Raw genomic sequence first — 57,671 nt, forward strand, 5'->3', positions numbered from 1 at the left:
TTAATCATAAAGGTGACGAAATCACCAATTGTTTTGCTTTTGAAAATGAATTCATGGCGTCTTTTGCGAGTTTCATAACAGAAGAAAAAGCAGAAGAAAATATTCAGGCTTTAACCGATACAAAACTTCAAGTCTTAAATAGAAAAGCTCTTGAAAAACTATATAAATTAGGGTTCAATTGGCAGGAAACAGGACGGAAATTGACCGAAATAGAATTTGTAAATCTGCATAAAAGAATGATTTCCTTTCAAAAGTTGTCAGGCGCAGAACGTTACAGAGAATTGTATCAGAATCATCAAAAATACATTCAGTTAATTCCATTGCAATATTTGGCTTCTTACTTAGGAATTACACCAAGACATTTAAGCCGAATTAGAAAAGCGGTTTTATAGGACATTTGTCTAGCAAAAGAAAATGGACGAATAGTATTTTTGGAAAAATATTTATATGAAAAAAATACTGATTATAAACGGACATCCAAATGCTGAAAGCTTTAATTTCGGAATTGCTGAAGCGTATAAAAATGGAGCGATCACTTCTGGCGCTCAAGTAGAAATTATAACGATTGCCAATTTAAACTTCAATCCCAATCTTCAGTTTGGTTACCAAAAACGAACGGATTTAGAACCTGATTTATTAGAATCGTGGGAGAAAATAAAAAAAGTCGATCATTTGGTTTGGATTCATCCTGTTTGGTGGGGTGGACTTCCAGCGATAACAAAAGGTTTTATTGATCGATTATTTTTACCAGGAATGGCTTTCCAATACCGTGAAAATTCTGTTTGGTGGGATAAATTACTGAAGGGAAAAACGGCTCATATCATTACAACTCTAGATCAGCCAAGTTGGTATTATAGATTGGTTTACGGTAGACCAAGCGTTAACCAGTTAAAGAAATCGACTTTGGAATTTTGCGGAATAAAACCTGTGAAAGTAAGTTATGTCGGAATTGTAAAAGGTTCTAATGAAGAGCAAAGAAAAAAATGGCTTGAAAAAGTTTACACTTTCGGACTCAAGAACAAATAAAATTTTGTTCCAAATTATCAGAATAAATTACCTCCTTAAATTAAAGATTTATATCCAATCCAAATGTAGTACGCAAAAGTTCTATATTTGGATTGATTTCTAAGAAACGATTGTATCGATCTTGATCGTTAAGAGCTCTTACTGCTTTAATCTCTTCGTTTACAATTACTTCAATTGTAATATCATGATTATGTAAGTGACCTTTTAAATGTCCTAATAAACCATTCATCTGCCCCTCAAAATCCAATTTAGAACCTTCATTTGGCAGTTCATAAGAAATTGTTGTGCCATTCAGAACAGGATCGCTAATCAATAGAATCGATTCCATAATCTTAAGGCCTTTTTGTCCTAAACGTTCCGCATATTTGTTCCAGTGTAGGCGCATATCGGTTTCGTTAAATTCTTCAGTTAAATAAGCAGTGGTAGGTTTAACATACGTCTTGCCGCTGGCTTCCATTTCTTTTTTCTTGCGGATACTAGCAAGAGAAAAAGCAGAAACCTTAGGAGCGCCGTTTGATTCTGTTGTTGGAGCTTCTGGAGTCTGAACTTTTGGAGTTTCTGCAACTTGTTGTGGTTGAGAAACAGAAGTTTGGTTTTCTGTTACAGCTGGAGAAGTTTGATTCTCAGTTGCTACAGAACTTTCTATTTTGGACTTTGGACTTTGGACTTCAACAATAGAATAGCCTCCGTTTTTAAAGTAAACGGGTGGAATTATGAATTGCTCAACTTTTTTTTTCTCCATCAAAGTTGATAGAGGCTAATTGCATCAAGCATAATTCAACTAAAAGTCGTTGATTCTGGCTTAATTTGTATTTTAAATCGCAGTCGTTTGCAATGTCAATTCCTTTTAATAAAAACTCCTGAGAACATTTTTGAGATTGAACTGCATACATTTGCTGTGCTTGTTCTCCAACTTCTAATAAAGCAATAGTTGAGGGCGTTTTGCTTACTAGCAAATCTCTAAAATGAGAAGCTAAACCAGCAATAAAATGATGTCCGTCAAAACCTTTAGCAAGAATGTCATTGTAAGCTAATAAAAGCTTTGGAATTTCATTTTCTAAAAGTAAATCAGTAATAGAAATATAAGTCTCGTAATCTAAAACGTTTAAGTTTTCAGTGACGGCTTGACGTGTTAAATTTGTTCCACAGTATGAAACTACACGGTCAAAAATAGACAAAGCATCACGCATCGCACCATCTGCTTTTTGAGCAATGATGTGTAAAGCATCGTCTTCAAAAACGATTCCTTGACTTTCAGCAACATCTGCTAAATGTTCTTTAGCATCTTTTACTGTAATTCTTTTGAAATCAAAAATTTGGCAACGGGATAAAATCGTTGGAAGGATTTTATGTTTTTCTGTTGTTGCCAAAATAAAAATAGCATGTTTTGGCGGTTCTTCTAACGTTTTAAGAAAAGCGTTAAAAGCGGCCGAAGACAACATATGAACCTCGTCAATAATATATACTTTGTATTGTCCTGTTTGTGGCGGTATTCTAACCTGATCGATAAGGTTACGAATATCATCTACAGAGTTGTTTGAAGCAAGCATCTAGTTCAAAAACGTTAAATGCAAAATCTTCGGTAGGATCATCATATCCAGGCTGGTTTATTTTTCGAGCCAAAATACGAGCACATGTAGTTTTACCAACTCCACGTGGTCCTGTAAATAAAAGAGCAGAAGCTAAGTGATTGGTTTCAATGGCATTCAACAAAGTGTTGGTAATGGCCTTTTGTCCCACAACATCCTTAAAGGTCTGCGGGCGATATTTACGTGCCGATACTACAAATTGTTCCATGTTCTCTTTTATTGGATAGCAAATATATGACTTTTGTTTCGTTGTTTAAAACCGATTTTAGTTATTTGGCGAAATTCTTTTTCTTCAAAATAATAAAGATCAAACTTGCTAATAATACGATGTTGACAATCAAAGAAATGATGATATATCTGCCATAAGATTCAAGTTTTGTCGCTGTTTTTTCTTTATCAGAAATTTCTTTTTGTGTTTTTTTGAATAATTTTTAGAAGTTGATAAAAATTAAATTGCTGGAAAATTTACAAATATCATAACAGTATCATATAACTCGTTGATATTTAATTTGTTTAATTTTAATTAGTTAATTATTAAAACGTATCATTATGAAAATTAGATCAATTTTATTAGGAATGAGTTTCACTGTTTTTTTGGTGTCTTGTAAACCCAGTGATGCCGATATTGAAAAAGCAATCAGTGAAAAATTAAATGATCCAGATATTCAAGTTGTAGTGCATGAAGGAGTGGCTACGATTACAGGTGTTTGTGATGATGAAATGTTCAAAAAAAATATTGGAAAAAGTGTAAAAGCAACCAAAGGTGTTAAATCTGTAGTTAATACTTGTGAAATAGAACAAGCCAATCAGGAACCTGCTGCAGCTACTGTTGTAATTAATTCAGATACTGATTTAGACAAATCGGTTAGTAAAGTTGTAGACGCTTACGATGGTGTCAGTGCAACTGTTGTTGGCGGTATTGTTACACTTTCGGGTGAAATTAAAAGAGACAAATTGCGACCTTTAATGCAAAGTATTCAGGAATTGCATCCTAAGAAAGTTGACAATAAATTAATCATTAAATAAGGTTGTTATGAGTTTACAAGATAAATATAAAGAGGTCACAGATTTGGCATCCGAATTAGGAATCGAAAATTTGCAGGTAAGAGAGCAGGATAATGTGCTTTATATTGACGGAAAAGCAAAATCTGCAGCAGATAAGGAAAAGCTTTGGAATGCTTATAATACTATTGATCCTGATTTTAGATCGGCCGATTTAGTTATGAATATCGAGGTTGAAGAAGGCGTTTCAAGAGAATATACAGTTGAAGCGGGAGATTCTCTTTCGAAGATTGGAAAAGCATACGGAGTTTCTTGGCAGGATATTTTTGAAGCGAATAAAGATATTATTTCGAATCCGGATTTAATTAAGCCAGGATGGAAATTAAAAATACCGACAACATAATTTAAATTTATTGTTGTTTTGAAAAATTGTCTTTGTGATAGACTTTTTTATGCACGATTTTAAAATTTGATGAAATATTCACTATAATAATTACCAATTTTAGGTAACTTTACGGTCTTATCTAAATATTATGGGAAGAAATACCTCTATATCGCTTGGAAACCATTTTGAAAACTTCATAGAAAACAGTCTTTCAGAGGGAAGATATAAGAATGCTAGTGAAGTTGTTAGGGCAGGATTAAGACTTTTGGAAGAAGAAGAAAGTAAATTAATTGTTTTAAAAAAAGCAATTCAGGATGGAGCTAATAGTGGACGTGCTGAAAATTTTGATCCTAAAGAACAATTGAAAAGTTTAAAGGCAAAAAGAAAAAATGGCTAAATATTATTTGACAAATAAAGCTGTTGAAGATTTAGCTGATATTTGGAATTATACTTTTGATGAATGGTCAGAAAAACAAGCTGATAAGTATTATTGGTTACTTTTAGATTCTTGTCAGGAAGTTGCTGAAAATCCAAATCTTGGAAAGAAATATGATAATGTTACAGAAAAATTATTGGGTTATAAATCTAATGAACACATTTTATTTTATCACATTATTTCAAAGGGAGAAATTGAAATTATAAGAATTCTTCATGGAAGAATGGATTTGAAAAGTAAATTTTGATAATGTTATATGCCATTCCTAGAAAGGTTTAAATTCCGTTTCTAGGAATGACATAGATTATTTAATATTTTTTTTGTTCTCATTTTTTTACTTGATTTTCTAACGTCCTCTAATACTTAAATCAAATAAAAACTTCGCTGTTTCCTGATCTGAATCGGCTGAAAAACCAGCGACATAAACTCCCTTTTTCCCCGAAGTCGATTTAATTCCGTATACAACTGCTTCATCTGCTGGGTCTGACTCACCCTCGTATCGATACACATGAACAATTTCAAATTTCTCAGGATTCTTTTTAATCGCATCTGAATTTCGATTAAAATCGCACGTAAATCCTTTCTCATTCAATTGATCTAAAGCCTTTGAAACAGTTGCGTAATGATACATTCTTTTCATGATAAACTGAATTTAAATTATAGATTTTTAAAGATAACTATTTTAAAATTAAAAAGTTATGATAAAATTCATAAAATCTGAAATTTAAAACCATTATTGTTAGTTCTTAAATCGCTACTTTTGCGGCGCAGACCGCCTTATCGTCGTCCCGATTCATCGGGAGGGAGGAAAGTCCGGACACCATAGAGAAGCATAGCGGGTAACGCCCGTCGGTCCCGATAGCTGTCGGGATTAGGACAAGTGCAGCAGAAAGTATGTACAGGTAATGCTGTAGTGAAACCAGGTAAACTCTATGCGGTGAAATACCAAGTATATCGGCATTTAAGGGCTTCTCGTTCGTTGCCGAAGGGTAGGTAGATTGAGTCCAGTAGTAATGCTGGATCTAGATAAATGATAAGGTATTGTTTTGTTGTAAAATAAGACAAGAACAGAATCCGGCTTACAGGTCTGCATTTTTTATATATTTGTGAAACTATCTAACTCGTTTTCATGAATACTGCCACTCCAAATCCTTCTTCGCAATCTAAAAAAAACCTTTTTAGGACTGTTGTAACCAATCTTACATTTTGGGTTTTAATTGCCATTATTTGTGGTATCTTGTTAGGACATTTTTCTCCTGCGAATAGTGTGAAAATGGAATTTCTTGGCAAGAAGTTTATTCAGCTTATTTCTCTTTTTATTGGACCAATTATTTTCTTGACCATAGTTTTGGGAATTTCAGGAATGGGAAACCTAAAGAAAGTGGGACGAATTGGCGTAAAAGCTTTAACTTATTTTGAAGTAGTTTCTACAGTCGCTCTTGCAATTGGAGTTGCTGTTGCTTATATATTTAAACCTGGAAAAATTGATAAATCGGGTTTGACGTTTGGAGATGCAAGCCAATATACAAATGGAGCAGACGAAGGATTTTTCTTGGTTGCAATTCTTTTTATCCAATTTTACTTTACAGGTTTTACTTGCCGCTATTATTTGCGGAATTGCTTTGAATTTTTATCAAAAAAGGGAGCAAACTATTTTGGTTTTAGAACGATTCTCAAAAGTGGTTTTCTTTTGCTTAAAATATGTAATGTATCTTGCTCCAATTGGTGCTTTTGGCGGAATGGCTTACACTATTGGTAAATTTGGTTTAGCAACTTTGATTCCGCTTGGAAAGTTGATGCTTTGCGTTTATTTGACGATGGCACTTTTTGTCTTTTTTGTTCTAGGAAGTATCTTGAGATATTATAAAATAAATATTCTTTCTATTTTAAAATATATTAAAGAAGAACTTTTACTAGTGTTAGGAACTTCATCTTCTGAAGCGGCTTTACCAAGTATTATGGTAAAATTGGAAAGAATGGGCTGCAGTAAATCGGTTGTAGGATTGGTGATTCCGACGGGATATTCTTTTAATCTCGACGGAACTTCGATTTATCTTTCAATGTCGGTACTGTTTATTGCACAATTGTATGATGTTCATTTGAGCTTTTTCGAAATTATGACCGTTATCGGAATTTTGATGATTACTTCGAAAGGCGCGGCGGGCGTAACAGGAAGCGGATTTATTGTTTTAGCATCAACTTTAACCGCTTTACATAAAATTCCAGTTGAAGGTTTGGCATTTTTGCTGGGTGTAGACAAATTTATGAGTGAAGCCAGAGCGATTACCAATTTAATTGGAAACACAGTCGCAACCATAATAATATCTAAAACAGAAAGAGATTTTACAGAGTTGAATCTGGATCCTGTCTCAGAATAGTTGTTTTTTAGGTTCAAAGGTCGAGAGGCTCAAAGGTACAAAGGATTTAAAACTTTGCATCTTTGAGTCTTTTCCTCTTTGTACCTTTTTTTAACTTTCGTCTTTTGTAGTTCGCACTAAGCTAATACCCGATGTAAAAAATACGATTCCGAGTATGCCATAAATAATAAGCGATTTTATATCTCTAGTTTCTCCAGAAGTGCCGGCAAAAATAACCGCAGTATAAATAAGTCCTATAATTCCGAGGATTGTAAGCAATCCGCCGAAAAATCTTTTTAGGTTCATGATTGTTAGATTTAAAAGTTCTTTAACAAAGTTAAATTTCAATAAGTTAATTGTTGTTATACAATTGTTTATGAAAAATTACATGATTTGCAGTGTTATAAAATGTTATTTTTATCTGTAAGAAAATAATTTTGCTTTTAGTAGGATAATATGCTTTTAATACTATTTTTGTCGCAACCAATTAATAACTAACCATGACAAAAAACTACTTGTTTTTATTTTTTTCCGTTCTTTTAATTAATGTTGCAAATGCCCAAGAGGAGGCGCCAGTTTCTGTAACTAAAAATCAATTTAAGATTAATCTTCTATTGTCTCCAGGATTTGTTTACGAACATGCATTTTCTCCAAAGAACACGCTTTATTCAGAAGCAAGTTTACTTGTTGGTTATAGAAGCAATAGTGTATACGATGAGTCCACTTGGTATTTTATTCCAAGAATTACAGAACAATTTAGATATTACTATAATTTAGAGAAAAGAGCACAAAAAGGAAAAAGAACAGCAAATAATTCTGGAAACTTTTTAGCATTACATGCAAACTATGATTTTCAATCTATTTCGACAAATAAATGGTTTAACGAATATATCCCTTCTTTTTCTGCCGGACCAGTTTGGGGACTCCAACGTACTTATAAAGGGAAATTTAATATGGATTTTAATATAGGCGGCGGAATACTTGTAGATAAATGTAAAACTGAATTTACTCCGATTGCTAATTTCAGTTTAGGCTGGGTTATTGGAAAATAGATCTTAATTCAAAATAGAAAAACCTTGAGAGATCAAGGTTTTTCTATTTTGAATTCTAAGCCAATATTTCGAACACTTTCAATCTTAATTTTTGGATCTGAATTGAAATATTTTCTCAATCTACTGATAAAAACATCCATACTTCTTCCTGAGAAATAATCGTCTTTTTTCCAAACCGACATTAAAATTTGATCTCTTTTTAGTAACTGATTATGATTGAGATATAAATATTCAATAAGGGAAGCTTCCATTTCTGTTAGTTGCTGAACATGATTTTTATTGTTAAGCGTTAAACGTTCATTGTCAAAAATATAAGAACCAATTTCGATTATATTATTTCCGTCTAAACTTCTCTTCTGTTCAATTCTTTTTAAGATATTCTGTAAACGAAGAACCAGTTCGTCAACTTCGAAAGGTTTTGCGATGTAGTCGTCTGCACCAAGTTTTAAACCAATGATTTTATCTTCTTTTAGCTTTCTCGCTGTTAAAAAAATAAATGGAATTTCAGGATTGATAGTAATTATCTTTTCAGCCAATGAAAATCCGTCCATTTTTGGCATCATTACATCAAAAATACAAATGTCAAAGGGCTGATTTTTAAAAAAATCCAGAGCTATTTCGCCGTTTTCTGCCCAAATTACTTCAAACTGATGCAGTTCTAAATATTGTTTTAAAATCGCCGCAAAGTCAAAATCGTCTTCGGCTAAGAGTAATCTTTTCAAAATATGGGAATTAAACTTTTAATAAAATAGTAAACTGAGTTCCTTTGCCTAAATCGCTAATAACGTTTACAGAACCTTGATGTGCTTTTACAATTTGATCAACATAATACAATCCTAAACCTAAGCCTTTTGTATTGTGAAGGTTTCCTTGCTCTACACGATAAAATTTCTCAAAAAGAAACGCTTGTTTGTTTTTGGCAATGCCAATTCCGTCATCTTCAAAACTGATTGAGAATTGTTTTTCGACAATTTTTGTTTTCATTGTAATCGTGTTAGAACCATATTTTACAGCATTTTCTAGAACATTTAAAAAAGCAGTTGTCAAATGAAATTTATCTAAAACCAAGATAGTTTTCTCTGTTTGAAAATTGGTTTTAAGAGTGATTTTTGGAAAAGTAATTTTAAAGTCATTTACAATAGAAAGCAGAAAATCTTCAGCGTCTATTTTTTCTTTCTGTAATTCAATTTCGTTTTCAGCCAACGAATTTGCCATAACCTGATCAATCAAATTCTGAAGGCGATTGTTTTGGCGCGAAATGGTATTTACAATCGAATTGAAATTTTCATCGTTGTCACGAATGTTTTTCTGAGCTAAAATTTTTGTCGAAATTCCTAAAGTTGCCAATGGAGTTTTTAGCTCGTGCGTAATATTATTGATGAAATCAGTTTTAACGTCGCTTACTTTTTTCTGTTTAATTAAAGCTCTAATCGCAATTACAAACAAACCAATTAATGTTGCAATCGAGAACAAAGAAAGAATCAGGATAAATGTCATTCTTCTTAAAATAATCATTTCCCAATCAATTACAGAAACATACATCGAATCTTCTGTCAGTAATTTATATTCCTCATTTTCAAAAGTGCCATTTGTTGTTCCAACATAACTTCTTACTAAAAAAGCATGATTTAATGAAGCCAGATTTCCATACAATTTATTTTGTATAAAAGGCTTTTCAGAAAAAATAGTATCAGTTTCTTGTTCGTTTTTGTAAAGAATAAATTTGTTTAGAACAATGGCAAAATCAATTTTAAAATCGGGTAAATCTTTCTCAAGTTTTCGCTTGATTTTTTGAGTGATTATGTTTTGAAATGGAGTATTCAAAACGCCATTTTTAATATCTAGTCTGCTTTTTTTCCTTTCATGTATTTTTCTGAAAGGCTTTTGTAAAGCATCTCTTGTCTAGAAACCAAAGCCGAATCTATGTAGCTGTAATTATTGGTAATTGCGCCAATTTCGTTTTTAATCTGCGTATGAAACTGAGCTACTTTATACTCGTAAGCGGTCTTTACCAAATAGCATTGAACTGTCATAAGCACAAATAGTGCTACGACAGAAAACCCGATTAGTAAATTGATTCTTTGCTTCATATTGGTTTGAAATGATGTCTCAAAAATACAGTTTTTAAGAAACAAATAGCAGATTAACCTTGCATTAACCTACGATTAACTTTCAGAACTATGTTTTCAAAGCATTTTTGCGAGCAACATAAAATCAAATTTCATAAAATGATACATACAAAAAGACTTGTAGGAGGATTATTTGCTTTCTTTTTTTTAGTGAATTGCCACGCAACTGAAATCATAAAAGAGAAGCAATATGAATTAAATATTGCTACAAAACAAAAGGCTGTTTTAATTTTATTTCCCTGCTTTCCATGCAATATAGAAAATACTAAAAACGAAGCTAAATTTCTTAAAAACTTAAAAGCCGAAGGTATAACCACATTGTTGTTGAATTACAACATGAAGCTTTATTTATCAGAGTCAGAAAAAAAAGAATACTCGTTGGCACTCAATTCAATTTTTGATCGAAATAAAATAGCAAAACAAAACATTTTTATTGGTGGTTTTTCTAGCGGCGGTAATTTGGCGCTTCTGCTTTCTAATTACCTTATTCAAACTAAAAATGCAATACAGCCAAAAGGTTTATTTGTGGTCGATTCTCCTTTAGATTTAGAAAGACTTTATATTGGCGCACAAGATGATGTGAAAAAAAATGTGAGTGAAGAAGCGGTTGAAGAAGGAAATTATTTAATACAACTGTTAAACAATGATCTTGGAAATCCGAGAACAAATATTGAACCTTATAAAAAAGCATCTCCATATTTGATTTCTTGTAATTCAAAAGAAAATATAGAATACTTAAAAGATATTAAAATTAGGTTCTATTGTGAACCAGATTTAGATTGGTATTTGACTAACAAAAATAGAACTTATGAAGAATTGAATGCCTTTCATTTAGAAAAAGCATATGATTCATTATTGAATTTAGGAGCAAAAAAAATAGAATTTATAAAGACTTCAAACAGAGGATTTGATTCGAAAGGAAATAAAAAACCGCATTCTTGGAATTTAGTTGAAAGAGAAGATCTCATAAAATGGATTCTTAACTAATTGAAGAATTTCTAAACCTAAAATCAAATTCAATAATGAATTATCTGCCATTAAAACTACTTATTAGCATTTTACTTTTTTGCCTTTCATTTTTTGCGAATGCTCAAGCTCAGAATGAAACAACTAAAGATTCGATTTCAAATCAATTAAATGAAGTTGTAATCAGTCGGGAGAAAAAAACGATTACTAATTTAAACGGAAATATAAAAGTTGATGTTGCCAATTCAGTTTACAGTACCATTCCAAATCCGATCGATTTGCTATCAAAACTTCCATCGGTTCAAATAAGCGACGATCGAGAAAACATTTCGATTGTCGGAAAAGGAAATCCGCTGATTTATATTGACGGTCAAAAAGGAACCATAAACGATTTAAATGCTTTATCTGTTGCCGATATTAAAACAATAGAAATCATTAAAAATCCGTCTTCTAAATACGAGGCAGAAGGTCGTGCCGTAATTTTGATTACTAGAAAATGGAGTAAAAAGGACAGTTTTAAAACTGAAATTTCTGAAGTAGCTTCATTTAAAAGAAACTACAATAATTATTTAGGTTTTAATTCTAGTTTTAAAAAAGATAAAATAGAATGGAAAGCTAATTTTAATTACAATCGACGAAATCCGTGGGAAAATCATAGTTTGGAATATGAGATGCCAAAGGCTTCAATAATTTCCAATTATGATGTGACGGCAAATTCTAATGTAAAGGAATATGTTTTTGGAGGAAGTGTGTTTTATAAAATAAACGAAGACGATTATTTGTCTGTTAATATAAACGGTAAAATGCGAAACGATACTTTCGACATTAATACGTTTACTTTTAATCAAAACCAAAATCAAATAAACAACATTCTTACGTTTAGCGAAAATTCGAGTTCAAAGAATTTTATCAATTCGTTCATCAATTATTCAAAGAAAATAAAGGCTATTGATACCAAGATGTTTATTGGTTTTCAAGGCTCCAATTACAATCAGCATTTATTAAGTTTAGTGCAAAATAATTTTAATGACACTGCTTTTGAATTTTCGCAAAATCGCGATCAGAAATTTAATGTTGATGTTCTTTCTGGAAGAATCGATTTGGAGAAAAAGTTTAAAAACGATTTGAATTGGGAGTATGGCGCACTTTATTTGGTCGCCAAATCCAAATCGGATTACGATGTTTTTGACTATGAAAATAATCAAAGTACAACTTTTGAGTATTATTTTAAAGAAGCAAACTCTGCAGCGTATTCTCAGCTTTCAGGAAAGATTAAAAAAGTCAATTTTTCAGTAGGACTAAGAGTTGAAAATACCAATGTAACGGGAAAGTATAGTAATGAAAGTAGTGATTTGGTCGATAAGAATTACACTAATCTTTTTCCGAAAGTGCAATTTTCATTTTCGCTAGACAGTGTAAAAAGTATAAATGTGGATTATTCTAAAAGTATTTCTAGACCTAATTATTCTTCGCTAAGTATGATTGCAGCCTACATAAATCCATATTTTATTTATGGAAACAATATCAATTTAGGGCCAACTTTTATGGATGTGCTTTCAGCTACTTTTCAATATCATGACAAATCTGTAAAGCTGACTATTTATGAAAATAAAAATCCTATTTACCAAGATTTTGTATTTGATAAAGAAACAAATGTGATGACTTTTACATCAAAAAACTTTAAAAAAGAATCGGGTTATAATATTGAGTTTACATTGCCCTTTAAATATAAATTTTGGGAAAACACCAATTCTTTAATTTTTGCAACCAATAAAATTGAAGATGATTTGGCTTTGTTCAATTCTTCCAAGACGTATTTGTATTATTATTCCAATAATACTTTTAACCTCCCAAAAGATTTCACATTTGTTCTTTCTTTTTGGGGATCTACCAAACAAAAAGAAGGCGTTTTTGAGCGTGGTGCGATGCTGATTTTTGATCTTTCTTTGGCAAAGAAACTTGGCAAAAACTGGAATTGTGTTTTGAGCTATAATGACCTTTTTAAAAATATGATTTATACCGAAAAATTTACGATCAACGCTATTAGTTCAAAAGTGCGATATTTGGGTGATGCAAACGAAATTTCTATTGCTGTTCGTTATTCTTTCGGGAAAGTAAAAGATTCTGAATTTAAGCAAAAGAGCGTAAATGAAAGCGAAAATAGAATAAGATAAAATAAAAAATCCCTTGATTCTCAAGGGATTTTTTTATGTTTTGGAAAGATTGCTATCCTTCGTCTTCTTCGGTTTCTTTTTTAGTAATATCATCATGAGGCAATTCTTCATCATCATCGGTTGAATTTAGTTCGAAGAAACTAAAAAAAGAACCGCCGTAACTTTTCTGAAAAGAGAAATTGCTCATATGATCCAATTTGGTGTATTTTGAATGCTCGATAATCATCATTCCATCATCTTCCAATAAATCTCTTTCGAAAACGGTTAGAACAATTTTTTCAAAAGTAGCCTGATCCAATCCGTAAGGCGGATCTGCAAAGATGATATCGTAAGTTGTTTTAGAATTTTCTAAAAATTTAAAAACATCGCTTTTCGTTGCAAGCAATATCAAAATCATATTCCGAAGAAACTTGTTTGATAAATTTAACGCATCCAAAATCGCCATCTACAGACGTAATTGGTGCGCTTCCGCGTGAAGCAAATTCATAACTGATGTTTCCTGTTCCCGAAAAAAGATCTAAAACCTTTAAACTGTCAAAATTAAAATGGTTATTCAAAACATTAAACAATGCTTCTTTACTCATGTCAGTCGTTGGCCTTACAGGTAGATTTTTTGGCGGAAAAATTCGGCGTCCTTTGTATTTTCCTGAAATGATTCTCATGATTGAAATAAGATATAATGTTTTTGATTTTGAGCGGTTGTAAAACTATTTCTTTCTTTTAGTTTTGAAACGTCTATAAAAGAAATATGGCGCACATATTTGTAAGCTATAGCATAAAACGGATCGTTTTCTGTAATAGTTCCTAAAAGTTCTAATTTGAAACTTTCGGGATTCATACTCATTTGCTCAGCCGTAAATAAAATATAGTAGATAAAATCTTCTGGAGTATTGTATTCGAATGAATTAAAAAGCAAAAGTTTTTGATTTTGCACAACGATTATTTCGAAATTTCCTGGATTAAAATTGACGATCATTTTCTTATCGTCGTTATTTCGTGAGCCATCCAAGATTTTTTCGACCAAAATACTATTGGCATGTTTATAATCAAAAGAGCCTACATTGTCAATTAGAAAATTGTTTATGTTCACAAACGGAATATAAACCGAATTCATTTGATAATTTGGGATTTGATCAAAAGTAAAATGATCTGTTTCGAATACTTTCGAAGTATATTGCAAGTAACTTCCTAAATAATTTTCGTCAAACAAAGCAGTCGGAACAAAAGTAGAAAGGTTATTGTTGTGAATAACCATTACTTCATCGTAATTGTTTTTTAATTCAGGATTATTTCTGAAAGCTTCATTGAATAAATCTTCAATTCGAGATGTTTTGTTAGTAGTATCAAACTTTATTTCTTTAAAAGAAGTAATGATATTATTTAAAGTATCAAAACAGCAATATGAAAATCCAGTCAGAGAAACCTGAATAGAAAGTTTCCTGTAATTTTTTGAAGTAATGTTAGTATTTTGTAATGACATAGTTGATTTACAATTCGTTACCTGTTTTAAATCAAGAAAGAATTTAAGCGACCACAAACTTACAAATTAAAAAGGAACAATTATAATTGCAATTTCAAAAAACAATTTGGATTTCAGTTTAAAACAAGGTTAAGAAATGGTTTATTTAATTGAAAATTAATTAGTTGTGTTTTGTTTGAGTGCTAATTGATTGTTTTTTGCTATTTATTGCAATTACTATTGAATTTTGAAATTGCCTTTGCCATTAAAAAAAGCGAACTTTGTATTTCAATATCACTTTATGAATTCTGCACAGTTTTACGGTACTTTACAAAAACGATTTCCTTTTGCTCCAACTTACAAACAGGATATTTTTTTTCAGAAAATTGCAATCTTCCTAACCGAACCTCAAAACGATACGATTTTCGTTTTAAAAGGATATGCGGGAACAGGAAAAACTACCGTTATTTCTACCATCGTTAATAATCTTGGCGATATCAACAAAAAATATGTTTTGTTGGCGCCAACGGGACGAGCGGCAAAAGTAATTGCCAATTATTCAAATAATCCAGCATTTACAATTCATAAAAAAATCTATTTCCCGAAGAAATCATCTGGCGGTGGCGTGGCTTTTACCAAACAAGTAAATAAACATAAAAACACCATTTTTATCGTCGACGAGGCTTCGATGATTTCAGATAGCACATTAGACAGTGGATCGCTTTTAGACGATTTGATCAATTATGTTTATTCTGGAAACAATTGCAAAATGATTCTTTTGGGAGATACAGCACAGTTACCTCCAGTAAATTTAGATATAAGTCCAGCGCTTGACATTCAGACTTTGGGAATTCATTATGATAAAGAAATTGAACATATCGAGTTGGACGAAGTAATGCGTCAGGAAGAAAGTTCGGGAATTTTATACAATGCTACTGAATTGCGTGAATTGCTGAAAGAGAGTTTTATAACAGAATTTAAATTCAACGTAAAGAAGTTTAAGGATATCGTTCGACTTACTGATGGTTACGACATTCAAGACGCGATTAATACAGCATACAGTAATTATAGTATTGAAGATACTGCTTTTATTGTCCGTTCTAATAAACGCGCAAATCAATATAATGAGCAAATTAGAAGTCGAATTTTATTTAAAGAAAGCGAACTTTCGGTTGGTGACTTTTTAATGGTTGTAAAAAACAATTATTTCTGGCTGAAAGAAACCGATGAAGCTGGATTTATTGCCAACGGAGATATTATTGAAGTTTTAGAACTTTTCGGAATCAGAGAGTTGTATGGGTTTAAGTTTGCGAAAGTAAAAATCAGAATGGTCGATTATCCAGAGCAAAAACCTTTTGAAACGGTTTTAATTCTGGATACTTTAACTAGCGAATCGCCTTCTTTAACTTATGAAGAATCAAATCGTTTGTACGAAGAAGTAATGAAAGATTATGAAGATGAGCCGACTAAATACAAGAGATTTCAGAAGGTAAAAGAAAACGAATATTTTAACGGATTACAAGTTAAATTCTCTTATGCCATAACGTGTCATAAATCGCAAGGTGGGCAATGGAATACTGTTTTTATTGAACAGCCATTTCTTCCAAACGGCATTGATACTGATTATATTAGATGGCTTTATACCGCTATGACACGTGCCAAAAATAAGCTATATTTGATAGGCTTTAAAGACGAGAGTTTTGAAGAGTAAATTTTAGCCACAGATTAAAAGGATTTTCACAGATTTTATTCATTTTAAATTGATTAATCAGTTTGAGTTGCAATATCTTCAAGAGAAAGTTTAAACGAGCCTAAAAAATCTTTTTAATCCTTTTAATCTGTGGCAAAAAAACTTTTATAAAATGACAACACTAAACGACATACATTCGATTTCATCAACGTTTTCGAATACCGATAAAATGCCAGTTCTATTTTTAGGCCACGGTAGCCCGATGAATGCTATTGAAGAAAATCAGTTTGTGACGGGTTTTCGTAATTTGGCAAAAACACTTCCGCAACCCAATGCTATTTTATGCGTTTCGGCGCATTGGTTTACAAAGGGAACAAAAGTGACTTCTATGGAAATGCCAAGAACCATTCATGATTTTGGAGGTTTTCCGCAGGCGCTTTTTGATGTGCAATATCCCGCAAAAGGGAGTCCAGAATTAGCTGTTGAAACGCAAAAGATGCTAAATCCAGTCACGGTTGAATTAGACGAACATTGGGGGTTGGATCATGGAGCTTGGAGTGTTATCAAGCATTTATACCCAAATGCAGATGTTCCAGTAATTCAGTTGAGCATTGATTATACAAAATCGGGGCAATACCATTTTGAATTGGCTCAAAAACTGCAGGCGCTTCGCTACAAAGGTGTTTTAATTATCGGAAGCGGTAATATTGTCCACAATCTTAGAATGGTCGATTTCAGAAATTTTGATAAAGACAATTATGGTTACGATTGGGCAATTGAAGCTCGCGAAATTGTAAATAATTATTTGTTAGATGGAAATTTTCAGCCTTTAATAGATTTTGAAAAATTAAATAAAGCCGTTCAATTAGCAGTTCCAACACCAGAGCATTATCTCCCGTTATTGTATACTTTGGGCTTAAAGGATAAAAAAGATGAATTAGATCTGTTTAATGACAAATTATTAGCAGGTTCGTTAAGTATGACATCTGTAAAGATTGTTTAATTTACTTTACAAATCTTTGTGCAATAGATATAACACAAAGATTCGCAAAGTTTTTTCGCAGAAATTCGTTAAGATTATTTTTCCTTTTTCAAATTATAAGCATATAAATAACCGTCTGCGCTTCCGTAAAAAATCACATTGTTATTGATAAATGGAGAAGAGACAATTGGACCTAATTTGTAAAATTCATCCATTATTCTTTTGTTTTCAGAATAAATCGATAAGTCAGCTTGTTTTGCCACGAATCCAAAATCTAATAGATTATTATTGAGAATACTTTCGGCATATTTATTTCTGTTTTCTGTCGAAATAGTATTCGATTCTTTTCCGTCAGAAAGGAGATTTAAGTCGAAAAAATTTCCAGAAAAATCTCCAAAATAAATCGTATTTCCGGCAATTGCAGGAGAAGAGTAAACATATCCGTTACCTTTAAAACGGTATTTTTCTTTTCCTGTTTTTGCATCTAAAGCCAATAAAGCATAAGTATCTGAGGTTCCCACATAAACAGTATTATTTTTAATAACGGCAGAACTTAAGATCCATGAATTTTCAGCATTATACTTCCAAATTACTTTTCCTGTAGCAGCATTAAGTGCAAAGAAATAAGGATCTCTAGCGCCAAAATAGACTATGCCATCAGAAACCGCTGCTGAAGCTTGAATTCCTGTAAAGCCAGTCTTAATTTCGGTAGAAAACTTCCATTTTTCTTTTCCTGTTTTTGCGTCTAAAGCATAAAAAATACCATCCCAACCGCCAAAATAAACGGTACTTTTATCTAGAACAGGAGTGCTATGTATTGCGGCCTTTGTCTGGAAATTCCATTTTAAACTTCCGTTTTTAGCGTCAACGGCATATATATTTCCATCACTACTTCCGAAAATTGCTAACGCCGATTTATTGTCTAGGTAGATAACAGGTGTCGAAAGATAAAAATCCCATAAATCAGCCATAAGTAAATCGCTTGGTTTCATTCCCCACATTCCGATTTCACTGTACCAATGTTCGCCTTTGGTTTTAAAACGCCAGATTTCTTTTCCTGTTTTGGCATTTACAGCATAATAATGTCCATCAAAACTTCCAAAATAGACAATGTCATTGTAAAGGCTTGCTGAGCTATGAACAGCGCCATTGGTTTTAAATTTCCATTTTAGAGTTCCAGATTTTTCATCTGTAGCATAAAAATAACCATCTTCGCTACCAATATAAACTGTTTCGTTTTGTACAATTGGAGAAGAAAAGATTTTTCCTTCAGTCTTGAATTTCCATTTTAAATCTTGAATAGGTTGATATCCCTTTCCAGGAAAAATACGATTTGAGAATGGATTTAAAATGTCCGATTTGTTCTGAGAAAAAGTATTAGAAGTAAAAATTAAAAAGAAATAGAGCAGGAGTAAGGTAAAGTTTTTCTTCATGTTTTTTCTTATAAAAGTAAAAATATTATAAGATATTAAAATGCAATGCGTTAAGAAATATGTTATAAATATATTTTAGAAAGCTCTTGATGTATAGTATATTTGTTATGATATGGAAATAGTAAACGAAAACGTCAAAGTTTATCAGTCATCAAAAAAAGATCAATTTATATTTTTTGCAATTGTTGCATTGCTAATAATTTTATTTTCTGCTTTTAGCGGTTCGATATTAGCAGTGGTCTTTTGGTTTGTATTTTTTTTGCTTTGTGGTACATTAGCATTTGTTGCTTCAGTAAATTTGAAATTTACAATAGATTCTGAAAAAGAAGTAATTACTGTTGAAAAAATAAATTTTCTAGGAAATGTAGTAGAAATAAAACAGTATCCATTGAATCGATATTATTTTGAAAGAAGATTTGTAAAGATGTATAAAAATCGAAAAAAAGATTGTTTTTCGTTTAGTGACAGTAGTTATGAAGGTGGAGAATTGTATTATAATAAAGAATTTTATACAGATGATTATATTATAGAAGGACTTCCGAAAAAGATGGTGCGAGTAATAGAAAACGATATTCAAAAAATGCAAGATAAAAAAGGTCAAGTTTTATCTATAAATTCAAAATTGATAAATAATTAAAAAATGAAAATAATAGCTGTAATTCCGGCACGATATGCTTCAACTCGTTTTCCTGCTAAGTTAATGCAGGATTTGGGAGGTAAAACAGTAATCCTGAGAACTTATGAAGCAGCAGTTTCGACAAATTTGTTTGATGATGTTTTTGTCGTAACCGATTCTGATTTGATTTTTGACGAAATTGTTTCTAATGGCGGAAAAGCTATTATGAGCATAAAAGAACATGAATCTGGAAGCGATCGAATTGCAGAAGCCGTTGCGAATTTGGATGTTGATATTGTAGTGAATGTGCAAGGTGACGAGCCTTTTACAGAAGCGGGACCATTAGAACAGGTTTTATCGGTTTTTAAAAATGATGCAGACAAAAAGATTGATTTGGCTTCGCTAATGCGTGAAATATCAGATGAAGAGGAAATCAATAATCCGAATAATGTAAAAGTGGTGGTAGATCAATCACAGTTCGCCTTGTATTTTTCGCGTTCTGTAATTCCGTATCCAAGAGAGAAAAATGTTGGAGTGAGATACTTTCAGCATATCGGAATTTATGCTTTTAGAAAACAAGCTTTATTAGACTTTTACAGCCTCCCAATGAAATCTTTAGAAGCTTCTGAGAAGTTGGAGCAGTTAAGATATTTAGAATTCGGAAAACGCATTAAAATGGTTGAAACAACGCATGTTGGAATTGGGATTGATACAGCAGAAGATTTGGAGAGAGCGAGAGCTATGCTGAAGGATCTTTAATTAATTTGAGTAACATTATCTACAATCTTGTCATTTCGACGAAGGAGAAATCTCTGTAAGTGGCTCGACAAAGATTGATTTGCATTGCGGAGATTTCTCCTTCGTCGAAATGACAAAACTGTGTGTTTACTTTGGGTAAAAAAAACGCTCCAAAATCTTGGAGCGTTTTTAGTATCTAAAATTCTTAATTACTGGTATAAAGCTGGATATTTAGAAGGATTTACTTCGTGCATCATGTCGTAAACTTTTTCGTAAATATCTTCAGCTGAAGGTTTAGAGAAATAATCACCATCAGTTCCGTATGCTGGTCTGTGTGCTTTTTGTCGCCAAAGTCTGTGGTTTACTGTCTAGGTGTTTATATGCATCTTGTTCTTCTAAGATCTGCTGTAAAATAAATGCTGAAGCTCCACCAGGAACATCTTCGTCAATTACTAATAGACGATTTGTTTTGGCGACACTTTTTACAATGTCCTTGCTAACATCAAATGGAAGTAAAGATTGAATATCAATAACTTCACATTCAATTCCTTTTTCTGCTAATTCATTAGCGAGCTTGCATAACCAATCTTAAAGTTGAACCGTAAGAAACCAAAGTAATATCAGAACCCTCTCTTAAAGTTTCTACAACACCAATTGGTGTTTTAAATTCACCAAAGTTTAGCGGTGTTTTTTCTTTTAATCGGTATCCATTTAAACATTCAATAACCAAAGCAGGTTCATCACATTCTAACAAAGTGTTATAAAAACCAGCTGCCTGTGTCATGTCTCTTGGAACCAAAACGTGGATTCCGCGAATTGCATTGATAATCATTCCCATAGGAGAACCAGAATGCCAGATTCCTTCCAAACGGTGACCACGAGTTCTAATGATTAATGGTGCCTTTTGTTTTCCAACCGTTCTATATTGTAAAGTAGCTAAATCGTCACTCATGATCTGAATAGCATACAGTAAATAATCTAAATACTGAATTTCAGCAATTGGGCGTAAACCTCTTAAAGCCATTCCGATTCCTTGACCAATAATAGTCGCTTCACGAATTCCGACATCTGCAACACGAAGTTCTCCGTATTTTTCCTGCATGCCTTCTAAACCTTGATTTACGTCTCCAATGTTTCCTACATCTTCACCAAAAATTAAAGTTTCAGGATATTTTGCAAATAAAGCATCAAAGTTATCACGCAAAATCATTCTTCCATCTAAATCTGGTTTTGCATTTTCTGCATATTTAGGAAGAACTTTTTCTACTGAAAATATATTTTGAGCAGATTCAGAATGCTGATTGTCTGCTGAATTTTTGTTGAGTTTCGTTTAGGAAATTTGTAATCCAATTAGATAAAAGAACTTTACTGTTTGGAACCTCAATAAAACGAAGAATCTTTCTAGCGTAAACTAATAATTCCTTTTTTAAAGGTGCTTTAATCGCGGCTAATTCAGAAATTAATTTTTTGATTCTTTCTTTATGGTTGATGCTTGCTTCGGCAATTTGCTCCAATAAAGCTAAAAGATTCTTTTGTTCATCAATAATTGGATTAATGAAGTTGTTCCAAGCCTCTTTTTTAGCTTCTAAAACTTCTTTCTTTAATTGAAAATCAAGTTCGGCCAATTCTTCTGGAGAAGCAATATTAATAGCAATCATCCACAAACGCATTTGGCGAATACAGTCAAAATCTCTTTCCCAAGCCAATCTTTCTGCACTTTTGTAACGTTCATGAGAACCAGAAGTAGAGTGGCCTTGAGGCTGTGTTAATTCGTTTACATGAATTAAAACAGGAATATGTTCTTCACGTGCAATTGCTCCAGCTCTTTCATATGTCGAAACTAGTTCAGCATAATCCCAACCTTTTACTCTAAAGATTTCGTAACCTTTAGAATCTTCATCGCGTTGGTATCCTTTTAAAATTTCAGAAATATTTTCTTTTGTAGTCTGATGTTTAGCATGAACAGAAATTCCGTATTCATCATCCCAAACACTCATAACCATCGGAACCTGTAAAACTCCCGCAGCGTTTATCGTTTCAAAAAATAAACCTTCAGAAGTACTTGCGTTACCAATTGTTCCCCAAGCTACTTCATTTCCATTAACAGAAAATTTATCTTTAATTGTGATTCCGTCAACCTCTCTGTATATTTTAGATGCTTGAGCCAAACCTAATAATCTAGGCATTTGCCCTGCTGTTGGCGATATGTCTGAACTCGAATTTTTTTGTTTAGTTAAGTCTTTCCAAGAACCGTCTTCGTTTAAACTATGCGTTACAAAGTGTCCGCCCATTTGTCTTCCCGCAGACATCGGATCGAAAGCTAAATCGGTATGACCGTATAGACCGGCAAAAAATTGTTTTGCATTTAGTTCACCGATAGCCATCATAAAAGTTTGGTCGCGGTAGTATCCAGAACGGAAATCTCCGTTTTTAAAAGCTTTTGCCATTGCTAGTTGCGGAACTTCTTTTCCGTCGCCAAAAATTCCAAATTTAGCCTTTCCTGTTAATACTTCTTTTCGACCTAAAAGACTACATTCGCGGCTTGTTACAGCAATTGTATAGTCATTCAATACCTCAGTTTTGAAATCTTCAAATGTCAGTGTAGTATTGGTTTTTTCTTTTATCATAATCTTGTAGGGTCATGTTATTTATGTCGCGAAATTACTTAAAAACAATCAATAATCATAATTCTTTAAACTAAATATAATTTAATTATTTGTATTCAAATTCAAAAAACTACGTATTTTATTTATGTGATTTTTATATAAAATTTAATTTTATTGATAATTTCGCAAGTTTTTGTTTAAAATTCATTTGATTAAAACCATTTTCGAGTGAAAAGAGTAACTAATGTTTTTGGTGAGAAAGTGATTATAAATCGTATTTTTTCATTGTATTTAGGTTGTGATATTTCCCATCCATTATTGGAGTAAACTGGAAAATAGAGTTCAAAATAGTCTGGAACCAAGTTTAAACGTACTCCTGAATCGTAAGCAAAGAACTCGCTTTGATGCTTGTTTTTTAAGAAACCAATGTCTCCATACAGTTCTACCCAGTTCCATATGGCATAACTGGCATTTAAAGTCGTTATCCATTGATTGGCGTATGCCGGTTCTAATTGCGATTTGAAACCACCTTCGGCAATAACATACTGCTGGCTAAAAAATCCAGTGCTTTCAGATCTACCAAACAAATTATAGTCAAATAAATAATCAGTTGGACGGTCTAATCCAAAACTAAAATAATCTGAATTTGTTGTGTTGTACAAGAAAGTTCCTGCATACAATCTTAAATTTAACTTTTTATTGTTTTCAAATAACCTTCTATATTCCACCTCTCCAGACATTTTTCCGAATCCGCTAGAAAGCTGCAAATCGGTCATAAAGCTAAAATGATTAATTAATTCTGTTTTAGTATTTCCATATCGGGCATTGAAAATAGAATAATTGGGTTGTGAGTTATCTGTTATATAAGCACTCTCTTCACGATTTACAATAACCTGACGTGCTAGAATGTATTGTTTTCGATTATCTCTAAAATCTTTTTCACGAATGCGAAACTGCACCATCGGATTTAACTTCAAATAAGTGGCATCTGGCGCGTAATGATAATAATTTTGACTGATAGAATAACGAACATTATATAAAGTGCTGTTTCTGTAATTCTGATTCCATGAAAAAGCCGATGAACCAGAAATCGTACCCGCTTTAATTGAATAAGCTGGGTTAATATCAAAATTAAAAGGTTTGTCTAAAATGGTCTTATTATGAAAACGAACTCCAGGCGTTATACCGTCATAATAGTTGTAATTTAATGTTGGGATATATAAAATCTGATTGTAATCTGGGTCTTCTAAATCTTTTGAAAAATTAAATTTTAAAGGACGATTCAGCGAAACATGTTTTAAAGATCTCCAGTTGTTTCTCTGATTGTATTCTGGAACTTCATTGTTATAATTAATTACAATTTTGTCTGCATTTTTTCGGCTAAGTTCATAAACAGAATCTTTTGTTTTAGGCTCAATCCACTCTTTAAAAACAACTTCTTTCTTTTTAATTCCGTAAATCGGAATAGGAGCATAGATTCCAGTTTTGTTTTTAATAGAAAACTTTATGCTGTCTGCCGTTCTCGAAACATGAGAAAATTTATAATCGATAATATCTCTTGAATCGATAATGGTTTTAAAGAACCAATCTATGTTTTTTGAGCTTTTTTGAGTTAAAATTTTTTCAAAATCATAACGATTAGACTGACCAAATTGATTCAAGTTATAGAATTCTTTGATGCTTTTTGGAACAATATCGTGATTAAGATAATCGTCTAGATAACTCAAACTTAAACCAGCGCGGTATTTACTGGCAATTTGTTCGTTAAACTTGATTAGCGTATTTTTTGGATCTCCCAATGGCTGATCCAAATTTTTACGAGCCATTAGCATATAGTAATAGCTGTATTGTTCATTAAAAGTTAGATTTGTAATATTATAACTTTTAAAGAGTTTCATGTCAGACAGTTTTCCCAGCATTTTTTCATCACGATGATGTTCTTCCATATAATTCATCATGGTATAAATCTGTATGGCGTCATAAACCCAATTGTCTTTTCTTGGGTCTAAACGAAGACTATTCTTGAGATAATTATTTAAAAAAGTCTTTAAAAACTGAATTTCAAATATAAAATCGTCTTCAAACGGACTAATAAATGAAGGCAACTGATTTAATCCGTAAAACGGATTTCTGTCATAATCGATCTGAGAAACCGTTATTTTTTCATTCGGATATTTGCCAATAACTTTTTCAGCGTAAGAAACCACTCGGTTGATTATAATAGCTCTCTGAAATTCATCTATTTTTTTGTTTTTTAGATTAGTTTCTACAAGTAAAGAGCCATTATCATACGTTCTAAAGCTATTTTGTTTTTCGATATAAAGGCTAAAATCGGTTCTGTTTCTTCCTGAAAAAGAGTAAATGCTATAGGTTTGATTGGTCGTGTCTTTTGAAATGGAATTTAAATCGGTAGTAATAGAATACTGGTTTGGAATTTTAATTTCGACCTCATAATCGCTCACTGCATTCGCGATATCATCTAGATTAAAATTGTTGTATTTTACAAAAAGACCATTTTCAAAGCGAGCAGGGCTTAAGAACCAGTTTCTTAGTGCCATTCCGCCATTTTGATCAAAACCAAAACGAGTGAATTTATCGTTTGGTATTTTTACAATGTAATTAAGGTGCAGATCAATTTTTTCGTTCGGAAGAAGTTTACGATCCAATTTGACAACAATATAATCAGGATTCTGAGCACTTCTTTCCCATTCTAGAGCCGAAAAATTAGTTTCAGTTAAATTGATTATTGTTGTTTTTCCTCTATCGACAGCTTTAGCTAAATGAAAACCTTTGTAAAATTCATCAGAAAAACGTTTTGCCAAAGGCGTGTTTTTGTCGGCGAAAGCATTGTTCCAGTCATTTAGAATAATCGTAGTTAGCGTATCATTTGTTGTATTATGATATGTAATATCTTGCTTAACGTTCAGTGTTTTAAGCTCAAGATTCACTGCCACTTCCATCTTAGAGAGATGTTGCGCAGTTAGTTTTATCGAAAATGATAAAGCTAAAAAGAGGCAAATAATTTTATAAAGTGCTTTCAAATAATGGCTTAAAAATTATCAGATATACTTACGTTACGGACATATTGAAGTTACGGATTTTTGTAAAAATAGTATAAAAAAAGCTGTTTAAAAAAACAGCTTTCAATTTTTGCGTATTTGCAGTATATTTTAACCATATAAGTGATATAAGTTCATTTAAAAAGATTGCTTTAAACGCTACGCTTATATCACTTATATGGTTCGAAAATTAGAAATTCGGACTTAAATCGTACTTTTTGTAGAATTTATCCAAAGCTTCAACAACTTCGTCTTCTGTGTCTACAATTTTAAATAAATTTAAATCTTCTGGGCTTACTGTATGCATTTTTTCAACCAAAACAGTTTTAACCCATTCAATCAATCCAGACCAGAATTCAACTCCAACCAAAATGATCGGGAATTTTCCAATTTTTTTGGTTTGAATTAAAGTAATGGCTTCAAACATTTCGTCTAAAGTTCCAAAACCTCCAGGCATAACCACAAAACCTTGCGAATATTTTACGAACATTACTTTTCTCACAAAGAAATAGTCGAAATTCAGATTTTTATCATGATCAATATACGGGTTGAAATGCTTGCTCAAATGGAAGCTCAATATTTAAACCAACCGAAGTTCCACCACCTAAATGTGCACCTTTATTTCCAGCTTCCATAATTCCGGGACCACCTCCTGTAATCACACCGTAACCTGCTTTACTGATTTTATAAGCAATTTTTTCTGCCAATTGATAGTATTTATCCTCTGGTTTTGTTCTCGCCGATCCAAAAATAGAAACACAAGGACCAATACGTCCCATTGCTTCGTAACCATTTACAAACTCAGACATAATCTTAAAAATTGCCCAGCTGTCATTGGTTTTTATTTCATTCCACGTTCTTTGTTTCAAACGATCCTGAATTACTTTATCTTCATCATTATCAAAATCTTCTAATCTCATTTTAGGTATTTTAATTTATTATTATGTTTTATGTGATCGGAAGAAGGAGCTATTTCCTGCTGTCCGCTATATCTTTTGTGGCGAACCCCGCCACAAAAGGATGCCGCTCCCATCAGGGCTAGGGCAGTTGGTTTCAAATAAAGATTTGGTTTAATTGAAACATGTTTTCTTTAAAAAAGCATGGATTTTTCAAAAAAAAGCGGACACTAAATTAACGCTTTTTTCTAGAATTGTTACAAAAAGCAGTAATTATAATCCAAAAGTAATGTTGTGATAATAATCAAATTTAGTTTTTTGATTCATTATCAGTTGATTGGATCAAATGATTTTCTTAAATTATTATAAGAATCCACAAAACATATACAATAGCTTAATTGATTGACGTTGCAATTTAATCTAGGTTTTCTTCTATTTTTTTTCCATTCTCATCCCATTGAGAAAATGTATTTTTGATAGCATCTCGGATAAAATAGATTTTTCCATTTTCGTAATATTGTTTGTGGTAAAGCTCTTTTCCGTTTTCGACTTTGCTTTCAAATTTTAAAATTCCATTTCCGTAATAACTATAAAATTTGCCAACTGGAATTCCATTAAGAACCTCTTCAAAATGTGATATTTTACCATTCTTGAAATAGCAAATTATTTTTCCGTCGAATTTTTTATTTTCCTTGTATAATAGATTGTGTTTGTATTTTCCTGAAAATTTAATTCCTCCGTTTTCATCATAATATTTAACGGAATATTCACCTTTTTTAATTGGGTCGAATTTTTCCTTTAAACTGCCGCTCTGATAGAAATAATAATGCGAGCCATTTTCGATAAATTTTAATTTTGGCTTACCATTTTTCCAATAAGTTGTTGATTCGTTTGTTGTATTATCAAATTGTTGTTTGAAATTTCCATTTTCATCATATTCAATGCTTTTTCCAATTTGATTTCCGTAATTGTACTCTCTTGTCCATTTAAGTTTGCCATTTTCATACCAATCAATGTATTTGTCGTGACACTGATGATTTTTTACAGGACCAATTGATTTTTTCTTTCCAGACTCGTAAAACGATATATCGATATATTCAGTTGGCGTTGTAATTAATCGTAAAGATTTTATGTTATGATTTTTATAAAATACCGTATCTATATTAGTAAAATTCGTAGGTTTGATTTCTAAACTTTCTATTTCTTTATCAATGACGTTTTTTTTATTGCAAGAGATCAATGTAGATATAAGAAAGAAAATTAAAGCTATATTTTTTTTCATATTGATGTATTGGGGGCTAATTTTTACTCCAACTCTTTTTTCAAAAACTTAGCCGTATAACTCTTTTTATTCTGAGCCACTTCTTCTGGAGTACCTTTGGCAACCAATTGTCCTCCGCCTTTTCCGCCTTCTGGACCAATATCGATAATATAATCAGCAAGTTTTATAACATCCATATTATGCTCGATTACTAGAATGGTATTTCCTTTATCAACCAGTTTATTGATTACTTCCATCAAAACACGAATGTCTTCGAAGTGTAAACCTGTTGTTGGTTCGTCTAGAATATAAAATGTATTTCCAGTATCTTTTTTAGATAATTCTCCCGCCAATTTAATACGTTGCGCTTCACCGCCAGAAAGCGTTGTGCTTTGCTGACCAAGTGTAATATAACCTAAACCAACATCTTGAATGGTTTTGATTTTTCTATAAATCTTCGGAATATTTTCAAAAAACGGAACCGCTTCATCAACCGTCATATCTAAAACATCAGAAATTGATTTTCCTTTATATCTAATTTCTAAAGTCTCTCTGTTAAAACGTTTTCCTTGGCAAGTTTCGCATTCTACATAAACGTCTGGTAAGAAGTTCATTTCGATTGTTCTTACACCAGAACCTTCGCAAGTTTCGCAACGTCCGCCTTTTACGTTAAAACTAAAACGGCCCGCTTTGTATCCACGAATCATACTTTCAGAAGTCATGGTAAACAGATTTCTAATTTCTGTAAAAACCTCCGTATAAGTTGCTGGATTTGAACGTGGAGTTCTTCCAATCGGACTTTGGTCAATATCAATTACTTTGTCGATATGTTCTAAACCTTCAATCTTTTTGTAAGGTTGCGGTTTTTTTACGCCATTAAAATAATATGCATTTAAAATAGGGTAAAGCGTTTCATTAATCAAAGTCGATTTTCCGCTTCCAGAAACTCCTGTAACGCAAGTCATCTTACCTAACGGAATTTCAATTGAAACGTTTTTAAGGTTGTTTCCTGTTGCTCGGTCAATTTCAAGAATTTGCCATTTCCTTTTCTTCTTTTCTTCGGAATGTCAAATTTCATTTTACCATTCAAATATTGAGCGGTAATAGTGTCTGAAGCTAAAGTTTCTTTTGGAGTTCCTATGCTGATGATTTCTCCTCCATATTTACCAGCTTTTGGTCCAATATCAATTACATAATCAGCGGTTTCGATCATGTCTTTGTCATGTTCCACCACAATAACTGAGTTTCCGATATCGCGTAATTGTTCTAGAGAATGAATCAGTTTTTCGTTATCTCTTTGATGCAAACCAATACTTGGCTCATCCAAAATATATAAAACTCCAACCAATTGTGAACCAATTTGAGTTGCCAGACGAATACGTTGCGCTTCACCACCAGAAAGGGATTTTGAACTTCGACTTAAAGCCAAATAATTCAAACCAACATTCATCAAAAAGTTCAAACGGTCTTTGATTTCTTTTACAACTTCAGATGCAATTAAAAGCTGTTTGTCTGTCAAATGGCTATTTAAATCTTGAAACCAAGCTGTTAAATCTGAAATATCCATATCACACAATTCGGTGATATTTTTTTCATTTACCCTAAAAAATAATGCTTCTTTTTTAAGACGTGAACCATCACAAACAGGGCAATTAATTTCGTCCATGAAGTCTTTTGCCCAGCGTTTTATGCTTGTTGTGGCACTTTCGTCATATTGATTTTTAATGAAATTAGAAATTCCTTCAAAATCGATTTTATATTCTCTTGTAACACCAAGATCTTTTGAGTTGATAGAAAACTTATCTTTTCCGCCATACAAAATCATTTGCATTGCTTCTTCGGGAATTTTCTCGATTGGATCGGTTATTTTAAAACCGAATTTTTCTCCAATAGTTTCCAATTGTTTGAAAATCCAAGACGATTTGTATTCGCCAAGCGGAGCAAAACCGCCAGCTTTTATAGATAATTTCGGATTTGGAATAATCTTCTTAACGTTGATTTCGTGCACAGTTCCCAATCCGTTGCAATGCGGACAAGCTCCTTTTGGAGAGTTAAACGAAAATAAATTCGGTTCTGGATTTTGATATGAAATTCCTGTTGTTGGGCACATTAAATTTCTACTGAAATAACGAACCTCATTAGAATCCTGATCTAAAATCATCAAGACATCTTCGCCGTGATGCATCGCAGTATTGATGCTTTCAGATAATCTTTTTTGCGTATCAGGATTGTCTTCAATCACCATTCTATCTACAACAATCTCGATATCGTGTGTTTTGTAACGATCCAGTTTCATTCCGGTAACCAAATCCTGAACGTCTCCGTTTACACGAACTTTTAAGAATCCTTGTTTGGTAATTTGTTGGAATAATTCGACGTAATGCCCTTTTCTAGCTTTAATTACTGGCGCTAGAATATTAATGCGTTTTCCGTTGTAATCCTGAATAATCAGATCTTTGATCTGTTCATCAGAATACGAAACCATTTTTTCGCCTGTGTTATAACTGTAGGCATCTGCACCACGTGCGTACAAAAGCCTTAAGAAATCGTAAATTTCAGTAATAGTTCCAACTGTAGAACGCGGACTTTTACTGGTTGTTTTTTGTTCAATTGCAATAACTGGAGAAAGTCCGTCGATTTTGTCAACGTCTGGACGCTCTAAACCGCCAAGGAATTGCCTCGCGTAAGCTGAAAAAGTTTCAACATAACGACGCTGTCCTTCGGCATAAATCGTATCAAATGCCAAAGAAGATTTTCCCGAACCTGATAAACCAGTAATTACAACCAGTTTTTCACGCGGAATAGATATATCGATATTTTTTAGATTATGAACTCTTGCACCAAGAACTTCAATAGTATTGTCTTTATCTAACATAATTTTGAGCAAAAACGCAAAGTTACCACTTTGATTTGTTCTTTTTGTGCTCGATAGCAAAACTTTATGTTACAATTAGTAACAAAAAACGCTGACTTAAATTTGTCAGCGTTTCGATGATGGCTTCGAAGACATCGTATAAATTAATTTTTTAGTCAATATTCTTTCTGAATCAAATTTCGGAAGAAGAATTAAATGAATTGTATGCTGAAGCATATAACATAAGATGGTGTAAACTCTTTTTAATTTCGTTGCTTGGTTCTATTTTCTTGTTGAAAATGAAATTAAAAAATGATGCTCTTTTTGAATGTAAATTTAATTCGTCTAAAATAGTTTCAAATTTTTCCGAGAATATTTGATTGTGCTTATTTAAAACTCTTGTTATTTCAACAATTCTAAAGCCTTCGGCATTAACTTGCGGGGCCGTATCTTTCATTTTTTTTATTGCATTATTAATCTGTCTTGTAGCTTTTTGAACTTCTTTTCTATTTTCATTTACTTCCGTATTTAATTCTACAAGAGCAGAAACACTAGCGATTACACTTTCGATTGCAATAATTCCTAGTTCTGCATATAAATCTCCTTTTGTTAGTTTTTCATTGCTTTTATATCTTTTTTCCAATCGTACAAATGAATTATCAACAGAAGTTAAAATATCCATACCAACCTGATCAATTTTTCCTTGAAAATTAATAGAGAATTCCTTAGGATTTGCTATAAAAGAACTATAATCAAATTGAGTGATAAAATCATTTTTCTCCTTATTCTTTTTCTCATTGGAAATTTCTTTGATTTTGGATAATAAATTTTTAAAAGCTGCAATATTCTTAATTACTTCTTCTCTTTCTTCTTGCAATAAACGAAATGCATTTTCTCGATCTGTAAGTAAAATGTAATAATTGGATTCTATAGCTGTATAGTGTTTTTTTAAACTTCTTAAATCAACTTCTTCTTGTTGAAGTCGATTGTAATTTCCAAGAGTAAGTATATTTTTGACCCAGCTCATGATACTAATTCTTTAACTATGTTAGTGTTTTTTGTAAGTTCATTGTGTACATATTCTATGCTATAACTTCTATTTTCGGCTTTTTTGGAGTTTACTAGTTTTAAAAGCTTTTCGTTATTGTTGAAAATAACAAATGGCAATGCAAAAAGATCAATAATTAGGAGTGCAATGATAAAGTAAGCTACTTTTAAAGCTAAACTGTTGTTTAAAATACTTGTAAGTAATAGGTCTATATTGTTGTGATAAAAGCGAAATGCAAAGGAATTCATTATCAGAAAAGTAAATACAGCGATACTGAATAAAAAGTATATCCAGTTTCTTTTCGTGAACAAATAGCTTCCGCCAAATATGCCTCCAAAAAATAAGCTAAGGTAAGCAGTCGATAATTTGCTGTTTCGGTATCTATTTTCTTTTTTGCTAGTGAAAAGATTGCCTACAAGAAAGTAAATCAGGCCAAAGAATAGTAGCCAGCTATATTTAGAAAAGAAACCGGCTTTTTCGTTTTTTAAAATTGCGATTTTACTATAATCTTTATTTTTATTTACTTCGTCATTTATTGCATTATATGCTTCTGCACGTTTCTCTATAGTTGTAATATCATTTGGATTTTTAAGCAAATATTTTGTGTAATATGTTGACGCTTTTTGATATTCCTTTAAATTGAAATAGCAATCTCCAATAAATGTCAAAATTTCAGGATTTCTAATTTTACTTTCCAAAAGAGAAAAATTTTCTAAAGCTTTTTTGTAGTTTTTAATTTCAAAGTACGTTTTCGCTTTTTTATAAGTAACATTAATTTTGTTTGTTTTAGAATCTAATAATGAACACATTTCATAATCACTTACACTTAAATTTAAATTTCCATTTAAAGCATAAGCATTAGCTCTTTTTAAATAGTATTCAGACTTTTTAGGAAATTCATTTATGCAAATATTATAATCTTTAATTGCCTGATCAAGATTGGATTCCATAAGGTTATAATCTCCTCTAATTTCGCGAGCTATAACATCTTTCGGATAATGTTCTATATAATGATCAATATCTTCTTTAAAGTCATCCATTTCATTGAGGCTCGAATTTACTAATGCGCGGCTGAAATATGCTTTAGATTTATCTTTTTCTAAACCAATTACTTCGTCAAAATCTTCAAGAGCATTTTTATATTGCTTTAATTTTAAATATGAATTTGCTCTTAACTTTAATGCCTTACTTAGAGTGTCTGTAATTTTTATCGCTTCTGAAGAAAAAGTTACAGCATTTTGAAATTTATTGTTTTTAAATTCATTATCTGCTTTTGAAATGAGATCATTGTAATTCTTGATTTGTTCGTTATAGCTAATTTTTTCTTTGCATCCTGATAATGAAATAACGACAATTGTAATTAGTATCTTTTTTTTCATAGTTAAAAATCCAATTCTAGTGGCGTATTTTTGTCAGTTAAAGCCGTATTAAATAATTCAAAATTTTCTAATGGATTTTTAGAAACAAAATCACTAGCACCTTTTAGTCCTTCTAAAATCAAGAGCTCATTATTTTCTTTTATGCCTTTATCTATAATTTCAAAATGCTTGTCTATAATTCGGCTTCGTTCAGAAAATACATTTATAATTATGCTTTGTTTTAGCTTAAATTCAGATAAGATCGTGGTTAGTTCATTCTTTAATCTTAAATTTTCGTTGTCAAGCTTTTTTGATTCGAGGTATATATTTCCGATGTCATTAGCCAATCCTTTAATTTCTTGGATATTGTCACTTAAAGTTTGTGCTTTTTGTAAATATTTATCAGAGGCTTGTTCTATTTTATCATATAAAATTTCGACCTCTTGTATTTCCATCTTTATATTTTTGTCCATCTTGCTAGTTTTTATTTATTGAATGGGTATTTACAATGCTGGCGCATGTTTTCCTTTTCCAGATCCATCTGGATGTCTGCTACATGAACTAGCTGTTAGGCTTGAAATGCTTGAAGTTGAAGTACCGCAGTATTTGCGACTATATTTTGTTTTTTCTGAACCTTCATAAAGTTTATGTTTTCCTTTTCCAGAACCAAGAGGATGACGCGAGCAAGAACTTGCAGTTAAACTTGAAATGCTTGATGTTTTAGTACCACAGTATTCACAATAAAAATTTGGCATATTTTAAAATTAAAGGGTTAAAACGCAAAAATAGAAGAACATTAAAGCATAATTTTTTTTCTTCTTTAATGGGCTTTTTATTGTATGAAAGCACCTTTCTGGCATAAAAACAAAAAAGCACTTGCCAAATAACAAGTGCTTTTTTAATTTTAAGAGTGAAATATTAAACCCAAAACATAATGGTTACTGTTGTACCGTTATGTTCGCTAAAATTAATTTCTATTGAATTCTCTTTTGAATCTTGTAAAAGCGACAAACGCTCTTTGGTAAGTTGAATTCCTTTAGATTCATGAAGTTTATTTTTTTTGGCGACATTTATCCCCATTCCGTTGTCTATGATTTTACATTCTAAAATAGTTTCAGAAATCATTTTAAATGAGATTGTCAATTTAGGATTTTGGCTAGATTCGTTAAAGGCATGAACAAAAACATTCTCAACAAATGGCTGTAATAGCATTGTTGGGATCTCGGTAAAATGAGTATCTATTTCGTCTGAAATTAAGAGCTCAAAAGCAATAGGGTTTTCCAAACGCTTATTTTCAATTTTTATATATGCCTTTAAATACTCGATTTCTTCATCGATCGTGATTTTTTGTTTGGATGAGTTTTCAAGGGTTTTCCGAATCAATTTTGAAAATTCACTTATATAAATCATCGATTCTTCCATTTCTCTATGCGCAATATAAGACTGAATGGTATTCATTGCATTAAATGTAAAATGCGGATTCATCTGGCTTAATAAAGCTTCTAATTTTGTCTCTGCAATACGACGCTGGACAATGATTTTTTCGTTTGATTTCTTTTTAATTCTTAGAAAAACCAATACGATTATAATAAGTAAAATGGTTGCAACCAAAGAAATAAACCACCAGCTTAACCAAAACGGTGGCTGAATATAAAGCTGTAAAATGGTAAAAACTTTCGATTTTCCTGCGTTCATATCAAAAACTTCAATCATTACATTGTAGTTTCCAGTAGGCAAATAAGGAAGAAATAAATTGGTCTTTTCGCTGTACGGACTCCAACGATTGTTACTATTTAAACGATATCTGAATTTCAGTTTGTTTGGGAATGAATGTCCTTTAGGAATAAAATCTATGGAAAAAGAATTGTACTTATAGTCAGAAATCAGTTGTTTTGAATTGTATCTAAACCATTTGTATTCTGATGATTTTAAAGGAACGTTATTGATGGCAATCTTACTAATTCCGATCTCAGAAACAGTCAATTGTGTTGCCGTCAAACGATTTAAATCTATGGTGTAATAGCCTTTTTTGGTTCCGAGCCATAAACTGTTTTCAAAAATTTGCGAGGTTGTAATTTTAGAATCTTGAAGACCTTGCTCTTTATCAATAAGTCTTATAACACCGTTTTTATAAATGTTTATGCCTTTTTCTGTTCCAATCAAGATATAGTCTTTGTAAGCTTCAAGAAATAGAATGGTGTTTCCGATAATTTCTTTTTTCGAAATGGTATTCAGTATTTTAAACGATTTTGAATCGTCAATTACAAAAACATCTCCAAATTCAGCCGCTAAAATAAGTTGGCCTTTATTGTTTTTTGTAATGTGTTTGAACTTTTTTTCTTTCCAGATTCCATCAGTTAAATACGATTTGAATTGATCTTTTTCATGTACAAACAAACCATTAAAAACAGATATAAGGTAGGTTTTCCCCTTATTATTTAAAATTTTTACAATGTCTAAAGGTGTGTGTTTATCAAATTCCGAAAAATGTTTGGCTTTTAAATTTGGCAAATCATCATATACGCGTACGCCTCCGTAAGGAATCGTTTCTATAAATTTATGATCATTTGTAAAACCAATTTTATAAGTATGAATCGGACTGTAGCTTATTATTTTGCCTTCAAAATTAAGTTCAAAAATTCCAATATTACTTGTAACCCATAAAGAATTCTGATGTTTTAAAAGTTCATAAAACTCAATTTTGTTTTCAGGAATATTATAATCCAATTCATAATATCCATCGGCATGTGTGGGAAGTTTTAATTTTGTTTTTTTTATGAAATCAGTTTCATATTTTTTGAAATCGGATAATGAAATGTTTTTTAAAGCATTATTTTCATTGTTTAAAAATGTAATTCCATTTTGATGCAATATTATTTTTTGAGTTTTAATAGCTTCAAAATCAATAATGGTTTTATCATTGAAATTATAGTAATTGATTATTTGATCTAATTGAACTTCATAAATTCCATTGTCTTTTGAACCTACGTAAAGAATGTTTTTTTTGCCATTATATACAACATTCAGCAAATTCTTCGAAGTGATTCCGTATGATTCTGAAATGTCGATCATTTTATCATCAGAAATAGAATAAAGCCCGCCGCTTAAATCAAAAACACCCCAAGCTGCGGCATACAGAGTATTTTGGCTATCTTTTGCAAAGTCCCAAACAATAGAATTTCCAATTGGTTTTAATTTCTTTTTATTTGAAATTAAATCTTCAACTTTAAAGCGATCAATAAAACCTTTATTTCCAGAATAAATAATATAATCGTAAAAGCCTAAACCGTAAAGAAATTTATGTCTAAAAACTTCCTGAATTATTGGAGCTTTGTTTTCATAAATTATTTTAAATAAGCCTTCATTTATAGTCGAAAAATAAACTTCATTCTCAAAAACAAAAAAATCTGAAACCAAAAAAACACCAAACTGTGGTAAAATGCCTTTTGGAACTAGAACTTTATTGGTTTTAATATCAATTATTGCAGGACCTAATTCTGTACCAACATACATTTTGTTTTTGAATGGTAATAGTTTTCGAACCCTTTCATTTGGCAATTTTTGTTTTTTAGTAAAGACAGTAAACTCCCTGCCATCAAATTTAGTTACGCCACCGCTGTAGCTTGCAAACCAGATATTTCCGTCAGCATCTTCAGAAATGTCCCAACAGCTATTATGGCCTAATCCGGTGCTTTCATCCAGATTGGTAAACATGCCGTTTTCCATTCTAGAGACACCATTTTCTGTTCCAATCCATAAAACATTTTTAGAATCTAAAAACAAGGCACGAACAGCATTATTGGGTAGACCTTCAGTTGTTGTATAATTTTTTGACGGAAAATATTGTCCAAAGAAAAATATTGGAAAGAAAAAAAGAAATGAACAAAATCTAAGCTTATTTTGTGATGGCATCTATAAGCTTGTTTTTTGTAAATTTTTTGTCTGAAACCTGAATTTCATGACCAGAAGTCATTTGTAGTTTAAATTCTTCCGATTTAAATTTTTTGACATATGCGAGCATTAATCAAATAACTTCTGTGAACTTTTAAGAAGTTTTTTTCTGATTCTAATAATTCGCAGATTTCTTTAAGGGACTTTGTAGCGCAATATTTATGATCTTTAGTATAAATGTCGGTATAAGGACCTTCTGACTTGCAAAACAAAATTTCGTTAAGTTGAATGACGTCGAAGCCTGTTTTTGATGCAAGGGCAATTCGTTGTTTTCCTGAAGATTGGTTTTCTCTATTTTCCTTTAATAGTTGATATCTATCTAAACTATCTTTTTTTTCTAAAGCTAAATCTAGTTTACTAATGGCAGTTTTAAAATCTGGTATATGAATTGGTTTTATTAAATAGTCTAAAGCACTATTTTTAATGGCTTGCAATGCATGCTCTTTATATGCCGTTGTAAAAATAATTTCAAATGGAATTGTGTCAAAGTAAGAAAGCAAATCAAAGCCGTTTTCACCAGGCATTTGAATATCAAGAAAAACAAGATCTGGAGATTTTTTTTTAATTGATTCTAAAGCTGAGGGAACAGAACTGCATTGTTCGACTATTTCGATTTTGTCATCATAAATTTGCTTACAGAGTGTCTCTATAAGATTTCTTGCAGACAATTCATCATCAACAATAATAGCTTTAATTTTCATCTTTGGTGTGGCGTTTAAAAATAATTCTACTCTTGGGCTTTTATTTGGTGCAACTCAAATATCCTGAGAAATATATTATTTGTACTAATATGAATTGAAAAATCAAATATAATATATTCTGTATGAATATATCTATGATCTTTAATGCGTCCAAAAGAAAATTATTCAATCGTCATAGAACGAAGTTTTGTTCTATATGCTTCAAGCGCTATTGATTTAGAAATAAAACCATAATATTTTCCATCTCTTAAAACAGGCAGAAAAGCTGATTTTGAAGTTTCGAACTTCTTCATAACAATTTCCATACTATCCAGAGTTGAAATTGTTGCCAATGGCGCTTTCATAACATCTCTAATATGGGTGTATTTAACACGATAGGCATTGAAGATAATTTCGCGAATGTCATTAAAGTGTACAACTCCAATTAAATCTTTGTCATGGTTGACAACGGCAAAAACAACTTGGTTGGAGTGTGAAATCAAATCGACTAATTTGCTTAAGTTTTCATCTGGATGAACGGTAAGATAATCGCACTGAATAATAGTGTCAATTTCTAAAGTAGAAAGAATATTAGAATCTTTATTGCTGGTAAAGGCATGTCCTTTTTTTGCTAAACCTTTTACGTCAAGCGAATACTTTTCGTAACGTTTAGAAATGGCAAAACTGATTGAAGAAACAATCATTAGAGGAATCATTAATCCGTAACCTCCTGTGATTTCTGCAATTAAGAAAATAGCCGTAAGCGGAGCATGAAATAAGCCACTCAAAATTCCAGCCATTCCAACCATTGTAAAGTTGCTGATAGGAAGTTTAGATAAGCCAATCAGTGTAACCAATTTAGAAAAGAAATAGCCTAAATAAGATCCTAAAAATAGAGAAGGGGCAAAGTTTCCACCATTTCCACCGCTGCCAATGGTTAATCCAGAAGCAAAAACTTTAACCATTGCTGTTGCGCCAACAAACAAAAGCAGAACCCATTGATTATTTCTAAAATCGGCAAACAAAGTATTATCTAATAAAAGGCCAGGATCTGCATCAGATAATGTTTTAATGCTTTCGTATCCTTCACCAAATAGTGTCGGAAAAATAAAAATTAACAACGCCAATAGCGATGAACCGATTAGAGCTTTTTTGTATGGATTAATTTGCTGTTTGGCAAAATAATGTTCTACTTTTTGGAAATTTCTCGAGTAATAAATAGCGACTAATCCTGTAATAACTCCTAAAATAACGTAAAATGGGATATTGTGATAATCGAACGTTTCTTGTTTTTTGAAGCTCAATAAAATGCTTTCATCTAAAACAATCGCAGAAACCAAAGCACCTGTAGCAGCAGAAATCATAATAGGAGTGAAGGCAGAAATACTAACATCTACCAATAAGACTTCAATCGCAAAAAGCACCCCAGCAATTGGCGCATTAAATGCGGCAGCAATTCCGGCCGCAACGCCACAGCCAATTAATAAAGTTCTGTCTTTGTATTGTAGCTTATAGTTTTGAGCAAAATTAGAACCAAAAGCGGCTCCTGTTATCACAATCGGACTCTCTAAACCAGCAGAACCACCTAAACCAACCGTTAACGAACTGGTAATAATCTGGGCATACATTTGCTTTTTCGGGATAATACTTGCTTTTTTTGCAACGGCATAAAGTATTTGTGAAGTTCCTTTTTGAATAGTTCCGTTAAGGACTTTTTTTACTACAAAAACCGTCAGTAATATACCAATAATAGGTAAAATACTGTTAATGAAACTCAATTTTAAAATTCCGTTAATGTATGTAGCGAAAGAAAAAACACTGTGTGCGAATGTTTTAAGGACAATTACTGCAAACGCACACGATATTCCTGTTAAAACACTAGATAAAAAAAGGAATTGTTTTGGTGTCATTAATGATTGAGCCAAAGCAATTATACTTTCAAGTCGTCTGAAATATTTTTTTATCATTCTGTTTTAAAATTATCGATCTTACAAAATTAGATTATAATCTTGTTTAAAAAAATATAAAATCAAGAAAGAATTAAAAACCAGAGGCTGCATCATCTCCTCTAAAATCTGCTCCACCTTCTAATCTATTGTCTGGCAAAATCAAAATAGCATCAACTTTTCCAATAATTGGAGTTGGTTTTTCGTTTATAATGTAATGCTTAGCTTTTAGAGTGTCTATAGTTTTAGTTTCAAAAGTATTTGGTTCAAAAGTAATTAAATCTGGCAACCATTGATGATGAAAACGTGGAGCATTAACTGCTTCTTGCATGCTTAATTTGTATTCGTAAACGTTTAAAATAGTCTGTAAAACAGAAGTAATAATTGTCGATCCTCCTGGAGTTCCTACTACCATAAAAAGTTTTCCGTCTTTCTCTACAATTGTTGGCGTCATAGAACTTAACATACGTTTTTGTGGTGCAATGCTGTTCGCTTCATTTCCAACTAAACCAAACATATTTGGAGATCCAGGTTTAGCGCTGAAATCATCCATTTCATTATTCAAAAAGAAACCTAAATCGTCGCAATAGTATTTAGAACCATAACCATCATTTAAAGTTGTTGTAGTGGCAATTGCGTTTCCAAATTGGTCTACTATTGAATAATGTGTGGTTTCTGTACTTTCAGCATAATTAACTTTGCCTTCTTTTATTTCAGTAGATAAGGTCGCCTTTTCCGGATTAAAACTTGCCATTCTTTCGCGCAGATAGTTTTCATCCAATAATTCTTTCAACGGAATTTTTACAAAGTCGGGATCACCCAAAAAGTAGCTTCTGTCTGCATATGCTCTTCTTTCTGCTTCAACAATAACCTGAATTGCAGCTGGGGAATTGTGCCCCATTTTGGCTAAATCATAAGGTTCAAGCATTTTTAAAATTTGAGCCAAACAAATTCCACCACTACTTGGCGGAGCCATCGAAGTTATTTTTAAATCCTTGTAAGTAAACTGAAGTGGCTTTCTCCATATAGCTTCATACTTTGCCAAATCAGCCATAGTAATAATCCCGCCTTTTTCTTTAAGGTAATTGACTAGGATTTTTGCCGTTTCGCCTTTATAAAATTCATTTCTTCCTTTTTTCTGAATCCTTTTTAAAGTCTTTGCTAGTGCTGGATATTTTATAGTATCATTTTCTTTGTAAGTTTTTGATGCGGGAGAATCTTCTCCATTTATTTTTACAATGCTTTCATGATAATCTTTTAAACTTTTTTCTTGTTTTTTGGTAACGATAACCCCTCTTTCAGCTAAAGCAATTACAGGTTCTAGGATTTTAGAAATTGGCATGGTGCCATATTTTTTATGAACTGCAAAAACTCCCGCAATAGTTCCAGGTACACCAATTGCAAGCGCAGTTTGTGTGCTTTTTCCTTTTATTACATTTCCTTCACTATCTAAAAACATGTCTTTTGTGGCTGCCAACGGAGCTTTTTCTCGATAATCTAAAGAACCAACTTCGCCATTTGCTTTTCGGTAAACCATAAATCCGCCGCCTCCAATGTTTCCTGCAAAAGGAAAAGCAACTGCAAGAGCTAATTCAGTTCCTACCATGGCATCAAAAGCATTTCCGCCTCTTTTCATAATGTCAGCGCCAATTTTTGAAGCTTCTTCGCGAGCAGAAACTACCATTGCTTTTGTAACAACTAATCCGGTTGGTTTTGAAACGGCATCTTGCGCATTGATGCTATTTAGGTATAAAAGTGCTATTAAAAGTGTAATTTTTTTCATGTGTAATAAGGTTAAAATGAGTTAGAGTGTAAGCAGTTTTTGTTTTGCTTGTGCTCTCATTTCTTCAAAAAAAGAGTGAATTCTTTTTCAAATTCGTCGTAAAATTCAGTGAGCTCTTCAACAGCAAACTGCATTTGAGAAATGTTTTTAGATCTTCTGTCCATTTGAGTTAAAATATGCTGAATTCCTTCAGTTGTACGATAACTTACAAGCCAGTTTCTTTCAATCATATAAGGCATTAAACCTTGTGTCCTTTCGGTTAAGATTTCGTAATTATCGTGTAAGGAGTGATAAAATCGCTTTACGAAAAGTTCTAACTTTTCATCCGAATATTTTTCCCAGTTTTTGGCTAGAAAATGATCGTAAACAATATCTACAATTACGCCGGCATAATGATGATATCTGTCATGCAGACGTTTGGTGCTAGTTCTAAAAATATCGTGAGAATCGGTATAAGTATCTATGAATCGATGCAGTAAAATTCCTTTTTGTACATCTTCAGGAAAATGCTCAAACTGTTTTCCGCGAATTCCGTCAGCCATAAAATTCCCAATTTTAATCAGATCATTTTCTCCAGAAAGGTATATGTGGGCTAAGAAATTCATTTTTTTATAAGTTTCTAAGAATCGAAGTTTCTAAGATTCTGAGTTATTTTAGTAAATGTATAAAAACTTTTTTAAATCATTTTGTTATAAAAATAGCGAGATATAAGTAGTTTCTTATAGGTTAAATTTAAAATCTTAGAAACTTAGCGCCTTAGTAACTCGGTAACTTTTTTATATTTGTAAAAAAATAACCCTAACTCACAAAAATGACTTTAATAAAATCTATTTCTGGAATCCGTGGAACGATCGGAGGAAAAGTGGGAGATAATCTAACTCCTGTTGATGCAGTGAAATTTGCGTCGGCGTACGGAACTTTCTTAAAAAATAATATTGCTAAAGATAAATTGACTGTTGTAATTGGCCGTGATGCTAGAATTTCTGGACCGATGATTCATAATTTAGTAGTGAATACTTTAATTGGTCTTGGGATCGATGTTATCGATCTTGGGCTTTCTACAACTCCAACTGTTGAAGTGGCTGTTCCGTTAGAAAAAGCAGATGGCGGAATTATTTTAACAGCATCTCACAATCCAAAACAATGGAATGCTTTAAAATTATTAAATGCAAAAGGAGAATTTTTAAGCGGTGCCGACGGAGCAAAAATTCTTGAAATTGCAGAAGCAGAAGCTTTCGATTTTTCTGATGTTGATAGTTTAGGTGAAGTGATTTCAAATGACGCTTATATGGATATTCATATCGATGAAGTTTTAAACTTGCCATTGGTTGATATAGAAGCGGTTAAAGAAGCTAAATTTAAAGTGGTTGTTGATGGTGTAAATTCATCTGGAGGAATTATTATTCCTAAACTGCTAAAATTAATGGGAGTTGAAGTGGTTGAATTGTATTGCGAACCAAACGGACATTTTCCTCATAACCCTGAGCCATTAAAAGAACATTTAACTGATATTTCTGAGCTTGTTGTAAAAGAAAAAGCTGATTTTGGTATTGTAGTAGATCCAGATGTTGACCGTTTGGCTTTTATTAGCGAAGACGGAGAAATGTTTGGCGAAGAATATACTTTGGTAGCTTGCGCAGATTACGTTTTGAGTAAAACTCCAGGAAATACCGTTTCTAATATGTCATCTTCTCGTGCTTTAAGAGATGTTACGAAAGCACACGGCGGAAGTTATGAAGCAAGTGCAGTAGGAGAGGTGAATGTGGTAGAATTAATGAAGAAAAACAACGCTATTATTGGTGGTGAAGGAAACGGTGGAATTATCTATCCAGAATTGCACTATGGAAGAGACAGTCTAGTAGGAGTTGCTTTGTTTTTGACGCATTTAGCAAACAAAAAAATGCCAGTTTCTGCTTTGAGAGCTTCTTATCCAGAGTATTACATGAGTAAAAATAAGATTGAATTGACACCTCAAATTGATGTTGATGCAATTTTAACTCAAATGACAGAGAAATATAAAAACGAAGATATCTCGACAATTGATGGTGTAAAAATTGATTTTGCAACAGAATGGGTTCATTTAAGAAAATCAAACACAGAGCCAATTATTCGTATTTATACTGAAGCGCCTTCTCAAGATGCAGCAGATAAATTAGCACTAAGAATTATTGATGAAATCAAAATGATCGCTGGAATCTAAGATTTCAGTTTTTAAATAGAAAAAAGCCTCTTTAGAAATTTCTAAAGAGGCTTTTTATATTTAGATTATTCAATACGGTGTTTCCATCTTTTGTGTGTCCACAAATAAAATTCTGGAGCTTCTAGAATTTGTTTTTCTACTTCTCTTAAATACATTTCTGTGATGTCAAAATTTTCAAATTCTTTCGGATCATCAGCAAGAGAAAGAAAAGTCGCTTCGTAAAATCCTCTTTTTACTTTTTTTACTTTCACCATTATGACAGCTAAATCGTATTTTTTTGCTAGCATTTCTGCTCCTGTATGAACTGGAACTTCAATTCCCATAAATTTCATCGAGTGAAAAATTCGATCCAGTTTTGGAGATTGATCGCTTGCTAAACCATACAAACTTAAAACTCCATCGCGCTGATGTTGCGCCATTGTTGGAATTGCTTTTCTGGTTTCGATCATTTCTGTATTGTATTTAGAACGGATTTTTCGAACCAATTTATCAAAATAAGGATTGGCTAATCTTTTGTAAACAGCAACACCCTGAAATCCAAGTTTTGGATTAATAGTCAAAAGCCATTCGTAACTAGCATAATGAGAAGCTACAAGAATTACGCTTTTTCCTTTTTTAGCATAATCGCGAACCAAATCAATATTGGTTACCTGAAATCTCCTTTCCATTTCTTCAGGAGACATGCTCATGGTTTTAATCATTTCTAAAAACATATCACACATATGCTTGTAGAATTTCTTTTCTATATCTTTTCTTTCAGCATCACTTAAATGAGGTAAAGTAAGCGCAAGATTTTCGCGAACCACTTTTTTACGATAGCCAATTACTCTGTATACCAGAAGGTAAACAAAATCTGAGAATAGATAAAATATAGGAAACGGAAGTATGGAGATAAGCCAAAGTAATGGATAGGCTAAAATATAAACAAGAAACTGCATCTAAATTTTTTTACAAAGATAAATTAAAAATGATTATCGATTGATATTTTGCTTTCTTGCTAACTTATCTTTAAGAATGATTATATTTACAATTCACAATAATTAGTACTTATGAATTTTATTTTAATAGCGATTATCGTTGCGAACGTTGTTATTAGTTACAAAGGTTTTAATGATCTTTATTTTTTTAGAAAATACGAATTTCATGTAGGAAGCATTCGTTCTGGAGAGCAAATCAGAATGTTATCTTCAGGATTTTTGCATGTAGATATGATGCATTTAATTTTTAATATGCTGACTTTGTATTTTTTTGCTCCTGTAGTTTTAAACTGGCTTGGCAATTTTTCTTTTGTCTTGGTGTATTTTGGAAGTTTAATCTTCGGAAGTCTTCTTACCATGTTATTGCATAAAAACGATTATAGTTATCGAGCTGTTGGAGCTTCTGGCGCGGTGACTGGAGTTTTGTATTCAGCAATATTGTTGCGACCAGATATGATGCTTGGAATATTTTTTGTCATTCCTATGCCAGCTTATATTTTTGGAATTTTGTATTTATTGTACTCAATTTATGGAATGAAAGCCAAAAATGATAATATTGGGCATACAGCACACTTTGGAGGTGCTATAGGCGGATATTTGATAACTTTAATTAAAATGCCATCACTATTTACAGACCACACAATGATGGTTATACTTCTTGCGATTCCAATTTTAATACTTTTTGGAATGGCAAAATTGGGAAAATTGTAATGGTGGCATAACTTTTGAAATGTCTTTTTTAAATATTAAAATTTAACAAAAATGAAAAAACTAGTATTATTTTTAACAATCATGTTTATGACTATGTCTTACGGCCAAGAAATCAAACAAGTACCTCTAATTAATGTTAATGGAGAAGGAAAAGTAAAAGTAGCACCTGATCAAGTTTGTATTTCAGCTTCTGTTGAAACAAAAGGGAATAATGCTAAAGACGTTAAAAAACAAAACGACGAAAAGATGGACGCTGTTTTAAAATTCATCAAAAAAATGAATATTCCAACAGCAGATTTCAAAACAAAACAAGTAGCTCTTAATCCGCAGTACGATTATGAGAAAAAGAAAACTTCTTACAATGCTGTACAAACTGTAGAAATTGTAGTGAAAGATTTAGCTAAATACGACGAGTTAATGGAAGGTTTGGTTCAGCAAGGAATCAATAGAATTGACAGAGTTTCTTTCGAATCATCTAAATTAACGCAATATGAGTCTGAAGCTAGAAAATTAGCTATGAAAGATGCTAAAACTAAAGCAGAAGAGTATGTGTCTGTTTTAGGGCAAAAAGTGGGTAAAGCTTTTACAATTTCTGATAATTCTCAAGTTTACCGTCCACAACCAGTGTACGCCGCTATGAGAATGAAAGAAGCAGATTCAATGGGAGCTTCAAATGAAACTTTAGCAATTGGCGAAATCGAAATTACAGCAAATGTTAGCGTAAGTTTTGTATTAGACTAAATTTTTCTAAAATTCCAATATTAAAAAATCCAAATTCCAATTAAAACTGGAGTTTGGATTTTTTTGTTTTATTTTTTTCTAAAGAATTCACACAAAGCTTACTTTCCTAATGAGAATTATAATTTGGAATTTTGAGATGGCAATTTCATAATCTAAAGAACTTTTATTGGAAGAGTAAATTTGAATGTACTTCCTTTACCAAGTTCACTTTCTACCCAAATTTTTCCTTGATGTATATTTACAAATTCTTTACAGAGTAACAATCCGAGTCCGCTTCCTAGTTCATTTTCTGTTCCTTTTTGCAGTACTTTTCCATTGATTTTAAAAAGCTTTTCTTTTATACTGTCAGGAACTCCAATTCCATTATCCGTAATCGAAATTTCTACTTTTTGATTTGTCTTGATAAGCTTCACTTTTATCTCGCCGTTTTTGTCAGTAAATTTAATCGCATTGCTAAGTAAATTTCTCAAAATAGTGCTAATCATATTTTTATCAAATTCTGCCTCAACAAGATAAGCCGATTCAAATGTAATATTGATGTTTTTATTTAAAGCGACATTTCTGCTCAGTTCAATATTTTCCTCAATTAAAGCGTTTAGCGACGATGTTTTTAGGATGAAAAGTAATCATTCCGGTTTGAACCTTAGACCATTCTAATAGATTTTCAAGTAGCTTATAGATGTTTTTATTTGAGTCGTGCAATAGTTCTGATATTTCTTTAATTTCTTCTCGGCTGTACTGATCGATATTTTCAAGTAAAATTTCAGAGAGAGAAACAGAAGAACCCAATGGCCCTCTTAAATCATGAGAGATTATAGAGAAGAATTGGTTCTTGTCATTTAAAAGCTTTTTAATTTTATGATCTTGTTTTTCTTTCACCAAAAGCAAAAAGCCAACAATTCCAATTAAAGACAATAGAAATAAACAGATGCTGTATAAACTATCAAAAGTATCGTTAGAAATAATAAGATTTTGAGGGTACAAATATCGGTGAACGGTTCGTACTGCAATTAGAATTTCAAAACCCATATAACACAAGACATAAAAAGTCTTAAAAAAGCTTTTTTCTTTTTCTGTAAAATAAGTTATTGTAGGCAATAAATAAATGGCAAAGACTCCAATACCGCCAATAATGACGCGAGTATTCATTGTTGCATCAAAAAGTGTCGAAATATTAAATAGCAAAATGGTTGCCGTGGTAATGGCTATCTGAAAACGATAATGTTTTTTTGCATGTGTTTTAATAAGAGACAGCATAGCCAACGTTTCAAAGCAACAAGCGCCTAAAATCATAGAATTGGCAATGTTAATAGAAGCAAAATCAGGGATAATATTTCGTAAAAGAGCCAATACCCATGCAAGAGTAAGTATTAATTTCCCTAAGCCGAACCACTTTAAAGTTTTTCTATTATCGCTAGTGGCATACGAAAATGAAAAACTAAAAATAAGGACGCAAGTAAATAAATTGCCCCAGAAGTAAAGTAGAAATATTGTTTTTGGATCTACTGGTAAGAGTTCAAACATTGTAGGGATTTTGCTTTTTGTAAATCGATTTTACAAAGATACAAATAAAGTAAACATTCAGACCTGAGTTGGCGCTTCATGAGCCGTGTTCTTGCATATTTAACAATTAGTTTTCTTTAGAATCTTTACTGTTTTTTTAAATTTACATATAGTTAAATTATTAAAAAGGAAAACAAATTAAAAGAAAGAATTAAATTACATATTGAATGATTTCTTAGCTTTGTAATAAGTACCACAAAAAACACTTTGTTATGCCATTAATTGAACAATCAGAATATAATTCTCCTTCTATTCTTAATCGAAACAGGCATATATCTACTATTTATGCTTGCACTGATAAAAAAGTTTGAAGTTCCTGAATATACAAGAGAGAAACAGGAATTAAACGACGGAGATTTTATCAATATTGATTATATTATTGATAACCCTAAAAAAGCAGTTATTTTATGTCATGGTTTAGAGGGTGACTCACGCAGGACATATAATAATAGTTGTGCAACTTATTTTAAGCAGAAAGGTTTTTCTGTTTTTGCTTGGAACAATCGTACTTGTGGCGGAGAAATGAATCGTCTTCCGAGATTGTATCATCACGGTGCAGTTGATGATCTTGACGAAGTAGTTCAGTTTGTTTTAAGAAAAGGATTTGAAGATATTTATTTAATCGGATATTCGATGGGAGGTGTTCAATTGCTTAATTATTTAGGTTGGACAAAAATCGACGAACGCATAAAAGCGGCAGTTTCTATTTCGGTTCCAACACATATCGCGACCAGTGCAGAAGTTCTTAAGCAAGGCTTTAATAGAGTTTATCTAAAGAATTTTACGATTGATATTAAAAAGAAACTAAAATACAAAGCGACTCAATTTCCTGATTTTATCAACCGCGATCAAATAGATAAAATTACTTCTTTTGATGAAGTAGATCAATATTTTACTGCGCCATTACATGGTTTTGCAAGTAAAGACGATTATTATCATCGTGTTTCTCCAGAGTTTTCACTAAAAGATATTACGACACCAGTTTTAATTATTAATTCGCTCGACGATCCTTTTCTGGGAGAAAGATGTTATCCGAGATCTATTGCTAAGGATAGTGCTTATGTTTATCTAGAAACTCCAAAATATGGCGGACATTGTGCTTTTCCGCTTCGAGATTCTACGTATTCTTATGCAGAGAAAAGGGCTTTTGAGTTTTTTGAGTCCTGCAAACAATGCTAAAAAAAAATCGTATTTGTAACACATCATTCATCGCCAGAATTCTCAATCTCTGAAGGTGCTTTTTTTCTAATACTGGTACTTAGATAAAAAAACAATCTTATCGTATGATTCATATCGTATTGATATCCAGAGTATTTTTGTTGATATACATTCATGTAGCCAAAATCATAACTCCATTTTGGATTGATATTTTTTTTAATCCCAACAAAAAAACGATTTTGGTCAAATGTGTTGTAAATAACTTCCTCTCCAAAATGCAGAGCAAAATCTCATCAGAAAGAACCATTTGTGGCCATGATTTTTTATCGGAAATTCGGAAAGTAAAACTCATCAGATAGCGAATTCTGTTGGTAAATCGCCAATCTCCACTAGGTTTATCATTAACTATTTTTTCCTGCCAGCGCTGTTCATTCCGTAAGCGCCGCAGAATGCTTATATTTCCAAATTTTGTGTTTAACTGCGCTTGCTGGTAAATTCTGTTTTCATCTGCGAAAGTACTCCAGTCTGGATTTGACGGTGCAAGCCACATATGCGCATATCCTAAATTTAAAGAAATATTTGAATTTGGAATATAACTGATACCTCCTCTTATAAAATAAAAACTCGGATCGGCAACAAAATCATTTCGCCTGATATGAAAATCGCCAATCAAACCCCAATGGTCTGCAAATTTGGTAACCGTATTTATAGAAACCCAAGTCTGAAGCTGTTGGTTAATTTCTTTTTTCTGAGTTTGCCCTAACGCACATAGAGGAAGCAGTGAAATTAGGACTCTGATAAAATTGTTTTTCATAGAGAATACGATAGAAATAAGTTAAAAAGTAAATTTCTTCTAAATCGGTCTAAGGCAATTATGGAAACAATTATAAAGAGTAAAGGTATTCTTTTTTGATGAGAACTTGAATTGTAATTTTAATATTTAAATTGTTTTATGTCAGATAATTAGACGGTATTTTTGTGTTTCATTTTTAATCGACAACAGGTGCATTAATTTTATTTTTTAGACGTTAATCAAAATATTTAATCATTTGATTAAAAAAAGTGTTTAACATATTTAAAAATAATTTACATTTGCATATAAATCATTAAAAATGAATGCTTCAGTAAAAGATTCTACGACCGAAGAAAAAATTAAAATAGCGGCAAAAACTGTTTTTTATAAAAGGGTTTTGCGGCTACAAGAACAAGAGATATTGCTGAAGAAGCAGGCTTGAATCTTGCTTTGCTGAACTATTATTTTAGAAGCAAGGCTAAACTTTTTGAGATTATAATGGCAGAAACCTTATCAGGTTTTGTAAACAGTATGAAAGTGATTTTGAATGATGAAAAAACTTCTTTAGAAGAAAAAGTAAAAGTTATTGCCGAACGATATATTGATTTTATTACTGCAGAACCAGAAATTCCAACTTTTATTCTCACAGAAGTTCGAAATAACCCAGAGGGACTTTTAAAAAGATTGCCAATCAAAGAAATTGTAAATGAATCTGTTTTTATTAAACAATTTCAAGAAGCTGTTCAAAATAAAAAAATAACAGAACCAAACCCGTTGCATTTTATGATGAATCTTATAGGGTTGGTTGTTTTTCCATTTGTGGCAAAACCGATAGTTATGGGAAGCAGAAATTTGGATAGTGCCCAATTTCACGATTTAATGCAAGAGCGCAAGAAAAAAATCCCGATATGGATTACTATGATGTTTGCAGCGGTCTAATACTAACTAGAGTTAATTTATTTTATGATGAGGAAATTATACTTTAAATATATCGGAATCTTGTCCTTTATGACGGCGCAGGCGCAAACCTTGACCATTGATCAAAGTTATAAGCTAGCTGTTGAAAATTATCCTTTAATCAAACAATATGAACTAATTGAAAAAAGTAAAGAATATACTTTGAGTAATGCGAATAAAGCTTATTTGCCTCAAATAAGTCTTACAGCTATTGAAGGATATGTTTTTGGTGATTTTCCAACTTTAGGAAATTCTGGAAATGATAGTAAATTTAAGTTTATTGGCCTCGGACAAGTAAATCAAACCATTTGGGATGGGGGAGCGACCAAAACGCAGAAAAAGATTATTGAGGCATCATCCAATGCAGATAAGGCCTCACTAGAAGTTTCACTTTATGATCTTCGATCGAGAGTGAATCAGCTTTATTTTGGCGTATTGCTTATCGATGAACAGCTCAAACAATTGCAAATTCAAAATGCTATTCTTTCCAATAATATTGATAAGGTTAAAAAACTTCATGAAAATGGTCTAGCCTACAAAACAGATGTTGATGAAATGAAAGCCGAACAGCTGAATCTCAGTCGACAGAAAAAAGATTTTGAATACACTAAAGCAGGTTATCAAACAATGCTTTCTTATTTGATAGGGAAAAATATCAGTCAGGAAAAATTGGGTAAACCTTTAAATTCTATCGGTATTGATACCATTATTAAACGTCCAGAGCAGTTACTTTTCGCGAGCCAGCGAAATCTTATAAATGCGCAATCAGATATGCAGAAAGTTAGCCTGATGCCAAAAGTTGGATTATTGGGTGCAGGCGTAGTTTTGGCTCCAGGAATTAATTTGGGAGCTAATAAAATTTCGACTGTTGGAGTTGCCGGACTAAGTGTTGGTTGGGATATTAAAGGATTATATAAAAATTCAAACGAAAAACAGCTGACCCAACAGGAATTGAAAAAAATAGAAGTTCAAGAAGAAACTTTTCTATTTAATACTCGATTTCAAATGAATCAAAAGACAGCAGATATCGAAAGGCAAAAAGCAATCTTAAAAGACGATGATGATATTGTAAAACTCCGCCAGACAATTCGAGAAGGCTATCAGTTAAAATACGATACTGGCGTAGGACCGTTAATAGATTTGTTGAATTCTGTTGAGAAAGAAGGAAATGCACGCGCGGAAAAAGCTATGCACGAAATTCAATTGCTTATGTCAGAATACGAGTATCAAACAATCAAAGGAAATTAACTCTATAAATTATGAAAAAGATAAAGCTTTTATATTTTCTTATGCCAACGATTTTGATGTTTTCGTGCCATAATAAAGAGAATGATTTTGATGCTTCTGGATCTTTTGAAGCTGTCGAAACGATTTTATCAGCCGAAGCAAATGGCCAAATTTTGCAATTGAATGTAGAAGAAGGCCAACAATTGCAAGCAGGACAAAAAGTTGGTTTTATAGACAGTACACAATTGGCTATTAGTAAAATGCAATTGCGCCAGAATGAAAAAGCAATTTTAAGCGGCAAACCTCAAATACAAATTCAGACTGAAAGTTTGAAGAAACAACTTGATAATGCTATTTTAGACCGCAATCGAACAGAAAGATTAGTAAAAGGCGGAGTAGCTTCGCAAAAACAACTTGATGATGCAAATTCTAAAGTTGCCGCGTTGCAAGCTCAAATAACGGCACAGAAAAGTTCGTTGGAAACCACAACAGAGAACTTGACACAGCAAGGAAATACGGTTGGAGTTCAGTTAAAAGGAATTCAAGATCAATTGAGCAAAAGTGTGATTGTAAATCCGATAAAAGGAACAGTATTGGCAAAATATGCAGAACAATATGAAATGGCTGTAATTGGAAAACCATTGTACAAAATTGCGAATCTCGAAACCCTAGATTTAAGAGCTTATATTACAGGGACGCAATTGCCTCAAATTAAAATCGGACAGGAAGTAAAAGTACGTATTGACCAAGGCGAAAAGAAATATAAAGAATATCAAGGAACTATTAGCTGGATTTCGAACAAATCTGAATTTTCTCCAAAAACAATTCCGACCAAAGATGAAAGAGCCAATTTGGTGTATGCCATAAAAGTAAGAGTGAAAAACGATGGTTACTTGAAAATAGGAATGTATGGTGAAGTTCTTTGGTCAAAATAAAACGGAAATATGGCTTCAGTTACGCTAAAAAATATTACTAAAAAGTATGGCGATTTTGTCGCTGTAGATGAGGTTTCTTTTGAGGTGGAGAAAGGAGAGCTTTTTGGATTAATAGGTCCAGATGGCGCTGGAAAAACTTCTATTTTTCGCGTTTTAACCACATTATTATTACCCGATGGCGGAACTGCTTCTGTTGAAGGGCATGATGTGGTTAAGGAGTTTCAGGAAATTAGAAATAAAGTGGGGTATATGCCAGGAAAATTTTCTTTGTATCAAGATCTCACTGTAAAAGAAAATATTGAGTTTTTTGCGACTGTTTTTGGTACTACGATTGAAGAAAATTATGAATTGATAAAAGATATCTACGATCAGATAAAGCCTTTTAACGATAGACGTGCCGGAAAACTTTCGGGCGGAATGAAACAGAAATTGGCTCTGTGTTGTGCTTTAATTCATAAACCTGAAATTTTATTTTTGGATGAACCTACTACTGGTGTTGACGTAGTTTCTCGAAGTGAATTTTGGGATATGCTAGCTAAACTTAAAAAGCAAGATATTACCATTGTAGTTTCAACTCCTTATATGGATGAGGCAAAATTATGCGACCGAATTGCTCTTATTCAAAACGGAAAAATAATGACGGTTGACACGCCAAAGCAAATTATAAAAAGTTTTCCGAAAACACTTTTTGCTGTAAAAGCAGATCATATTTATAAGCTTTTGCAAAATCTTAGAGTCGAAAAAGAAATTGAAAATTGTGATGCCTTTGGAGAATTTCTTCATCTAACATTAGTATCAGAACAGGCAAATGTCGAAATGGTCAAATCGATTGCACAAAAGTATAATCCTGAAAATTTAGAAGTAAAAGAAATAGAGCCAACGATCGAGGACAGTTTTATTCGTTTGATGCGAGAGCAAGATAATTCAACAGAATCAAAAGTAATCCTGCATGAAAAATAAAGCTATAATTTGTAAAGATTTAACCAAACAGTTTGGTGATTTTAAAGCGGTTGATAAAATTAGTTTTGAAGTCAGTGAGGGTGAAATTTTTGGTTTTCTAGGCGCCAATGGTGCGGGAAAAACGACAGCGATGCGCATTCTCTGCGGACTTTCTTATCCGTCTTCTGGCGAAGCAAGTGTAGCAGGATTTGATGTTTATAAACAGCAGGAAAAAATTAAAAAGAATATTGGTTATATGAGTCAGAAGTTTTCTTTGTATGATAATCTGACAATTCTTGAAAATATTGAGTTTTTTGCTGGCGTATATGGCGTTTCTCGACCTGAAATTAAAGAAAGGAGCACTGATTTAATTTCGACTTTAGGTTTAGAAAAAGAAGCAAAAAAAGTTGGTTGGCGGATTGCCTTTGGGCTGGAAACAAAAATTGGCTTTTTCGGTTGCAGTATTTCATCGTCCGAAAATTGTTTTTCTGGATGAACCAACTGGCGGTGTTGATCCTATAACTCGAAGACAATTTTGGGAAATGATTTATGAAGCCACAGCCAACGGAATTACCGTATTTGTAACCACTCATTATATGGATGAAGCCGAATATTGCGATCGAATAAGCATTATGGTTGATGGGCGCGTAGCCGCAATAGATTCTCCGTCTGCATTAAAAAAACGTTTTGATGCAACTTCTATGGATGAGGTTTTTTATGAATTGGCGAGAAATGCCAAAAGAACATCAGATTAGTATGAAAAGATTTTTGGCTTTTATTCGAAAAGAATTTTATCATGTTTTTAGAGATCAGAGAACACTTTTGATTCTCTTTGGGCTTCCTGTTGTACAAATTGTTCTTTTTGGTTTTGCTTTAAGCAGTGAAGTCAAAAATATCGGAATTGCTATTCAGGATAATTCACATGACATTCATACAGAGAAAATTATAAGAAAAATAGGCTCAAGTTCTTATTTTCATATCGAAAAGCCAATTTTGAATTACAAGGATATTGAGAATAGGTTTAAAGATGGAAGCATTAAATGTGCGGTTATTTTTCCATCAAATTTTGGTTCGGATCTGCAGCGTCTTGGAGGAGCAAAAATTCAAGTAATTGCCGATGCGTCAGACCCAAATACAGCAACAATTGTAACGAATTATTTAAATGCAATTGTGAGAGATTACCAGCAAGAATTAAATCCTACGACAAGATTCAATTATCAGATTTTGCCTGAGTTAAGACAGCTTTATAATGAAGAACAGAACGGTTCGCTTAATTTTATTCCTGGTGTAATTGCTTTGATTTTTATGATTGTCAGCACTGCCTTAACCTCGGTTTCGGTTGTTCGAGAAAAAGAATTGGGTACTATGGAAATTTTGCTCGTTTCGCCTTTTAAACCCATAATGGTTCTAATTGCAAAGGCAATTCCGTATTTAGTGCTTTCCATTATCAATTTTGTTATCATTATTTTCCTTTCGGTCTATCTGCTCAATGTTGAAATAAAAGGAAGTTTTCTGCTTCTTTTTGTAGAAAGTATTTTATTTATCATTACTTGTCTTTCGCTTGGTTTATTGATTTCGAATGTAACGGCTTCGCAACAAACAGCGATGCTAATATCGATGATGGGAATGATGTTGCCCACTTTACTGCTAACAGGATTTATGTTTCCGCTAGAAAATATGCCTTGGATATTTCAAGCTATTTCTCATTTAATTCCTTCACACTATTATTACATCATTGTAAAAGCGGTTATGCTCAAAGGTTTAGGTTTTTCTTATATATGGAAAGAAACTTTAATACTTGTTGTAATGACGATTCTTCTGCTGACTATTTCTCTGAAAAAATTTAAAATTAGATTGTCATGAAAGTGCTCGCGTTTTATATTACAGAAAGAATTTCGCCAGATCTTTCGAGACAAAACAATATTGGCAATGATGTTCTTTGTTCCGATTTTTCAGTTGATTATTTTGCCTTTGGCGGCCAATTTTGAAGTAAAAAGTGTAAATATTGTTTATGTAGACCACGATCACAGTTCGTATTCTCAAAAGTTAATTAATAAAATTGGCTCTTCGGGATATTTCCATATTGTCGGAACTCCCTCTTCTTATCTAGAAGGCTTGAAATTTATTGAAAGAGCAGATGCTGACTTGATTCTAGAAATTCCTTCTGGATTTGAACGAAACTTAATTAGAGAAGGAAGTCAGAAAGTTAATATTGCTGTAGATGCCATTAACGGAACCAAATCAAATATTGGAAATGCTTACCTGAATGTTGTATTGGCAGATTTTAGTAATGATTTAGATATTCGGGTTAAATTGCCACAGCAATTAAGCGCAGTTTCTCCGTCAATAATTACCTTGAATAGTACAAATTGGTATAATCCAAGAGCAGAATATAAATATTATATGGTTCCTGGTATTTTAGTATTGTTGCTTACTTTGATTGGCGGATTTATTACAGCGCTAAATATTGTAAAGGAAAAAGAAATAGGTACGATCGAACAGATTAATGTAACACCTATTCAAAAGTGGCAATTTATTCTTGGGAAACTCATTCCTTTTTGGATTGTTGGAATGACTGTATTTACAATTGGCCTTGTTGTAATGTATTTAATCTATGGAATATTTCCGCTTGGTAGTCTTTTGGTTTTATATCTTTTTGCAGGAGTTTATTTAACTGCATTATTAGGTTTGGGACTTCTGATTTCAACTTTTGCTGATACGCAGTTACAAGCAATGTTTATTGCCTTTTTCTTTATGATGATTTTTATGCTCATGAGCGGTTTTTTTACCAGCACCGACAGTATGCCAAATTGGGCAAGAATAATTTCTGAATTTACTCCTGTTACACATTTTATAAAAGTGGTTCGCCTTATTGTTTTGAAAGGAAGTGGCCTACAAGAAGTGGGGACAGAATTATTGTATCTGATTGTTTTTGCAATTGTATTGAATGCTTTGGCGATTTATAATTACAGAAAGACAAATTAAATGAATTTTAGGGCTTTGTTTTTATCACTAGCAAATACTTTCTTAATAGGAAATATTTTATAAAAATTTTAAAAATGATATTTTTTGATTGAATTTATAAGAAAAAAACGGCGGGTTTTTAATATATGTTATTGTGTGTTAGAGTATTATGTTTTTTTTGTTTGCATGTTGTTACATTGTAGTACGGGAAACCGTATTTAAATAATAATTAAAAAAACTACTTTTGTTTTTTTTAACATGGAAATAATTACATCTTATGTCCCCAAATAAGTTTATTTTTTTCTTTTTATTGTTTATATCCGTATCCTATTCACAGACTAAACGTGCTCGCTGTTATGGTGAATGCCAGAGCACAAAAGGATCAAATCTTAATTCGCTGGGCCGTTAACTCTCCAGCCGAATGGCAGAAAGCAAATAAAAAAGGATTTACAATTACCAGAACTACAGTTTTACGCGATGGCGTTGTCTTACCTAAACCTGAAAAAACGCTTCTTACTCAAAAGCCATTAACTCCCGAACCATTAGACTCTTGGATCGATTTTGTACAGAAAGATAGTAATGCGACTATAATTGCACAATCTATTTATGGCGAAAGCTTTGAAGTAACTGGTGCAAAAGAAGGTGATCTAGCAAAAATAGTAAATATGGCCGACGAGCTGGATCAGCGATATACTTTTGCTTTATATGCTGCAGATATGAGTTTTGAAGGAGCTGTAAAAGCAGGTTGGGGATACATAGATAAAAATGTAAAGAGTAATGAGGTATATGCTTACCAAGTAAAGGTTTTTGAAAGTCCGCAGGTAAAAGAATCCTCTTATATGATTGGCTTGAGAGACTATACTGTTCTTCCTGCTCCAACAGATTTTATTGCAGTTCCAGATGATAGAAAGGTACTTCTTTCTTGGGATTATGAAACCTTCAAAAGAATTTATACCTCGTTTATGGTAGAAAAATCTTCAGATGGAATTAATTATACTCCGATATCCAATACGGCACTCGTTAATTTAAA

Annotated in this window: 47 protein-coding genes, 1 other RNA gene and 9 pseudogenes (2 of these 57 only partly in view); 28 read left to right on the forward strand and 29 right to left on the reverse strand. The window is 32.2% G+C overall.

Annotation, left to right across the window (positions count from 1 at the left end):
* Window positions 1-392, forward strand: partial view of a Crp/Fnr family transcriptional regulator gene (locus P5P87_RS25305; protein ID WP_278021011.1) — the 3' portion only. 169 nt of this gene lie to the left of the window's left edge; the window shows 392 of its 561 coding nt (coding positions 170-561); the start codon falls outside the window, past its left edge; its stop codon occupies window positions 390-392.
* Between the two features lie 55 nt (window positions 393-447).
* Complete coding sequence (locus P5P87_RS25310) at window positions 448-1,026, forward strand: NAD(P)H-dependent oxidoreductase (RefSeq protein WP_278021012.1); 579 nt, start codon at window positions 448-450, stop codon at window positions 1,024-1,026.
* 40 nt (window positions 1,027-1,066) lie between these two features.
* On the opposite strand, the gene P5P87_RS25315 is transcribed toward P5P87_RS25310, so the two are convergent.
* Window positions 1,067-1,768, reverse strand: a complete 702-nt coding sequence (locus P5P87_RS25315) for a DNA polymerase III subunit gamma/tau (RefSeq protein ID WP_278021013.1) — start codon at window positions 1,766-1,768, stop codon at window positions 1,067-1,069.
* Window positions 1,749-2,823, reverse strand: a pseudogene (dnaX, locus tag P5P87_RS25320) (DNA polymerase III subunit gamma/tau). Before dnaX ends, P5P87_RS25315 begins: the two are co-directional and overlap by 20 nt.
* 341 nt (window positions 2,824-3,164) lie before the next feature.
* Here dnaX and P5P87_RS25325 point away from each other — a divergent pair.
* From P5P87_RS25325 to P5P87_RS25340, 4 genes are all read left to right on the forward strand, one after another.
* Window positions 3,165-3,641 carry a BON domain-containing protein gene (locus tag P5P87_RS25325; protein ID WP_278021014.1) on the forward strand — a complete coding sequence of 159 codons (477 nt, stop codon included), beginning with the start codon at window positions 3,165-3,167 and terminating at the stop codon, window positions 3,639-3,641.
* A gap of 7 nt (window positions 3,642-3,648) precedes the next feature.
* Complete coding sequence (locus P5P87_RS25330) at window positions 3,649-4,020, forward strand: LysM peptidoglycan-binding domain-containing protein (RefSeq protein ID WP_278021015.1); 372 nt, start codon at window positions 3,649-3,651, stop codon at window positions 4,018-4,020.
* 130 nt (window positions 4,021-4,150) lie between these two features.
* Entirely contained in the window at window positions 4,151-4,399 is a 249-nt protein-coding gene (locus P5P87_RS25335) for a type II toxin-antitoxin system ParD family antitoxin (RefSeq protein ID WP_278021016.1), read from the forward strand.
* Window positions 4,392-4,685 carry a type II toxin-antitoxin system RelE/ParE family toxin gene (locus P5P87_RS25340; protein WP_278021017.1) on the forward strand — a complete coding sequence of 98 codons (294 nt, stop codon included), beginning with the start codon at window positions 4,392-4,394 and terminating at the stop codon, window positions 4,683-4,685. The genes P5P87_RS25335 and P5P87_RS25340 overlap by 8 nt, the downstream gene beginning before the upstream one ends.
* Before the next feature lie 99 nt (window positions 4,686-4,784).
* Here P5P87_RS25340 and P5P87_RS25345 read toward each other — a convergent pair whose 3' ends face one another.
* A complete protein-coding gene (locus P5P87_RS25345) occupies window positions 4,785-5,078 on the reverse strand; it encodes an SH3 domain-containing protein (RefSeq protein ID WP_198856264.1) in 294 nt (97 codons plus the stop codon).
* A gap of 124 nt (window positions 5,079-5,202) precedes the next feature.
* Here P5P87_RS25345 and rnpB point away from each other — a divergent pair.
* The 3 genes and pseudogenes from rnpB (at window position 5,203) to P5P87_RS25360 (ending at window position 6,816) form a co-directional block, all read left to right on the forward strand.
* Window positions 5,203-5,536, forward strand: an RNA gene (gene rnpB, locus P5P87_RS25350) — RNase P RNA component class A.
* A gap of 31 nt (window positions 5,537-5,567) precedes the next feature.
* A pseudogene (locus tag P5P87_RS25355) lies at window positions 5,568-5,876 on the forward strand (cation:dicarboxylate symporter family transporter); the annotation flags it as partial.
* Between the two features lie 91 nt (window positions 5,877-5,967).
* Entirely contained in the window at window positions 5,968-6,816 is an 849-nt protein-coding gene (locus P5P87_RS25360; protein WP_278021018.1) for a cation:dicarboxylate symporter family transporter, read from the forward strand.
* 90 nt (window positions 6,817-6,906) lie between these two features.
* Here P5P87_RS25360 and P5P87_RS25365 read toward each other — a convergent pair whose 3' ends face one another.
* Window positions 6,907-7,101, reverse strand: a complete 195-nt coding sequence (locus tag P5P87_RS25365) for a hypothetical protein (protein WP_111377225.1) — start codon at window positions 7,099-7,101, stop codon at window positions 6,907-6,909.
* A 194-nt stretch (window positions 7,102-7,295) separates the two neighbouring features.
* Here P5P87_RS25365 and P5P87_RS25370 point away from each other — a divergent pair, with 194 nt between their 5' ends.
* Complete coding sequence (locus P5P87_RS25370) at window positions 7,296-7,847, forward strand: hypothetical protein (RefSeq protein ID WP_198856262.1); 552 nt, start codon at window positions 7,296-7,298, stop codon at window positions 7,845-7,847.
* Window positions 7,848-7,879: 32 nt separating this feature from the next.
* On the opposite strand, the gene P5P87_RS25375 is transcribed toward P5P87_RS25370, so the two are convergent.
* The 3 genes from P5P87_RS25375 to P5P87_RS25385 are packed head-to-tail and all read right to left on the reverse strand — an operon-like array spanning window position 7,880 to window position 9,937.
* Entirely contained in the window at window positions 7,880-8,569 is a 690-nt protein-coding gene (locus P5P87_RS25375) for a response regulator transcription factor (protein WP_198856261.1), read from the reverse strand.
* 10 nt (window positions 8,570-8,579) lie between these two features.
* The gene (locus tag P5P87_RS25380) at window positions 8,580-9,671 is read right to left on the reverse strand and encodes a sensor histidine kinase (protein ID WP_278021019.1); all 1,092 of its coding nucleotides are present in this window, start codon (window positions 9,669-9,671) and stop codon (window positions 8,580-8,582) included.
* A gap of 17 nt (window positions 9,672-9,688) precedes the next feature.
* The gene (locus P5P87_RS25385; protein ID WP_278021020.1) at window positions 9,689-9,937 is read right to left on the reverse strand and encodes a hypothetical protein; all 249 of its coding nucleotides are present in this window, start codon (window positions 9,935-9,937) and stop codon (window positions 9,689-9,691) included.
* Window positions 9,938-10,075: 138 nt separating this feature from the next.
* On the opposite strand from P5P87_RS25385, the gene P5P87_RS25390 reads away from it, so the two are divergent.
* Both P5P87_RS25390 and P5P87_RS25395 read left to right on the forward strand, forming a co-directional pair.
* Window positions 10,076-10,963 carry an alpha/beta hydrolase family protein gene (locus tag P5P87_RS25390; protein WP_198856259.1) on the forward strand — a complete coding sequence of 296 codons (888 nt, stop codon included), beginning with the start codon at window positions 10,076-10,078 and terminating at the stop codon, window positions 10,961-10,963.
* A 35-nt stretch (window positions 10,964-10,998) separates the two neighbouring features.
* Window positions 10,999-13,116, forward strand: coding sequence for a TonB-dependent receptor domain-containing protein (locus P5P87_RS25395; protein ID WP_278021021.1), 2,118 nt, complete (start codon window positions 10,999-11,001; stop codon window positions 13,114-13,116).
* A 52-nt stretch (window positions 13,117-13,168) separates the two neighbouring features.
* Here the strand turns inward: P5P87_RS25395 and P5P87_RS25400 are convergent.
* Together P5P87_RS25400 and P5P87_RS25405 are read right to left on the reverse strand one after the other, a co-directional pair.
* Window positions 13,169-13,778: pseudogene (locus P5P87_RS25400) on the reverse strand (RsmD family RNA methyltransferase).
* Entirely contained in the window at window positions 13,775-14,596 is an 822-nt protein-coding gene (locus tag P5P87_RS25405) for a DUF3822 family protein (RefSeq protein ID WP_198856256.1), read from the reverse strand. The pseudogene P5P87_RS25400 and the gene P5P87_RS25405 overlap by 4 nt, the downstream one beginning before the upstream one ends.
* 280 nt (window positions 14,597-14,876) lie before the next feature.
* On the opposite strand from P5P87_RS25405, the gene P5P87_RS25410 reads away from it, so the two are divergent.
* Entirely contained in the window at window positions 14,877-16,286 is a 1,410-nt protein-coding gene (locus P5P87_RS25410; RefSeq protein ID WP_198856255.1) for an ATP-dependent DNA helicase, read from the forward strand.
* A 151-nt stretch (window positions 16,287-16,437) separates the two neighbouring features.
* On the forward strand, window positions 16,438-17,268 hold the full coding sequence (ygiD, locus tag P5P87_RS25415) for a 4,5-DOPA-extradiol-dioxygenase (RefSeq protein WP_278021022.1): 831 nt from the start codon (window positions 16,438-16,440) through the stop codon (window positions 17,266-17,268).
* 74 nt (window positions 17,269-17,342) lie between these two features.
* On the opposite strand, the gene P5P87_RS25420 is transcribed toward ygiD, so the two are convergent.
* Window positions 17,343-18,680: an outer membrane protein assembly factor BamB family protein gene (locus P5P87_RS25420; protein WP_278021023.1), complete on the reverse strand. Its 1,338-nt coding sequence runs from the start codon at window positions 18,678-18,680 to the stop codon at window positions 17,343-17,345.
* Window positions 18,681-18,792: 112 nt separating this feature from the next.
* Here P5P87_RS25420 and P5P87_RS25425 point away from each other — a divergent pair, with 112 nt between their 5' ends.
* Entirely contained in the window at window positions 18,793-19,317 is a 525-nt protein-coding gene (locus tag P5P87_RS25425; RefSeq protein ID WP_278021024.1) for a hypothetical protein, read from the forward strand.
* 3 nt (window positions 19,318-19,320) lie between these two features.
* Window positions 19,321-20,055: a 3-deoxy-manno-octulosonate cytidylyltransferase gene (gene kdsB / locus P5P87_RS25430; RefSeq protein WP_278021025.1), complete on the forward strand. Its 735-nt coding sequence runs from the start codon at window positions 19,321-19,323 to the stop codon at window positions 20,053-20,055.
* A gap of 188 nt (window positions 20,056-20,243) precedes the next feature.
* On the opposite strand, the pseudogene P5P87_RS25435 reads toward kdsB, so the two are convergent.
* From P5P87_RS25435 to P5P87_RS25500, 14 genes and pseudogenes are all read right to left on the reverse strand, one after another.
* Window positions 20,244-22,661: pseudogene (locus tag P5P87_RS25435) on the reverse strand (alpha-ketoacid dehydrogenase subunit alpha/beta).
* Window positions 22,662-22,852: 191 nt separating this feature from the next.
* Window positions 22,853-25,600: a gluzincin family metallopeptidase gene (locus P5P87_RS25440; RefSeq protein WP_278021026.1), complete on the reverse strand. Its 2,748-nt coding sequence runs from the start codon at window positions 25,598-25,600 to the stop codon at window positions 22,853-22,855.
* Between the two features lie 289 nt (window positions 25,601-25,889).
* A pseudogene (locus tag P5P87_RS25445) lies at window positions 25,890-26,619 on the reverse strand (LOG family protein).
* A gap of 391 nt (window positions 26,620-27,010) precedes the next feature.
* Window positions 27,011-27,877 carry a toxin-antitoxin system YwqK family antitoxin gene (locus P5P87_RS25450; RefSeq protein WP_278021027.1) on the reverse strand — a complete coding sequence of 289 codons (867 nt, stop codon included), beginning with the start codon at window positions 27,875-27,877 and terminating at the stop codon, window positions 27,011-27,013.
* A gap of 23 nt (window positions 27,878-27,900) precedes the next feature.
* Window positions 27,901-30,731 (reverse strand): annotated as a pseudogene (gene uvrA, locus P5P87_RS25455) (excinuclease ABC subunit UvrA).
* Window positions 30,732-30,903: 172 nt separating this feature from the next.
* Window positions 30,904-31,737, reverse strand: a complete 834-nt coding sequence (locus tag P5P87_RS25460) for a hypothetical protein (RefSeq protein WP_278021028.1) — start codon at window positions 31,735-31,737, stop codon at window positions 30,904-30,906.
* The gene (locus P5P87_RS25465; RefSeq protein WP_278021029.1) at window positions 31,734-33,137 is read right to left on the reverse strand and encodes a tetratricopeptide repeat protein; all 1,404 of its coding nucleotides are present in this window, start codon (window positions 33,135-33,137) and stop codon (window positions 31,734-31,736) included. The genes P5P87_RS25460 and P5P87_RS25465 overlap by 4 nt, the downstream gene beginning before the upstream one ends.
* A gap of 2 nt (window positions 33,138-33,139) precedes the next feature.
* Entirely contained in the window at window positions 33,140-33,589 is a 450-nt protein-coding gene (locus tag P5P87_RS25470) for a hypothetical protein (RefSeq protein ID WP_278021030.1), read from the reverse strand.
* A 30-nt stretch (window positions 33,590-33,619) separates the two neighbouring features.
* Entirely contained in the window at window positions 33,620-33,871 is a 252-nt protein-coding gene (locus P5P87_RS25475; RefSeq protein WP_278021031.1) for a hypothetical protein, read from the reverse strand.
* Window positions 33,872-34,034: 163 nt separating this feature from the next.
* On the reverse strand, window positions 34,035-37,028 hold the full coding sequence (locus tag P5P87_RS25480) for a sensor histidine kinase (RefSeq protein ID WP_278021032.1): 2,994 nt from the start codon (window positions 37,026-37,028) through the stop codon (window positions 34,035-34,037).
* An 83-nt stretch (window positions 37,029-37,111) separates the two neighbouring features.
* Window positions 37,112-37,768: a LytR/AlgR family response regulator transcription factor gene (locus P5P87_RS25485; RefSeq protein WP_278021033.1), complete on the reverse strand. Its 657-nt coding sequence runs from the start codon at window positions 37,766-37,768 to the stop codon at window positions 37,112-37,114.
* Between the two features lie 161 nt (window positions 37,769-37,929).
* On the reverse strand, window positions 37,930-39,714 hold the full coding sequence (locus tag P5P87_RS25490; RefSeq protein WP_198856242.1) for a chloride channel protein: 1,785 nt from the start codon (window positions 39,712-39,714) through the stop codon (window positions 37,930-37,932).
* A 73-nt stretch (window positions 39,715-39,787) separates the two neighbouring features.
* Complete coding sequence (ggt, locus tag P5P87_RS25495) at window positions 39,788-41,476, reverse strand: gamma-glutamyltransferase (RefSeq protein ID WP_278021034.1); 1,689 nt, start codon at window positions 41,474-41,476, stop codon at window positions 39,788-39,790.
* Window positions 41,477-41,497: 21 nt separating this feature from the next.
* A pseudogene (locus tag P5P87_RS25500) lies at window positions 41,498-42,081 on the reverse strand (acyl carrier protein phosphodiesterase).
* Window positions 42,082-42,287: 206 nt separating this feature from the next.
* Between P5P87_RS25500 and glmM the strand changes: the two are divergent.
* Entirely contained in the window at window positions 42,288-43,676 is a 1,389-nt protein-coding gene (glmM, locus tag P5P87_RS25505) for a phosphoglucosamine mutase (RefSeq protein WP_278021035.1), read from the forward strand.
* 65 nt (window positions 43,677-43,741) lie between these two features.
* Here the strand turns inward: glmM and P5P87_RS25510 are convergent, their stop codons facing one another.
* Window positions 43,742-44,614 (reverse strand): lysophospholipid acyltransferase family protein, encoded by an 873-nt coding sequence (locus tag P5P87_RS25510; RefSeq protein WP_278021036.1) that lies wholly within the window; start codon window positions 44,612-44,614, stop codon window positions 43,742-43,744.
* Window positions 44,615-44,725: 111 nt separating this feature from the next.
* Between P5P87_RS25510 and P5P87_RS25515 the strand changes: the two genes are divergently transcribed.
* Together P5P87_RS25515 and P5P87_RS25520 are read left to right on the forward strand one after the other, a co-directional pair.
* On the forward strand, window positions 44,726-45,364 hold the full coding sequence (locus tag P5P87_RS25515) for a rhomboid family intramembrane serine protease (RefSeq protein ID WP_278021037.1): 639 nt from the start codon (window positions 44,726-44,728) through the stop codon (window positions 45,362-45,364).
* 51 nt (window positions 45,365-45,415) lie between these two features.
* On the forward strand, window positions 45,416-46,105 hold the full coding sequence (locus P5P87_RS25520; RefSeq protein ID WP_198856236.1) for an SIMPL domain-containing protein: 690 nt from the start codon (window positions 45,416-45,418) through the stop codon (window positions 46,103-46,105).
* Between the two features lie 152 nt (window positions 46,106-46,257).
* On the opposite strand, the gene P5P87_RS25525 is transcribed toward P5P87_RS25520, so the two are convergent.
* Both P5P87_RS25525 and P5P87_RS25530 read right to left on the reverse strand, forming a co-directional pair.
* Window positions 46,258-46,590, reverse strand: coding sequence for a sensor histidine kinase (locus tag P5P87_RS25525; protein ID WP_278021038.1), 333 nt, complete (start codon window positions 46,588-46,590; stop codon window positions 46,258-46,260).
* 97 nt (window positions 46,591-46,687) lie between these two features.
* A complete protein-coding gene (locus tag P5P87_RS25530; protein WP_278021039.1) occupies window positions 46,688-47,629 on the reverse strand; it encodes a histidine kinase dimerization/phospho-acceptor domain-containing protein in 942 nt (313 codons plus the stop codon).
* A 324-nt stretch (window positions 47,630-47,953) separates the two neighbouring features.
* Here P5P87_RS25530 and P5P87_RS25535 point away from each other — a divergent pair, with 324 nt between their 5' ends.
* Window positions 47,954-48,847: a YheT family hydrolase gene (locus tag P5P87_RS25535; RefSeq protein WP_278021040.1), complete on the forward strand. Its 894-nt coding sequence runs from the start codon at window positions 47,954-47,956 to the stop codon at window positions 48,845-48,847.
* A gap of 23 nt (window positions 48,848-48,870) precedes the next feature.
* Here the strand turns inward: P5P87_RS25535 and P5P87_RS26255 are convergent, their stop codons facing one another.
* The gene (locus P5P87_RS26255) at window positions 48,871-49,107 is read right to left on the reverse strand and encodes a DUF2490 domain-containing protein (RefSeq protein ID WP_422854108.1); all 237 of its coding nucleotides are present in this window, start codon (window positions 49,105-49,107) and stop codon (window positions 48,871-48,873) included.
* Window positions 48,999-49,640 carry a DUF2490 domain-containing protein gene (locus tag P5P87_RS25540; RefSeq protein WP_278021041.1) on the reverse strand — a complete coding sequence of 214 codons (642 nt, stop codon included), beginning with the start codon at window positions 49,638-49,640 and terminating at the stop codon, window positions 48,999-49,001. The genes P5P87_RS26255 and P5P87_RS25540 overlap by 109 nt, the downstream gene beginning before the upstream one ends.
* 298 nt (window positions 49,641-49,938) lie before the next feature.
* Here P5P87_RS25540 and P5P87_RS25545 point away from each other — a divergent pair.
* From P5P87_RS25545 to P5P87_RS25580, 8 genes and pseudogenes are all read left to right on the forward strand, one after another.
* Window positions 49,939-50,558 (forward strand): annotated as a pseudogene (locus P5P87_RS25545) (TetR/AcrR family transcriptional regulator).
* Between the two features lie 24 nt (window positions 50,559-50,582).
* On the forward strand, window positions 50,583-51,824 hold the full coding sequence (locus P5P87_RS25550) for a TolC family protein (RefSeq protein WP_198856231.1): 1,242 nt from the start codon (window positions 50,583-50,585) through the stop codon (window positions 51,822-51,824).
* An 11-nt stretch (window positions 51,825-51,835) separates the two neighbouring features.
* Window positions 51,836-52,738, forward strand: a complete 903-nt coding sequence (locus P5P87_RS25555) for an HlyD family secretion protein (protein WP_198856230.1) — start codon at window positions 51,836-51,838, stop codon at window positions 52,736-52,738.
* Between the two features lie 9 nt (window positions 52,739-52,747).
* Window positions 52,748-53,698, forward strand: a complete 951-nt coding sequence (locus P5P87_RS25560) for an ABC transporter ATP-binding protein (protein ID WP_278021042.1) — start codon at window positions 52,748-52,750, stop codon at window positions 53,696-53,698.
* Window positions 53,688-54,432 (forward strand): annotated as a pseudogene (locus tag P5P87_RS25565) (ABC transporter ATP-binding protein). The gene P5P87_RS25560 and the pseudogene P5P87_RS25565 overlap by 11 nt, the downstream one beginning before the upstream one ends.
* Before the next feature lies 1 nt (window position 54,433).
* Window positions 54,434-55,540, forward strand: coding sequence for an ABC transporter permease (locus P5P87_RS25570; protein ID WP_278022834.1), 1,107 nt, complete (start codon window positions 54,434-54,436; stop codon window positions 55,538-55,540).
* Window positions 55,541-55,606: 66 nt separating this feature from the next.
* A complete protein-coding gene (locus tag P5P87_RS25575) occupies window positions 55,607-56,662 on the forward strand; it encodes an ABC transporter permease (protein ID WP_278021043.1) in 1,056 nt (351 codons plus the stop codon).
* A gap of 323 nt (window positions 56,663-56,985) precedes the next feature.
* On the forward strand, window positions 56,986-57,671 hold the 5' portion of the coding sequence (locus P5P87_RS25580) for a fibronectin type III domain-containing protein (RefSeq protein WP_278021044.1). It continues 202 nt past the right edge of the window; 686 of the gene's 888 nt are visible here — the first part of the coding sequence; its start codon is at window positions 56,986-56,988; its stop codon lies off the right edge, out of view.

This window comes from Flavobacterium ginsengisoli (genome assembly GCF_029625315.1).
GTDB classification, from domain to species: Bacteria; Bacteroidota; Bacteroidia; order Flavobacteriales; family Flavobacteriaceae; genus Flavobacterium; species Flavobacterium ginsengisoli.

Coding starts and splice junctions, on each gene's coding strand:
- P5P87_RS25370 (WP_198856262.1), top strand. CDS start 7,296: ATGACAAAAAACTACTTGTTTTTATTTTTTTCCGTTCTTTTAATTAAT.
- P5P87_RS25405 (WP_198856256.1), bottom strand. CDS start 14,596: ATGTCATTACAAAATACTAACATTACTTCAAAAAATTACAGGAAACTT.
- P5P87_RS25420 (WP_278021023.1), bottom strand. CDS start 18,680: ATGAAGAAAAACTTTACCTTACTCCTGCTCTATTTCTTTTTAATTTTT.
- P5P87_RS25575 (WP_278021043.1), top strand. CDS start 55,607: ATGATGTTCTTTGTTCCGATTTTTCAGTTGATTATTTTGCCTTTGGCG.
- P5P87_RS25485 (WP_278021033.1), bottom strand. CDS start 37,768: ATGAAAATTAAAGCTATTATTGTTGATGATGAATTGTCTGCAAGAAAT.
- P5P87_RS25365 (WP_111377225.1), bottom strand. CDS start 7,101: ATGAACCTAAAAAGATTTTTCGGCGGATTGCTTACAATCCTCGGAATT.
- P5P87_RS25475 (WP_278021031.1), bottom strand. CDS start 33,871: ATGCCAAATTTTTATTGTGAATACTGTGGTACTAAAACATCAAGCATT.
- P5P87_RS25325 (WP_278021014.1), top strand. CDS start 3,165: ATGAAAATTAGATCAATTTTATTAGGAATGAGTTTCACTGTTTTTTTG.
- P5P87_RS25480 (WP_278021032.1), bottom strand. CDS start 37,028: ATGCCATCACAAAATAAGCTTAGATTTTGTTCATTTCTTTTTTTCTTT.
- kdsB (WP_278021025.1), top strand. CDS start 19,321: ATGAAAATAATAGCTGTAATTCCGGCACGATATGCTTCAACTCGTTTT.
- P5P87_RS25520 (WP_198856236.1), top strand. CDS start 45,416: ATGAAAAAACTAGTATTATTTTTAACAATCATGTTTATGACTATGTCT.
- P5P87_RS25385 (WP_278021020.1), bottom strand. CDS start 9,937: ATGAAGCAAAGAATCAATTTACTAATCGGGTTTTCTGTCGTAGCACTA.
- P5P87_RS25310 (WP_278021012.1), top strand. CDS start 448: ATGAAAAAAATACTGATTATAAACGGACATCCAAATGCTGAAAGCTTT.
- P5P87_RS25490 (WP_198856242.1), bottom strand. CDS start 39,714: ATGATAAAAAAATATTTCAGACGACTTGAAAGTATAATTGCTTTGGCT.
- P5P87_RS25515 (WP_278021037.1), top strand. CDS start 44,726: ATGAATTTTATTTTAATAGCGATTATCGTTGCGAACGTTGTTATTAGT.
- P5P87_RS25570 (WP_278022834.1), top strand. CDS start 54,434: ATGAAAAGATTTTTGGCTTTTATTCGAAAAGAATTTTATCATGTTTTT.
- P5P87_RS25460 (WP_278021028.1), bottom strand. CDS start 31,737: ATGAGCTGGGTCAAAAATATACTTACTCTTGGAAATTACAATCGACTT.
- P5P87_RS25470 (WP_278021030.1), bottom strand. CDS start 33,589: ATGGACAAAAATATAAAGATGGAAATACAAGAGGTCGAAATTTTATAT.
- P5P87_RS25535 (WP_278021040.1), top strand. CDS start 47,954: ATGCTTGCACTGATAAAAAAGTTTGAAGTTCCTGAATATACAAGAGAG.
- P5P87_RS25450 (WP_278021027.1), bottom strand. CDS start 27,877: ATGAAAAAAAATATAGCTTTAATTTTCTTTCTTATATCTACATTGATC.
- P5P87_RS25465 (WP_278021029.1), bottom strand. CDS start 33,137: ATGAAAAAAAAGATACTAATTACAATTGTCGTTATTTCATTATCAGGA.
- P5P87_RS25335 (WP_278021016.1), top strand. CDS start 4,151: ATGGGAAGAAATACCTCTATATCGCTTGGAAACCATTTTGAAAACTTC.
- P5P87_RS25550 (WP_198856231.1), top strand. CDS start 50,583: ATGATGAGGAAATTATACTTTAAATATATCGGAATCTTGTCCTTTATG.
- P5P87_RS25540 (WP_278021041.1), bottom strand. CDS start 49,640: ATGAAAAACAATTTTATCAGAGTCCTAATTTCACTGCTTCCTCTATGT.
- P5P87_RS25555 (WP_198856230.1), top strand. CDS start 51,836: ATGAAAAAGATAAAGCTTTTATATTTTCTTATGCCAACGATTTTGATG.
- P5P87_RS25560 (WP_278021042.1), top strand. CDS start 52,748: ATGGCTTCAGTTACGCTAAAAAATATTACTAAAAAGTATGGCGATTTT.
- P5P87_RS25395 (WP_278021021.1), top strand. CDS start 10,999: ATGAATTATCTGCCATTAAAACTACTTATTAGCATTTTACTTTTTTGC.
- P5P87_RS25390 (WP_198856259.1), top strand. CDS start 10,076: ATGATACATACAAAAAGACTTGTAGGAGGATTATTTGCTTTCTTTTTT.
- P5P87_RS25530 (WP_278021039.1), bottom strand. CDS start 47,629: ATGTTTGAACTCTTACCAGTAGATCCAAAAACAATATTTCTACTTTAC.
- P5P87_RS25315 (WP_278021013.1), bottom strand. CDS start 1,768: ATGGAGAAAAAAAAAGTTGAGCAATTCATAATTCCACCCGTTTACTTT.
- P5P87_RS25440 (WP_278021026.1), bottom strand. CDS start 25,600: ATGGAAGTGGCAGTGAATCTTGAGCTTAAAACACTGAACGTTAAGCAA.
- ggt (WP_278021034.1), bottom strand. CDS start 41,476: ATGAAAAAAATTACACTTTTAATAGCACTTTTATACCTAAATAGCATC.
- glmM (WP_278021035.1), top strand. CDS start 42,288: ATGACTTTAATAAAATCTATTTCTGGAATCCGTGGAACGATCGGAGGA.
- P5P87_RS25525 (WP_278021038.1), bottom strand. CDS start 46,590: ATGATTAGCACTATTTTGAGAAATTTACTTAGCAATGCGATTAAATTT.
- P5P87_RS25345 (WP_198856264.1), bottom strand. CDS start 5,078: ATGAAAAGAATGTATCATTACGCAACTGTTTCAAAGGCTTTAGATCAA.
- P5P87_RS25410 (WP_198856255.1), top strand. CDS start 14,877: ATGAATTCTGCACAGTTTTACGGTACTTTACAAAAACGATTTCCTTTT.
- P5P87_RS25425 (WP_278021024.1), top strand. CDS start 18,793: ATGGAAATAGTAAACGAAAACGTCAAAGTTTATCAGTCATCAAAAAAA.
- P5P87_RS25510 (WP_278021036.1), bottom strand. CDS start 44,614: ATGCAGTTTCTTGTTTATATTTTAGCCTATCCATTACTTTGGCTTATC.
- P5P87_RS25360 (WP_278021018.1), top strand. CDS start 5,968: ATGGAGCAGACGAAGGATTTTTCTTGGTTGCAATTCTTTTTATCCAAT.
- ygiD (WP_278021022.1), top strand. CDS start 16,438: ATGACAACACTAAACGACATACATTCGATTTCATCAACGTTTTCGAAT.
- P5P87_RS25340 (WP_278021017.1), top strand. CDS start 4,392: ATGGCTAAATATTATTTGACAAATAAAGCTGTTGAAGATTTAGCTGAT.
- P5P87_RS25330 (WP_278021015.1), top strand. CDS start 3,649: ATGAGTTTACAAGATAAATATAAAGAGGTCACAGATTTGGCATCCGAA.